Annotated in this window: 53 protein-coding genes (2 of these 53 cut by a window edge); 27 read left to right on the forward strand and 26 right to left on the reverse strand. The window is 39.3% G+C overall.

Annotated elements, in window-relative coordinates:
* The 3 genes from H5122_RS08125 to H5122_RS08135 form a co-directional block, all read left to right on the forward strand.
* Positions 1-456: the 3' portion of a S1/P1 nuclease gene (locus H5122_RS08125; RefSeq protein WP_182681604.1), read on the forward strand. It extends 399 nt beyond the left edge of the window; the window shows 456 of its 855 coding nt (coding positions 400-855); the start codon falls outside the window, past its left edge; its stop codon occupies positions 454-456.
* Positions 457-499: 43 nt separating this feature from the next.
* Positions 500-3682 (forward strand): TonB-dependent receptor, encoded by a 3183-nt coding sequence (locus H5122_RS08130; protein ID WP_182681603.1) that lies wholly within the window; start codon positions 500-502, stop codon positions 3680-3682.
* A gap of 336 nt (positions 3683-4018) precedes the next feature.
* The gene (locus H5122_RS08135; protein ID WP_165742535.1) at positions 4019-7138 is read left to right on the forward strand and encodes a TonB-dependent receptor; all 3120 of its coding nucleotides are present in this window, start codon (positions 4019-4021) and stop codon (positions 7136-7138) included.
* A 52-nt stretch (positions 7139-7190) separates the two neighbouring features.
* Here H5122_RS08135 and H5122_RS08140 read toward each other — a convergent pair whose 3' ends face one another.
* On the reverse strand, positions 7191-7622 hold the full coding sequence (locus H5122_RS08140) for a MarR family winged helix-turn-helix transcriptional regulator (RefSeq protein WP_024591817.1): 432 nt from the start codon (positions 7620-7622) through the stop codon (positions 7191-7193).
* A 151-nt stretch (positions 7623-7773) separates the two neighbouring features.
* Here H5122_RS08140 and hmgA point away from each other — a divergent pair, with 151 nt between their 5' ends.
* Together hmgA and maiA are read left to right on the forward strand one after the other, a co-directional pair.
* Positions 7774-9075 carry a homogentisate 1,2-dioxygenase gene (gene hmgA / locus H5122_RS08145; protein WP_182681602.1) on the forward strand — a complete coding sequence of 434 codons (1302 nt, stop codon included), beginning with the start codon at positions 7774-7776 and terminating at the stop codon, positions 9073-9075.
* 2 nt (positions 9076-9077) lie between these two features.
* Positions 9078-9707 (forward strand): maleylacetoacetate isomerase, encoded by a 630-nt coding sequence (maiA, locus tag H5122_RS08150; RefSeq protein WP_024591819.1) that lies wholly within the window; start codon positions 9078-9080, stop codon positions 9705-9707.
* Between the two features lie 11 nt (positions 9708-9718).
* Here maiA and H5122_RS08155 read toward each other — a convergent pair whose 3' ends face one another.
* Positions 9719-9952: a TIGR02647 family protein gene (locus H5122_RS08155; RefSeq protein WP_007375551.1), complete on the reverse strand. Its 234-nt coding sequence runs from the start codon at positions 9950-9952 to the stop codon at positions 9719-9721.
* A 126-nt stretch (positions 9953-10078) separates the two neighbouring features.
* Here H5122_RS08155 and H5122_RS08160 point away from each other — a divergent pair, with 126 nt between their 5' ends.
* Both H5122_RS08160 and H5122_RS08165 read left to right on the forward strand, forming a co-directional pair.
* Complete coding sequence (locus H5122_RS08160) at positions 10079-10381, forward strand: DUF1496 domain-containing protein (RefSeq protein ID WP_182681601.1); 303 nt, start codon at positions 10079-10081, stop codon at positions 10379-10381.
* Between the two features lie 54 nt (positions 10382-10435).
* Positions 10436-10744, forward strand: coding sequence for a VF530 family DNA-binding protein (locus tag H5122_RS08165; RefSeq protein ID WP_024591820.1), 309 nt, complete (start codon positions 10436-10438; stop codon positions 10742-10744).
* A 51-nt stretch (positions 10745-10795) separates the two neighbouring features.
* Here H5122_RS08165 and H5122_RS08170 read toward each other — a convergent pair whose 3' ends face one another.
* Positions 10796-12415 (reverse strand): diacylglycerol kinase family protein, encoded by a 1620-nt coding sequence (locus H5122_RS08170; RefSeq protein ID WP_165742538.1) that lies wholly within the window; start codon positions 12413-12415, stop codon positions 10796-10798.
* A gap of 349 nt (positions 12416-12764) precedes the next feature.
* On the opposite strand from H5122_RS08170, the gene H5122_RS08175 reads away from it, so the two are divergent.
* The 6 genes from H5122_RS08175 (at position 12765) to H5122_RS08200 (ending at position 18428) form a co-directional block, all read left to right on the forward strand.
* Positions 12765-13289 (forward strand): sigma-70 family RNA polymerase sigma factor, encoded by a 525-nt coding sequence (locus tag H5122_RS08175; protein ID WP_024595876.1) that lies wholly within the window; start codon positions 12765-12767, stop codon positions 13287-13289.
* Entirely contained in the window at positions 13286-13969 is a 684-nt protein-coding gene (locus H5122_RS08180) for an anti-sigma factor domain-containing protein (protein ID WP_182681600.1), read from the forward strand. Before H5122_RS08175 ends, H5122_RS08180 begins: the two co-directional genes overlap by 4 nt.
* A gap of 157 nt (positions 13970-14126) precedes the next feature.
* On the forward strand, positions 14127-15719 hold the full coding sequence (locus H5122_RS08185; protein ID WP_182681599.1) for a DUF4331 domain-containing protein: 1593 nt from the start codon (positions 14127-14129) through the stop codon (positions 15717-15719).
* Positions 15720-15730: 11 nt separating this feature from the next.
* Positions 15731-16240, forward strand: a complete 510-nt coding sequence (locus tag H5122_RS08190; protein ID WP_149603607.1) for an Ig-like domain-containing protein — start codon at positions 15731-15733, stop codon at positions 16238-16240.
* 53 nt (positions 16241-16293) lie between these two features.
* Positions 16294-17319, forward strand: coding sequence for a hypothetical protein (locus H5122_RS08195; RefSeq protein WP_182681598.1), 1026 nt, complete (start codon positions 16294-16296; stop codon positions 17317-17319).
* Entirely contained in the window at positions 17316-18428 is a 1113-nt protein-coding gene (locus H5122_RS08200) for a HupE/UreJ family protein (protein WP_182673615.1), read from the forward strand. The genes H5122_RS08195 and H5122_RS08200 overlap by 4 nt, the downstream gene beginning before the upstream one ends.
* A 68-nt stretch (positions 18429-18496) precedes the next feature.
* On the opposite strand, the gene H5122_RS08205 is transcribed toward H5122_RS08200, so the two are convergent.
* The 7 genes from H5122_RS08205 to H5122_RS08235 form a co-directional block, all read right to left on the reverse strand.
* The gene (locus H5122_RS08205; protein ID WP_182673616.1) at positions 18497-19120 is read right to left on the reverse strand and encodes a TetR/AcrR family transcriptional regulator; all 624 of its coding nucleotides are present in this window, start codon (positions 19118-19120) and stop codon (positions 18497-18499) included.
* Positions 19121-19216: 96 nt separating this feature from the next.
* A complete protein-coding gene (locus tag H5122_RS08210) occupies positions 19217-20635 on the reverse strand; it encodes an efflux transporter outer membrane subunit (RefSeq protein WP_182681597.1) in 1419 nt (472 codons plus the stop codon).
* Positions 20632-23766: an efflux RND transporter permease subunit gene (locus H5122_RS08215; RefSeq protein ID WP_182681596.1), complete on the reverse strand. Its 3135-nt coding sequence runs from the start codon at positions 23764-23766 to the stop codon at positions 20632-20634. Before H5122_RS08215 ends, H5122_RS08210 begins: the two co-directional genes overlap by 4 nt.
* A gap of 12 nt (positions 23767-23778) precedes the next feature.
* The gene (locus tag H5122_RS08220) at positions 23779-24948 is read right to left on the reverse strand and encodes an efflux RND transporter periplasmic adaptor subunit (protein WP_182681595.1); all 1170 of its coding nucleotides are present in this window, start codon (positions 24946-24948) and stop codon (positions 23779-23781) included.
* Positions 24949-25235: 287 nt separating this feature from the next.
* On the reverse strand, positions 25236-26537 hold the full coding sequence (locus H5122_RS08225; protein WP_002959027.1) for a hemolysin family protein: 1302 nt from the start codon (positions 26535-26537) through the stop codon (positions 25236-25238).
* Positions 26538-26684: 147 nt separating this feature from the next.
* Positions 26685-27374 carry a transporter substrate-binding domain-containing protein gene (locus H5122_RS08230; protein ID WP_182681594.1) on the reverse strand — a complete coding sequence of 230 codons (690 nt, stop codon included), beginning with the start codon at positions 27372-27374 and terminating at the stop codon, positions 26685-26687.
* A 129-nt stretch (positions 27375-27503) separates the two neighbouring features.
* Entirely contained in the window at positions 27504-28613 is a 1110-nt protein-coding gene (locus H5122_RS08235) for an arginase family protein (protein ID WP_182671118.1), read from the reverse strand.
* A gap of 454 nt (positions 28614-29067) precedes the next feature.
* Here H5122_RS08235 and udp point away from each other — a divergent pair, with 454 nt between their 5' ends.
* Complete coding sequence (gene udp / locus H5122_RS08240) at positions 29068-29823, forward strand: uridine phosphorylase (protein WP_007375563.1); 756 nt, start codon at positions 29068-29070, stop codon at positions 29821-29823.
* Positions 29824-29913: 90 nt separating this feature from the next.
* Here udp and cdd read toward each other — a convergent pair whose 3' ends face one another.
* Entirely contained in the window at positions 29914-30840 is a 927-nt protein-coding gene (cdd, locus tag H5122_RS08245) for a cytidine deaminase (RefSeq protein WP_182681593.1), read from the reverse strand.
* 136 nt (positions 30841-30976) lie between these two features.
* Complete coding sequence (gene ppc, locus H5122_RS08250) at positions 30977-33622, reverse strand: phosphoenolpyruvate carboxylase (protein ID WP_182681592.1); 2646 nt, start codon at positions 33620-33622, stop codon at positions 30977-30979.
* A gap of 120 nt (positions 33623-33742) precedes the next feature.
* Here ppc and H5122_RS08255 point away from each other — a divergent pair, with 120 nt between their 5' ends.
* The 6 genes from H5122_RS08255 to H5122_RS08280 all read left to right on the forward strand — a co-directional run bounded on the left by H5122_RS08255 (position 33743) and on the right by H5122_RS08280 (position 38087).
* Positions 33743-34141, forward strand: coding sequence for a thiol-disulfide oxidoreductase DCC family protein (locus H5122_RS08255; RefSeq protein ID WP_024594554.1), 399 nt, complete (start codon positions 33743-33745; stop codon positions 34139-34141).
* Positions 34138-34860 carry an SDR family NAD(P)-dependent oxidoreductase gene (locus H5122_RS08260; RefSeq protein ID WP_182681591.1) on the forward strand — a complete coding sequence of 241 codons (723 nt, stop codon included), beginning with the start codon at positions 34138-34140 and terminating at the stop codon, positions 34858-34860. The genes H5122_RS08255 and H5122_RS08260 overlap by 4 nt, the downstream gene beginning before the upstream one ends.
* A 9-nt stretch (positions 34861-34869) precedes the next feature.
* Positions 34870-35478 (forward strand): flavin reductase family protein, encoded by a 609-nt coding sequence (locus tag H5122_RS08265; protein WP_182681590.1) that lies wholly within the window; start codon positions 34870-34872, stop codon positions 35476-35478.
* A gap of 101 nt (positions 35479-35579) precedes the next feature.
* Complete coding sequence (locus tag H5122_RS08270; protein ID WP_182681589.1) at positions 35580-36800, forward strand: Xaa-Pro peptidase family protein; 1221 nt, start codon at positions 35580-35582, stop codon at positions 36798-36800.
* Between the two features lie 114 nt (positions 36801-36914).
* The gene (locus tag H5122_RS08275; protein WP_182681588.1) at positions 36915-37592 is read left to right on the forward strand and encodes a DsbA family oxidoreductase; all 678 of its coding nucleotides are present in this window, start codon (positions 36915-36917) and stop codon (positions 37590-37592) included.
* 147 nt (positions 37593-37739) lie between these two features.
* A complete protein-coding gene (locus H5122_RS08280) occupies positions 37740-38087 on the forward strand; it encodes an energy transducer TonB (RefSeq protein ID WP_182681587.1) in 348 nt (115 codons plus the stop codon).
* A gap of 86 nt (positions 38088-38173) precedes the next feature.
* Here H5122_RS08280 and H5122_RS08285 read toward each other — a convergent pair whose 3' ends face one another.
* From H5122_RS08285 to H5122_RS08310, 6 genes are all read right to left on the reverse strand, one after another.
* The gene (locus H5122_RS08285; RefSeq protein ID WP_002959014.1) at positions 38174-38452 is read right to left on the reverse strand and encodes a peptidylprolyl isomerase; all 279 of its coding nucleotides are present in this window, start codon (positions 38450-38452) and stop codon (positions 38174-38176) included.
* Positions 38453-38573: 121 nt separating this feature from the next.
* Positions 38574-38996 (reverse strand): thiol-disulfide oxidoreductase DCC family protein, encoded by a 423-nt coding sequence (locus H5122_RS08290; protein WP_138490370.1) that lies wholly within the window; start codon positions 38994-38996, stop codon positions 38574-38576.
* A 27-nt stretch (positions 38997-39023) separates the two neighbouring features.
* Entirely contained in the window at positions 39024-39551 is a 528-nt protein-coding gene (locus H5122_RS08295; RefSeq protein ID WP_182681586.1) for a response regulator transcription factor, read from the reverse strand.
* Positions 39548-40789 carry a sensor histidine kinase gene (locus H5122_RS08300; RefSeq protein WP_182681585.1) on the reverse strand — a complete coding sequence of 414 codons (1242 nt, stop codon included), beginning with the start codon at positions 40787-40789 and terminating at the stop codon, positions 39548-39550. The genes H5122_RS08295 and H5122_RS08300 overlap by 4 nt, the downstream gene beginning before the upstream one ends.
* A 61-nt stretch (positions 40790-40850) precedes the next feature.
* Positions 40851-41255, reverse strand: coding sequence for a DUF4440 domain-containing protein (locus H5122_RS08305; RefSeq protein WP_024595765.1), 405 nt, complete (start codon positions 41253-41255; stop codon positions 40851-40853).
* A gap of 8 nt (positions 41256-41263) precedes the next feature.
* A complete protein-coding gene (locus H5122_RS08310) occupies positions 41264-42571 on the reverse strand; it encodes an amidohydrolase family protein (protein WP_182681584.1) in 1308 nt (435 codons plus the stop codon).
* Positions 42572-42724: 153 nt separating this feature from the next.
* On the opposite strand from H5122_RS08310, the gene H5122_RS08315 reads away from it, so the two are divergent.
* Entirely contained in the window at positions 42725-43804 is a 1080-nt protein-coding gene (locus H5122_RS08315; protein WP_182681583.1) for a ketoacyl-ACP synthase III, read from the forward strand.
* Positions 43805-43874: 70 nt separating this feature from the next.
* Positions 43875-44261: a VOC family protein gene (locus tag H5122_RS08320; RefSeq protein WP_182681582.1), complete on the forward strand. Its 387-nt coding sequence runs from the start codon at positions 43875-43877 to the stop codon at positions 44259-44261.
* Positions 44262-44295: 34 nt separating this feature from the next.
* On the opposite strand, the gene H5122_RS08325 is transcribed toward H5122_RS08320, so the two are convergent.
* Positions 44296-45660 (reverse strand): M17 family metallopeptidase, encoded by a 1365-nt coding sequence (locus tag H5122_RS08325; RefSeq protein ID WP_182681581.1) that lies wholly within the window; start codon positions 45658-45660, stop codon positions 44296-44298.
* Between the two features lie 87 nt (positions 45661-45747).
* A complete protein-coding gene (locus H5122_RS08330) occupies positions 45748-46170 on the reverse strand; it encodes a hypothetical protein (RefSeq protein WP_182671104.1) in 423 nt (140 codons plus the stop codon).
* Positions 46171-46273: 103 nt separating this feature from the next.
* Between H5122_RS08330 and H5122_RS08335 the strand changes: the two genes are divergently transcribed.
* The 3 genes from H5122_RS08335 to H5122_RS08345 all read left to right on the forward strand — a co-directional run bounded on the left by H5122_RS08335 (position 46274) and on the right by H5122_RS08345 (position 51029).
* Positions 46274-46447: an oxidoreductase-like domain-containing protein gene (locus H5122_RS08335; RefSeq protein WP_182681580.1), complete on the forward strand. Its 174-nt coding sequence runs from the start codon at positions 46274-46276 to the stop codon at positions 46445-46447.
* 316 nt (positions 46448-46763) lie between these two features.
* The gene (locus H5122_RS08340) at positions 46764-49346 is read left to right on the forward strand and encodes a TonB-dependent siderophore receptor (protein ID WP_182671103.1); all 2583 of its coding nucleotides are present in this window, start codon (positions 46764-46766) and stop codon (positions 49344-49346) included.
* A gap of 249 nt (positions 49347-49595) precedes the next feature.
* On the forward strand, positions 49596-51029 hold the full coding sequence (locus H5122_RS08345; RefSeq protein ID WP_182681579.1) for a sulfotransferase: 1434 nt from the start codon (positions 49596-49598) through the stop codon (positions 51027-51029).
* Here H5122_RS08345 and H5122_RS08350 read toward each other — a convergent pair.
* Positions 51026-51934 carry an alpha/beta fold hydrolase gene (locus tag H5122_RS08350; protein WP_182681578.1) on the reverse strand — a complete coding sequence of 303 codons (909 nt, stop codon included), beginning with the start codon at positions 51932-51934 and terminating at the stop codon, positions 51026-51028. The genes H5122_RS08345 and H5122_RS08350 overlap by 4 nt on opposite strands.
* Positions 51935-52062: 128 nt before the next feature.
* On the opposite strand from H5122_RS08350, the gene rlmF reads away from it, so the two are divergent.
* Positions 52063-52995, forward strand: coding sequence for a 23S rRNA (adenine(1618)-N(6))-methyltransferase RlmF (gene rlmF / locus H5122_RS08355; protein WP_182681577.1), 933 nt, complete (start codon positions 52063-52065; stop codon positions 52993-52995).
* A gap of 40 nt (positions 52996-53035) precedes the next feature.
* Positions 53036-54040, forward strand: a complete 1005-nt coding sequence (gene ltaE, locus H5122_RS08360) for a low-specificity L-threonine aldolase (RefSeq protein WP_182681576.1) — start codon at positions 53036-53038, stop codon at positions 54038-54040.
* Here ltaE and H5122_RS08365 read toward each other — a convergent pair.
* From H5122_RS08365 to H5122_RS08385, 5 genes are all read right to left on the reverse strand, one after another.
* Positions 54023-54607 (reverse strand): thymidine kinase, encoded by a 585-nt coding sequence (locus tag H5122_RS08365; RefSeq protein WP_154902930.1) that lies wholly within the window; start codon positions 54605-54607, stop codon positions 54023-54025. The two genes, ltaE and H5122_RS08365, sit on opposite strands and share 18 nt — an antisense overlap.
* 93 nt (positions 54608-54700) lie before the next feature.
* Positions 54701-55495: an amino acid ABC transporter substrate-binding protein gene (locus H5122_RS08370; protein ID WP_182681575.1), complete on the reverse strand. Its 795-nt coding sequence runs from the start codon at positions 55493-55495 to the stop codon at positions 54701-54703.
* 72 nt (positions 55496-55567) lie between these two features.
* A complete protein-coding gene (locus H5122_RS08375; RefSeq protein ID WP_182681574.1) occupies positions 55568-56038 on the reverse strand; it encodes a methylated-DNA--[protein]-cysteine S-methyltransferase in 471 nt (156 codons plus the stop codon).
* The gene (locus H5122_RS08380; protein ID WP_182681573.1) at positions 56038-57390 is read right to left on the reverse strand and encodes a DNA-3-methyladenine glycosylase 2 family protein; all 1353 of its coding nucleotides are present in this window, start codon (positions 57388-57390) and stop codon (positions 56038-56040) included. Before H5122_RS08380 ends, H5122_RS08375 begins: the two co-directional genes overlap by 1 nt.
* 74 nt (positions 57391-57464) lie before the next feature.
* Positions 57465-57671: the 3' end of a superoxide dismutase gene (locus tag H5122_RS08385; protein WP_182681572.1), read on the reverse strand. Its footprint extends 405 nt past the window's final position; 207 of the gene's 612 nt are visible here — the last part of the coding sequence; its start codon lies beyond the right edge, outside the window; it ends in the stop codon at positions 57465-57467.

Consider the following 57671-nt stretch of genomic DNA (forward strand, 5'->3'; position numbering starts at 1 on the left):
CAGTTCAGTTTGCGTTTTTTAGTGCATTTAGTAGGCGATAGCCATCAGCCATTTCATGCCGGTCGAGGTGAAGACAGAGGTGGTAACCGTATTAAGGTTTCATTTTTTAACGAAGAAACAAATCTTCACAGCCTTTGGGATACAAAGTTAGTTGAGAACGAGAACTTGTCGTTTACTGAATACGCTCAATTTATTGATACAAATAACAGCGAGTTAATTGCTGAGTATTTACAAAGCTCACCTAAAACTTGGGTTGAAGAATCACACAATTTAGCAACAAAAATTTATAAGTACACCAACGACGAAGTTGGGTACAGCTACATTTATAACAACACTCCAATTGTTAAAACACGCCTACAACAAGCGGGTATTCGACTAGCTGGACTATTGAACGCCTTATTTGACCCTTCTGCAAAAGAGTTAGAAACGGCACTAAAAATGACGACTGACAAATAAACAGTATTAAATTTATATAACCTACACACGGGAAATCAACATTATGACTAAGCTTCGCCTTTCGAAATTAACTGGAGCGGTAATTTTAGCTCTAGGTGTTTCTACAAGCGCAATGGCTGCTGATACTTCATCTGCAATGCGTGGTAAAATTACAACGCCTTCAGGTGGCAGTGCTGCAAACGTTAAAATTAAAGTAGTTCACCAACCAACGGGAACTATTAGCGAGCTAACTACAAACGAAAGTGGTACGTTTATCGCTAATGGCTTACGTGTAGGTGGTCCTTACATGGTTATCATCGATTCTGATAAGTTTAATGATACAACTGTTGAAAATATCTATCTAAATCTGGGTGAAACATACCGCTTAAGTTCGCAGCTTGCTCCGCTAAACATTGAAAAAATTGAAGTGTCTGGTTATAAAATCGTTCAGCAATCTGGTGGCTCAAGCAGCTCATTTGGTTCTGATACTATTGAAAATATGCCAAGCTTTAACCGCGACATTAAAGATATTGCGCGCTTAAACCCACTTGCCAGTATTAATGGTAATGGCGAGCTAACGTTTGCAGGTAGTAACCCTCGTACCAACGGTTTAACTGTTGACGGTATTGGTCAAAATGATGACTTTGGCTTGAACTTTGGTGGCTACCCTACTTCTCAGCCTCCTGTAGCACTTGATGCTATTGAACAAGTTTCTGTTGATGTATCTCCTTTCTCAGCTTCTAAAGGTAACTTTGGTGGCGGTACTATTAATGCAGTAACAAAATCTGGTACAAATGAGTTTAAATTTTCTGGCTTTTATGAAATATCTACTCCTGAGATAGCTGGCGATGTCGATAATATTGTACAAGAAGACGATCTTGATGAGCTAGGTCATAAAACTTATTCTACAAATAAAGTAGAGCCGATTAAAACTGAAGAAAGATTTGGTTTTAACGTTGGTGGCGCAATTGTTAAAGACGAACTGTTTTATTTCGTTAACTATTCAGAATGGTCAAGCGAATTAGATCTTGATTACGGCTTTGACGGCTCTGGTGCTGCTAACGAATTTAATACTTCAGAAGCTAACTATAACCGTTTCATTTCTATTTTAAATAATGAATATGGCTTGACTGATTCATTAGCAGGTGCGCCAGAAGATACAAATAAAAACCTGTTAGTTAAGCTAAGCTGGAACGCAAGTGATGACCATCGTTTAGATTTTACTTACCAATGGCAAGACGATCAAGATGAGCGTAACACTAGCACCGGTGGCGATAATATTGTACTAACATCGAACACCTACGCCTACGTAACGAAGTTCAATAACTTTTCAACAAAGCTTTACTCTGATTGGACTGAAGATTTTTCTACTGAAATTGGTGTGTCATATAAAGATGTTACCTCTGATAGCGCAACTCGCTCAAACCTAGGTAGTATTTCAGTTGATGAAGATGGTCGAAATGGCCCTTCTTACAACTTTGGTACAGATCAATATCGTCATGCTAACCGCTCTGAAACGCAAAATTTAACTTTCACACTCGATGCTACCTATTTAATGGATGAGCATGAAATAAACTTTGGTGCTCAATATGAGTCACTTCGTTTATATAACTTATTTGCTGAAAACTCTCTTGGCACGTGGAAGTTTGATAGCTTAGAGAATTTTGAAAACCGTGAAATTGGTTCTTATGATTTCTCTTATCAGAATGCTTACACTAATGATTCAGCTGATACAGCATATGATGTAAGACGTAACCAACTAGCACTCTACATTGAAGACACTTTTTATGTAGGTGACGATTTAGAAGTTACAGCAGGTGTTCGTTATGAACGTTTATCATCAGATGATAAACCAACTCTAAATGAAAATTTTGCGAATACGTATGGCTTTACTAACCAAGAAAATCTAGATGGTCTAGACATTATACTTCCTCGCGTTGGCTTTAAATACTACGTAACAGAAGCCCTTACTATTAACGGTGGTATTGGTCGCTTCCAAGGTGGTATTCCAAATGTTTGGTATAACAACTCATTCCAAAGCGATGGTATTACATTAGTATCTGCTCCTAACGATGTAATTAACGACTACTATGCAAATAACACTGCCGATATTACTCAGGTGCCTGATGAAATTAAAAACTCATTAGAACAAGGTGCTGGTAGCGTTGCTTATATCGACCCTGATTTTAAATTGCCTTCAAGCATTCGCACCCAAATAGGTTTTGAATATGAGTTTGATTCTGAACTATTAGGTGATGGCTTTAAATGGCAAGCAGAGATTGCTTATCATAAAAAAGAGAATGAGGCGGTATGGCATAATACATCTATTAACCCAATCGGTATTGCAGCTGATGGTGAACGCGTCATAAATGAAACTATTTATAGTGGCTCTTTAGCTGATAACGCTGACATAGAAATGACGAATTCATCTGATGATGGACGTTCAATTATTATTTCAACAGGTATTGCTAAACAGTGGGATAATGGCCTGTTTGTATCGGCAAGCTATGCTCACCAGGATGTTACCGAGTCATCAGCCGGTTCAGCTTCTCAAGCGGAAGGTAACTACAAGCATAATATTACAGTAAATCGTAATGAAGATATTGCAGCACGTGGTTTTTACGAAGTTGAGCATAGCTTTAAAATCAACTTAGCATATAACACAGAGTTTTTTGAAGGGTATGCGACTAAGTTTAACGTGTATTTTGAACGTCGTTCAGGTCGTCCATTTAGTTATACAATGAACATGTATAAAGACAGTGATTTGGGTGATACGAGTAGTTTCTTCAGTAATGGTGCTTACTTACCATATATACCTACAGGTGCTGATGATCCAAATGTAAACTGGGATGAATCAGGTATGACTTGGGCTGAGTTAGAACCATTACTAGAGCGTGCTGGTATATCTCAGCGTGGTGGTATTTTAGGTAAAAATACAGCAACTCAACCTTGGGTTACTACGATGGACGTTAGCATTAAGCAAGAAATACCAGGCTTTGCTGAAGGTCACACTGGTGAGGTTTATCTAATGATTGATAATTTCGCAAACCTTCTAAACAGCGACTGGGGTGTAGAAAAACGCTTAGGTTACTCTAACCAAACTATTTATGACTTTGGTGGCCTTGATGACCAAGGCAGATATAAAATAGACAACAGCTTTGGCGGTGCAGATGTGCGTAATTACTCACAAATCAATTCATCGTCATCAGCTTGGCAGGCTAAAGTTGGTATTAGCTACAAGTTTTAAGCCTTAATAGGTAAGTAATAACACATTAAGTTATTTGTTAACAAAACCCATTGCAAATTTGTAATGGGTTTTTTGTTTTTCACACCCCAATTTCACATGTTTGTCATAAAGCGCACGTAATATATACCCCGATATAGAGTTATTGCTCAAAAAAACACTCAAATAGACAAAAATAGTACTATTTATTAAAAATATATTGCAGTTGTATTTTATTTGTAACGAATAAATAAGGTACACTAGTAACGGATTTTGAATAAATGAACTTTAACTGTTTATTTTGAAAAATTTTAAAATAAAAATATAAAAATTTAATTAATAACTACACGGGAAAATTAAATGAAAACTCAATTACGCAAAACAGCTCTTTCACTTGCTATTGCAGCATGTGTTGGTGTAAGTGGCGCTGCAATGGCTAACGAAACGACCTCTGCAATTAAAGGTCAAGTAATGGGGCCTAACGGCAACCCAGCAGCCGGCACTAAAGTAACAATTTTACACGTACCTTCTGGATCAGTAAAAACAACTGAAGTAAATGACGCTGGTTATTTTACAGCTAAAGGCCTGCGAGTTGGCGGTCCTTATAAAGTAATTGTTGATTCAGATGTATATGCAGACCAAGAATTCAATAACATTATTCTTAATATTGGTAACGATTATCCAGTAAACGTTTCTCTTGAGTCACAATCAAGCATGGAACAAATCGTAGTTTCTGGCGCGCCAATTAGCTCTATGTCTGGCGGTACTGGCCCGGCGTCTACTTTCACACTTACAGATCTAGAGAATCAGCCTGCTATTAACCGTGATTTAAAAGATATCATTCGTGTTGATCCACGAGTAGCAATAGATGATAGCCGCGGCACTATTAACTGTGGTGGCGGTAATCCAAAATTTAATAGTTTAACGCTAGACGGCGTTCGTATGAACGATAACTTCGGCTTAAGCTCAAATGGTTACCCTACTATTCGCGCACCTTTTTCTTTTGATTCAATTGAGCAAGTAGCTGTAGAACTTGCACCATTTGATGTTCAGTACGGTGGATTTACAGCGTGTAACATCAATGCTGTAACTAAATCTGGCGGCAACGAAATTCATGGTGGCGTGTTTTTCGATTACACAAATGATTCAATGAAAGGTGATAAAATTGAAGGCGAAGACGTTGATAACGGTAGTTATAATGAAAAACGCTACGGTTTTAATGTTGGCTTACCTCTAATTAAAGATTCATTATTTTTATATACTTCATATGAAAAGCTAGAAGGGGTAGCACAATTCAATTATGACCCTTTAGGTTCAAGTGTTTCTGAAAGCGACTTAGCTCGTATCCAACAAATTTCACAAAATGTGTATGGTTATGATGCAGGTACCACTCCTTCGAGTGCACCTGTAGAAGATGAAAAAATATTAATTAAATTAGATTGGAACATTAACGATTCTCACCGTGCTAACTTAGTTTATAACTATAATGACGGCTTTACATTATCTCAATCAGATACTGGTTCAACTCGCCTATCGTTAGATAGTCACTTTTATGAGCAAGGTGCAGAATTTACTTCAATCATCGGTTCAATATACTCAGACTGGAATGACGATTTTTCAACTGAAGTTCGTTTAGGTAAATCGGAACTAGATGCACGTGTTGAATCACTTGATGCTGCAAGCAGCTTTGGTGAATTCCAAGTAAACACATCGGATGGAGGTCGAGTATATTTAGGTCCAGATGATTCTCGTCAATCAAACGATTTAAATTACGATACAACTACATTTAAACTTGCTGGTACTTACTACCTTGACCAGCACACGATAACAGCTGGTTACGAGTATGAAGAGCTAGAAGTATTTAACCAATTCGTTCAACACACGCAAGGTGAATGGAGTTTTGCAAGTATTGATGATTACGAAGCAGGAATTGCAAGTGCAATTTTCTACAATAATGCCGCAGGTACGAATAATGCTGCAGATGCCGGCGCTAGCTTCTCATATGCTCAACATACTTTTTATATTCAAGATGAATATAGCTTCTCAGACATTGATGCATCACTAACGTTTGGTCTTCGTTACGACAGTTACACTAGCGATGACAAGCCTACTTTAAATGAAAACTATACTGCACGTTATGGTTTCAGTAACCAATCAACATTTGATGGTGTGGATTTAGTTCAACCACGTATTGGCTTTGAATGGTATGCAACTGATGCACTTGAAGTTCGCGCAGGTTTGGGCTTATTTTCAGGTGGTAATCCGAATGTGTGGTTATCTAACTCATATTCAAACGACGGCATCACAAATATTAGCGCAAATCAGTTTGGATCTATTGATTTATTTGCTACACCAAATGTGAATGGTGGAAAACCAGGTTTTGATGTACCACAATCACAGTTTGATAAAGTAGCTAACACAGTAATTGGTTCTGGAGATAGCTTTACGAACGCCGTAGCTTCTGATTTTGAAATCCCATCGGAATGGAAATATTCAGTAGGGGCTACTTATACAACAGAAGACGAATATGTAATCTCATTAGATTATCTCTACACCAAAAAGCGTGATGCAGCAACGTTAATGGACCAAGCCCTTACTGACAGTGGTACTACTACTTTTGATGGTCGTCCAATTTTAACCTCTATTGAAGGACGTGACGGTGATTTACTTTTAACAAATGTTAATGGTGACAGTGGTGAAACTTCAATTATCTCTGCAGCTGTAAGCAAAGCATTCGATAACGGTATTAAAGTACAACTATCATATGCTTATACAGATGCTGATGATGTTAACCCAATGACAAGTTCAACAGCGAGCTCTAACTACGGTAACTTGGCAACGTCTAACCCGTTAGATCCTGGTGTATCTTCATCAGATTATGAAATACCTCATCGCTTTACATTAAACCTTGCTTACACACATGAATTTATCGATGGATATAGCACTCGCTTTAATTTATTTGGTGAAGCATACAAAGGCTTGCCTTACAGCTTCACATTTAATGGTAACGATGAAGATACATTTGGTGATTTTAATTCAAATGATTCTCGCCAACTACTTTATGTACCGTTAGTAAACGATCCTAACGTTGTTTATAACATGTCAGCAGATGAGATTAATGAATTTAATGAGTTCATTGCATCTGAAGGATTAAAACGTGGTGAAATTTCAGGTCGTAACGCTCAAAACTCTGATTGGTTTGTTAAGTTTAACTTTAAGCTAACTCAAGAAGTACCTGGGTTCATGGATGGCCATAAAGGTGAAGCATTCTTCGTAATCGATAACTTAACTAATATGTTAAACGATGATTGGGGTGTACTGAAAAAAGGTCCTTTCGTTGGTGCTCGTATGATTTCAACAGATATTGATGACCAAGGCCGTTACGTTTATTCAAACTTTAACGGGAATAACGCAAGCACCACAACTCAACGTGATGCATCTCTTTGGGAAATGCGTGTAGGTGTTCGTTACACTTTCTAATTTAGAACTGTAGCCTAAAACATCTTTTAAAAGCCCACTTTGGTGGGCTTTTTTATGCCTTTAATTTGTTATTTAACTTTTCAAAAATACCCACTAACACTTCGTATTCTTCATTAGTCAAAGTATTCAGTAATTGTTTTTCCCAATTCAGTGCATCGGGTGCTATTTGCTCATATAAGTTTTGCCCTGCTTTGCTCAGTACAAGTAAGGCCGCGCGTTTATCTTGTGCATTTAACTCACTTTTCACTAAACCTTTATCTATTAAAACTTTTACCGCACGCGACACTGTCGACTTGTCCATATTTGCTTGCGTGCATAAATCCTTTGCGTTGCTCTGACCATATTGCGCTAAATTAGCAAGTATTCGCCACTGCGGAATATTTAAACCGTATTTAGTTTGATAAACCTCGGCAAAGTCATTACTTACACGTGTTGCTACATTCGTTAATTGATAAGGTAAAAACGTTGCTAAATCAATTTTCATTTTTAGTTATCCCAGCTTTATAAGGCTTACTTTAGTGTTCATTAATATTTACACGGATGCGTAGTTGCACATTTGATATTAGTCTCACTTGAGAGTATCTTAACTGAAATAAAAATAATATTAAACCAACCCCCTCTCACAGGAGTCAGTAATGGCGACACAATTAAGTTATATGACCGGCTTTGGTAATGAGTTTGAAACACAAGCGCTACCCGGTGCACTGCCAATAGGACAATTTAGCCCACAAAAAGTTAAATACGATTTATACACAGAGCAATTTAGTTCGACTGCATTTACGGCTCCTCGCGCTTCAAATCGTCGCACTTGGTTTTACCGCCTTCGTCCGTCTGTAGTGCAAGGTGATTACCAAGCAATTGATAACGGCCTAATAAGAACAGCCCCAATCACTGAAGCCGTAACACCACCAACAATGCTACGTTGGAATCCTATTGATATGCCTTCACAGCCTACTGATTTTATTGATGGGTTAGTAACGATGGCTGCTAATGGCAGTGCTAATGGGCAATCTGGTATTGGCATTCATGTATATGTCGCTAATCAGTCAATGCAAGGGCGTTACTTTTGCAATGCCGATGGCGAAATGTTGTTTGTCCCTCAGCAAGGTGAGTTATTAATTCACACCGAGTGCGGTAAGTTAAGCATTAAACCAGGTGAAATTGCTGTAGTTCCCAGAGGAATTAAGTTCTCAGTTGACTTAATTGATAATACAGCCCGTGGTTATATTTGTGAAAATTATGGGCATGCGTTAGAGCTTGCAGAGCGAGGACCTGTTGGTGCAAACGGTTATGCCAACGACAGAGACTTTCAATACCCTGTAGCGGCCTTTGAAGATAAAGAGGGTGACTTTGAGCTTGTTTCTAAATTTAACGGTAATTTATTTAGCTGTGAAATTAAGCACTCTCCTTTTGATGTGGTTGCATGGACGGGTAATAGTGCGCCCTATAAATACGACTTATCGCGTTTCAATGTAATGAATACAGTGAGCTTTGATCACCCCGATCCTTCTATATTCACTGTACTAACCTCTCCTTCTGCTACTGAGGGTATGGCAAATGTCGATTTTGTGATATTTCCACCGCGTTGGATGGTAGCCGAAAATACATTTCGCCCGCCGTATTATCACCGCAATATTATGAGTGAATTTATGGGCTTAATTGAAGGTGTGTATGATGCAAAAGAGCATGGTTTTGTACCTGGTGGCGCAAGTTTACACAATTGTATGTCGCCACATGGACCTGAAGCCGACGTATTTGAAAAAGCCTCAAACACTGAGCTTACACCACAAAAATATGAAAACACATTGGCCTTTATGTTTGAGTCGCGCTATATAATTTCACCGACAAAATATGCATTAGAAGGTAAAGAGCGCCAACCAAATTACACCGATTGCTGGCGCACAATTAAAAAACAATTTACAGGTTCACAGGATTAATTATGAAATTATACAGCTACTTTCGCTCATCAGCGGCTTATAGAGTGCGTATAGCGCTTAACTTAAAAGCAATCGATCATGAACTTGCTATTGTTAACCTTTTAAAATCGGAGCAGCTTGGGAAAGAATACTTAGCGACTAATCCGCAAGGCTTACTACCGGCACTTGAAACCAATGATGGTGTTTTAGCACAATCACTTGCAATACTTGAGTGGCTAGATGAAACTTATCCGCAATCGCCATTAATTACAGGGACTGCGTGGCAAAAGTCGCAAATAAGAAACTTAAGCTTTGCCATTGCTTGCGATATTCATCCTGTTAATAATTTACGCGTGCTGAAGTATTTATCAAACGAATTAGGTGTTGATGACGAGGCTAAGAATAAGTGGTATCGACATTGGATAGAAGTGGGTTTTGAAAAAATAGAACTGATGCTAAACGAAAATAATGGCTACTGCTTTGGTGACCAACCAACACTTGCTGACATTTGCTTAGTGCCGCAAGTATTTAATGCAATTCGTTTTAACGTAGATATGAGCGCTTATCCAAAAATTGCAGCCATTTACGAACATTGTAATAAATTAGCTGCATTTAATGACGCTGCACCACAAAATCAACCCGATGCAAATTAAGCTAATTTAGATTAACTTTGTAGCGCGCTATGAATAACCGTAACGTGCTCAATTAAATCTAAGCCCAGATCAGTTAAATATCCGCCATCTGGGCTATCTATAATCCCTTTTTCAAATAAACGTTGCGCTGCGCTAAGTAAGCTTGGCTCTGCGTCTGAATGTAATTTAATACCCTGCATTTTACTGTCGCGAGGAAACTTTGCTAATAGTGTGAATTCTTCGATCATTGTTTGATTAAATTGCATTGTGTGCACCTTTTTATTGTTCTGTGAATAACTAAGTTTATACTTAAAATCACTTTGTGTACTTTACACTAGCACGTTTTTTAGCTTAATGTATTATTTTTAACCCTCCCTATTTAAAGGCCTCTAATGCGTAACTTTTTAATTCTATGTTTTTGTTTTAGCAGCTTATCGTATTCAATACTTAGTGAAGCGACAACGCTAAAAACCCATTCAATTATTGATGCAAACCAGTTTGTAAATGAAGAAGCTAACTGTTGGTACGACAACAAACGCTATAGCGAAGGGGCATTAATACAAGTTCATTCTTTTACACTTTTGTGTAGTGCTAAAACACCCCAACACAGTAACAGCCAACTCATTTGGCTTAAAATAGATAAGCAAGGTAATGCTATTTACCCAACAGCTCCTAAAACAATCACTGTGAATTAGCGCTAAAAGCTGATTTAAGCTACAATGCATGCAGTTTAAATAAGTAGTATGGCTATGAATAATCAACCTAAAAACCCTCTACATGGGGTAACATTAGAACAAATACTTGTTGAGTTAGAACAACGACTTGGCTGGAGAACACTTGGCGAGCAAGTAAAAATTAAATGTTTTACTGATCAACCCAGCATTAAATCGAGTTTAAAGTTTTTGCGTAAAACGCCTTGGGCTCGCGATAAAGTGGAAGCACTTTATATTCACACTATAAATAATAAGCCTATTCGTAGACCAAAAAGTGCACCAAGAGAAACATCTTCTCAAGCGCCGGATACAACAGGGTTTGTTTGGCCATCAATTAAAAAGTGATGTAAAAAAAGGAGCTAATTTAGCTCCTTTTTTGATTATAACTTGCGCGATTTATTGCTCTTTGCAAATCACATTTAATGAAGCCGGCTCAATAGTAATAACCAGTTTTTGAGCGGTTTTAACTTCACCATCTAGTACGTACTTAAGCTCTCCTTCGCCTGTAACCTCTACTCTTTTGGCATTTGTATGATGAGAGTTTATAGCTAAATGTGTTTGCGTTAAGCTACTAAACATCAGCTCTGCAATACTTAGTACTGTGGTTGAATCTTCATTATTTGGTGTTAACCAATTTATATCGAGTAGCCCGTCACTATGATCAGGTTGCCCGCCACCTTGAGCCAATAACGTTGTAAAAGGCGCAGCATTGGCCACAATAAAACTATTAGTACATATTTCTTTTGGTTCATTATCATCGAGTTTTACTTTAAGTAACTGCGATTTTTGCTCGCCAAACGCTTCAAAAAAACCATTTAAATAGGCAAGTTGCCCCGACTTATTTTTCGACTCTCTATCTGCTTTTTCTATCATTGATTGCTCAAAACCAATACCCGCGAGCAGTAGTACTAATTCATTATTACAATAAGCAGTATCTATTATGCTTGTTTGACCATCTATAATTAAGTCACAAGCCTGTTCAACAGGAATAAATTTAGAGGTAATACCCATCAATACATGCGCAAGGGCGTTTGCAGTCCCCATAGGGATGATGCCTAGTTTACATTGTGTATTTACAAGTACGCTTGCAACTTCGGCCACCGTACCATCTCCCCCGCATGCGATAATAATATCCGGATTTTGCGCAATTTCCTGTTTAGCCAGCTCAATACCGTTAACTTCTTTTGTAGTAGTGAGTACTTTCAGATCGTAATAATCCGATAGCCGCGCAACAATTAAGTGCTCTTTTTCTTCCCATAATCGTGTACCAGATACAGGGTTTGCAATTAAAACGGCTTTGTTTTTAATCAGTAATTCGCCTTTTTTATGTCGCTTAGCTAAATGGCGAAGTTGATGCTTATTTAAATTTGCGGTTTCGCGGGTTTCTTTTATTTGTGCAAGTACTTCATGCACATCTGCATTTTTGTTTTGGCTCAGTAAATAAGCCGCCATGACAAAAACAGAGCGCCCACGCCCTAAAGCACAATGAACGACTACGCGATGGTCTTCTTTAATATGGTGATGAATCCAATTAATAGCCTGATTTAACTGAGAATGGGTAGGAATACTATGATCGAGCACCGGAATGTTTAAATAATTAATATTCTCTTGTGTTGAACTCCACTCGAGTCCGTCGAATTCACACGTAACATCTAAAATCGCCGTAATCCCGTTATCTTTTAATGTGTCTATATCTGAGGGAAATAATCGGCAAGCTAAAAATAGGTTTTCGTTTATTTGTTGAATGGGCGGCACTTTATCGCGCTTACGTGACCAGGCGTTATAAATTTGCACACCGAATAAAAATGGCACAAACGCCCACCGTATATAAAATGGGATCACCCCATTTTCACGCTTTCTAAATATTTTTGCTGTATTAAAAATATACGCGGTACTCACTAATAAAAGTGACAGCGCAGTCCAATAAAAAACAATAGCAAAATAAACAGAGTTCACTTCCCAACCAATAAAAATAAGCAGTAGTGCTAATAGTGAATAACTAATTGCAGCCCACATAGTCTCTCCTTTGTGAAAATAATGCCGATTTATAATCTTAATTTAAACGGCTTTAAGTAGTCTTTTGCAAATATCACGCCATATAAATGCCATTTAAAATTCAAACGCGAACAGTAGGCCATTGATATCTATAGTAATTAATAAACTAAAATCTACTACAGACCGCTCTTTGTGCATTTTTTACAAACATGTGAATAAATTATACTTACACGTCTAAATTTCAAACACTGATCGGTTATTGCTTGTACTTACGTATAAAGCAGCTAATCTAAAAGGCAATTAAATTTTTTTGCATCCAAATCACACCCTCAATCGTTTACTCAATGATAATAAGAAAAACAGGACCCCTATGGATAATGATGATTTACTCCCTCTTTTGTGCGCAACAGCACAAGGAGACAAAAATGCTTTCTCAAGCTTATATCAACAAACTAGCGGCAAACTTTTTGCTATTAGCTTAAATATGCTCACTAACAGAGCTTATGCGGAAGAGGCACTACAAGACGCTTTTATAAAAATTTGGCATAACGCATCTGAATATAACGCCTCTAAAGGCACCGTTATTAGTTGGATGATAAGTATAGTCAGATACAGAAGTCTTGACTCACTTCGCTATCACAAAGTACGAAAAGAGCAGTCGTTAGGCGATGACGAATATGAAAATGAAAGTATCGACGTTAATTACGATGAAGAAACGAAACTGGTCAATTGTATCGAACAGCTTGAGCCGCAACAAAAACAAGCTATTCACTTAGCTTATTATAAGGGGCTGAGTCATAGCGAGTTAGTGGATCATATAGAAACGCCATTAGGTACAGTTAAAAGCTGGATCAGGCGTGGGCTTATGCAGCTACAAAGGTGTTTAACATTATGAATTATAATAAACCCGAACTATTAGACGCGCTTGCTGGTCAGTACGTGCTTGGCACACTTAGAGGGCTTGCCCGAAAGCGTTTTCAGCGTCTGTTACTTAACTCATATCAAGCACGTGAAGCAACAAATATGTGGGAGCAAAACCTAAACAACTTAGCGAGTGCTATTACACCGCAAACGCCACGTGACGATGTATGGGTAAATATACTACAGCGTATTGAGAACAGACCACAAACAAGTAAAACAGTCATACATACCAAGCCTTCAATTTGGCGTACATGGTCTTTTGTGGCAACTGCCGCATGCATTGTTTTAGCCTTTTTGGTTATTCAGCCTAGTACCAATGTTATGCAAACTCAGCAAATTGCTTTGGTTCAAAATCAAGATAAACAATCATTGTGGTTTATTGATGTAAGCGAGCAAGGGCTCTCAATTAAAGCTAGCAGCCAATTGGTTGCTCAAACTAATAAAGATTATGAGCTGTGGATGATTTTAAAAGGTCAAGATGCACCTATTTCATTGGGTTTACTGCCCAAGCAAGGCAGTAAAATATTATTTAAAGATAACCGCTTCAACGCAAGTGATATCGCATTGTTAGCAGTGAGCTTAGAGCCTATTGGTGGCTCACCAAATGGCTCTCCCACTGAAGTGCTTTACACCACAGAGCTGGTACTTTTATAACCCGACTATTATGACCAAAGTTGGCTGTTTACTTAAAGCAGCCAACCTACTCTCTAACTTTTTTAACAAAAAATAAAATAATTTAACTTTTTTGCATCCAATTTAAATCTCGCCCCGTTATTAGCTATGACTTCAATCAAAACTAAAGGACAAAGTCATGAAAGCTTTAACTCCATCAATACTCGCAGTAGTAATATGTAGTACGTTTGTAAGTGCACCAAGTGAAGCATCTAGCCACAGAGAAGCGCCAAATATAAGCCGTTTCCCGACTTTAGATTCAACCGATTTTTATGTATTTAATAGTTACGAGCAAGGTCGTGATGATTACGTCACATTAATTGCTAATTACATCCCGCTGCAAGATGCATACGGCGGTCCTAATTACTTTGCAATGGACCCAGATGCTACTTACAGCATTCATATAGATAACGACGGCGATGCTGTTGAAGATATTACATTTGCGTTTAACTTTAAAAGCATGCTTCCTAATGATAATCAAGGTGTGCAATTAACTGTTGGACCTGAAGGTAATCAACGCAACGTGTCTGTACCGCTTAAAAATGTAGGCGGTGTATCTGCCGGAGATAACAGCGCTGTAAATTTTAGCGAATCATACACAATAAGCATGATAAGCGGCGCACAGCGTACTGGCGAAACAACGCTACTAAATAACACTGCATCAAACTCCAGCACATTTTCTAAACCGCTTGATTATGTGGGCAATAAAACATTTGGTTCAATGAGCGATTATCAAACTTATGCTGACCAATTTGTGTATCAGGTTTCAATTCCTAACTGTGAAAGCATGGCACAAGTTTTTGTAGGGCAACGTAAAGACCCATTTGTAGTTAACCTAGGTAAAACATTTGATTTAGTAAACTATGTACCTGTAGAGGGTGATAGCGCCCCAGGTGCTGGTGACGGCGGTGGTTTTCCTGGTGGCATAACACAATCAGCTGATAACGACGACCTTGCAGATAAAAACGTAACATCAATTGCTATCGAAATACCTAAAAGCTGTATTGTTGGTGAAGGTAACGGCGTAATAGGTTCATGGACAACAGCAAGCCTACCTCAAGCTCGCGTATTAAATCCTAATGCTAAATTTGCTAATAATGGTGTTAATGGTGGTGCTTTAACACAAGTTTCACGCTTGGGTAGCCCGCTTGTAAACGAGCTTGTAATTGGCATTAAAGACAAAGACACATTCTCCACTGCTCACCCTAAAGATGATGCACAATTTTTAGATTATGTATCTCACCCAGCACTACCAGAGTTATTAAACATTTTGTTTAAAGATGCTGTTAATACGACACTTGGAGCAAACTTAGAAACACTGGCACCCACAAACTTCCCGCGTACTGATTTAATCACTGCATTTTTAACAGGTTTTGCAGGAGTTAATCAGCAAGCAACTGTAACACCTTCAGAAATGCTACGTTTAAATACAGGCATTGCAGCAACAGCGCAAGCTGATCAATCTGCATTTGGTGTAGCGGGTAATGATTTAGCCGGCTTCCCAAATGGTCGTCGCCCGGGTGATGATGTGGTTGATATTGCACTTCGTGTTGTGATGGGTCGTTTATGTCATCCGATTCCTGTAAATGGTGAAGACACTGATTTAGGACTTTGTGCACCAGAGGATGCTAATACAGGCACAGTGCCATTTACAGACGGCGCACCTATTGATGCAACAATGATGGACTCAACATTCCCATACCTTGCAACACCACTTGCTGGCTCTAAATAAGGAGTAAAATAATGCGTAATTTAAAAACTACCCATATTTGTGTTCTCCTCAGTGCATTAACATTGGGAGCATGTAGTAGCGATGATGATAAAAAACAGCCTACACCGGTTGTAAATACAGCGCCTACCGCAAGTGATGCAATGCTAACTACACAAACTGAGGTAAGCATTACCGATATGCTTAGCGCAACCGACAATGATGGCGATTCGCTTACTTATTCGTTAACAAGTGAGCCAACTCTTGGAACTGTTACCGTTAATAGCGACGGTAACTTTACCTATACACCAAATAAAGAAGTGACAGGTTCAGATAGTTTTATGTTTGGTGTAAGTGATGGCGTTAATTCGCAAGTAACTGCAACAGTAAACATTACAATTGACGCACTACAAGTCGACTTTGCTCAATTTGCAACCGATGCATTTAATCAAGCGCCAAATGCAGAGCCGTTAACTGTTAACGGTCGGGTGTTTACAAACACAGATACCGATGTTGATGGATTAATTTCAACAAACGGTAACTAACCAAGTAATTAAGCTGACAGGCCATGGATGGCTTTTTTCAAAGGATATTTATAATGCATTTATCAATTTTTAAGTCCGTCGCATTTATTACTTTATGCCTAACGACCTTTGCATTAAGCGCTGCGCCTTTTACCCCAAAAGATGATGCAGTTATTGCTAACAGTAATTCAACGCTTAGTGCTTCTCTGTCTGTTGAGGAGATAAATACATTAGTCACTAACAGCCAATATGTAGGCCAAACAGAGCGTTTACAGGGGCTACTTAAAACCCGTTTAGCCCAGCTATATAAACAAACACCCTCATCTCAAATTGGTTACTTATATGCTCGCGTTTTACAAAAAGAGCACCTTTTCAACGAAGCTATTGATATTGCTAACAACGTTTTGATTAAAGAGCCACAGCATAGTAATAGCCATTTATTGCTAGCCAATATATTTATGACTCAAGGTAAGTTTGCACAAGCAAAAAAACACTGCGTCGCTTTAATTGGGCAAGTAAGTACTATTACTGCTAGCACCTGTGTACTTGATGTACAAAGCCAACATGAAAGCGTTTTAGACAGCTACCAAGCATTAGTAAAAATTATAAATAATAATCAAACTAGCCTAGCTACAAACCATGTTTTAAGTGAAATGAGCTATCGTTTAAATAACTACAAACAAGCATTGTCTCACTTACAAAGTGTAGATTTAGTTCAAGCCCCTGTGAGCCTAATTGTTTTATGGGCCGATATTCAAATTGCTCTAAACCAACCACAACAAGTATTAAATACATTAAGCGTACTGCTTCCTGATAAAGGTAATTTAGAGGACGCTATTTTGCTAAGACTTTCAATCGCAGAAAAAAAACTGAATAAACGCGATAAAAAATGGCAAAATACAATGGCGCAAAGAGTTACGCTACGAGAGCTTCGTAAAGATTCTTTTCATGCAAGTGACTTAGCTAAATATTACCTTGATGTACAACCAAATCGCGAAAAAGCACTTTACTGGGCTCATATTAATTGGCAGCAGGCTAAAATGAGCACCGATGAGCAATTACTTATTCAAGCAAAAGCGATGCAACGAGATACACTATGAAAACGCCTTATCTATTTATACTCACTTTAATGCTGTGCATTTTTTCAACTTACAGCTTTGCCCATCAACTAAGTACAAGTTATATAACCTTAAATAGCGAAAACAATAACGACACCAGCAAAAATCTATACACGGGTACTTGGCAAATAAATATTGCCGACTTAGAGCACGCAGTGCCTCTGGATTTAGATAAAAACGGCCAAATTTCGTGGACAGAAATAAAAGCAAAACGCAGCTCAATTAATAACTTCATTAAAGAAAATTTAAATATCACGCAAAGCGCGCAAATATGCCCTTTAAAAAGTGAAGGTATCTATCAGCTAGATAACCATTTTAACCAACCTTATTTAGTGATTCCGCTGCAGTTTAGCTGTGATGACAATGAAGCAATCACCCTTTCCTACTCCGCTTTTTTTAAAACTGATGCTAACCATAAATCCATCGTAAATATTAACGGTGTATCTCGTGTATTTAATATCAATGAGGCACAACAAACGTTCAGCTTTGAACAAACAAGTTATTTAAGTACCTTTAATCAATACGTTTACCAAGGTGTTTTACATATTTGGATTGGTATTGATCATATTTTATTTTTAATCGCTTTGTTACTTACCTGTGTTTTAAAACGCAGCGATAAAGCATGGCAAGGTATTAGCTCTAAAAAACACATTATTAAACACACAGCATGGATAGTAACCGCGTTTACGCTTGCGCATTCTATTACGCTTACCGCCACCGCTATGAACCTTGTATCACCAAATAGTCGCTGGGTAGAGCTTGGAATTGCTATATCTGTTTTATTTGCAGCATTAAATAATGTGTGGCCGTTGGTACTTCGTTTAGGTTGGCTTACTTTTGCTTTTGGTTTACTACATGGTATGGGATTTGCGAGCGTACTTGGCGAACTTGGCCTGTCGAGCGACTATCAACTGCTCAGTATTTTGGCGTTTAATTTAGGCGTCGAAATCGGTCAACTTAGTATACTACTGATAGCCTTACCAATACTCATTTATGTACGACACTACACTTGGTATAAAAAATGGTTAATGCCAATGGGCTCCGTTGCTATCGCAATTGTTGCACTTCAGTGGTCAATCGAGCGTTTTTAAATAGTATAAATAAAAAAGCTAGCCAAAATATTGGCTAGCTTACTTTTGGTTATTTATTTTTAGCGTTACTACGCTTTATCAAATGGCATCAGTAATGTTTTCATCGCAGGGCGAAGTGCTATGAGTACCGTTTCTTCGGTTAGCTCAGGGTAGAGTAGCTTTCTAAGTAATAACCCTGCCATCATCGAAAAAATAACATTAATTCGGCTTTCAAGTTCACGCTCATCAATGTCTTTGAGCGCACTTCGCTCGCTTGTTAAAAGCTGCCTCATGCGCCCTCTTGCTTGAATATCGGTTTCACGCAAAAGAGTAGCGACTTTAATATTACGACCCGCTTCTGCCATCATATCTAAATCGATAACACATGAGCCTGTATCCATGTGTCTTTGCACGCCAATATTTAAGCCATCTAAAAGAGCCGCCAAAACATCACCAGGGTGATCTTCAAACTTTTGAAAGATAGAGAACATTTCTTCCATGTCTTTTTCAATAATGCTTTCTATAATAGCTTCTTTGCTTTCAAAGTAATTATAAATATGGCCTGCACTCATCCCTGCCGTTTTAGATATTTCTGCCATACCTGCACCGTGGTAACCTTTACGGCGAAAACACTCTGCAGCAGCTGTTAAAATTTGCTCACGCCTAGCAAGTGCTATAGCGGGATCTGTTTGCCTTTTTGCTTTAGGCTTCATGTTCAACTCCACTACCAAGTCATAAACTCAGTAAAGCAAGAGCTATAAATAGTCTCGCTATATAAATATGTAATGCGGCTTTAAAAGCCGCAAATATTATTTCTCTTCCTGAGTTGTTTCACTGGCTACTTTCCATCCGCCACCAAGCGCTTTGTACAAGTTAATTTGACTCGCAAGATACGCTTGCTGACCCGCAATTAACTGTTGCTGCGCGCCGTACCACGTACGCTGAGCATCAAGTACCTGCAAGTAGCTATCTGCCCCTTTTTCGTAACGCATTTTTGATAAATCAAACGTGATTTGTCGACTACTTATAAGCATATCAAGGGCACTTAATTGCTCTTGGTAACCTTCTCTATCAGCAAGTGCATCGGCAACTTCGCGAAACGCATTTTGAATTTTTTGCTGATACGTTGCCACTGCAATTTCTTGATCTGCTTTTGCTACATCAAGATTTGCTTGGTTACGTCCCATATTAAAAATAGGTAAGCTAATTGTCGGCACAAAACTCCATGTCCCCGAGCCTGAATCAAACAAGCCACTTAAGTCACTTGAAGCAGACCCCGCGTTGGCTGTTAAGCTTATGCTTGGATAAAACGCCGCTCGAGCAATACCAATATTGGCATTAGCAGCAAGCATTAAATGCTCAGCAGCTTTAATATCAGGGCGCTGTGATAGCAGATCAGACGGTAAACCAACGGGTACTTCTGGCATACTGATCAAGTTAGTCAGGTCTTTATTAGGCAGTAAATCAGCTGAAACAGATTTACCTACTAATAAATCTAAGGCACTTTTATCACGCTTTAACAAACGTTTGTACGTTGCTATGTCTACTTTTGCCGTAGCAACTGTGCTTTTAAGCTGCTCAAGGGTAATTGAAGACGTCGCACCTAAATCAAAGCTTTTTTGCGTAAGCGATAATGACTCCTGCTGAGAGGTAAGCGTTTCTTTTGCAAGCTCTAGCAGTTGCAAATCAGTTGCATAATTTAGCCACGCATTTGCCAACTCTGAAATTAAAGACACCTGCGTGCTGTATTGACTAAGCTCTGTAGAGTATAAGTTTTGCAGTGCTTGCGCTGATTGGTTACTTACCTTGCCCCAAATATCTAACTCGTAAGAGGTAATACCCACTGTTGCACTGTATTGCGAGCTAATAGCTGCATCGCCAGTACCTGATAAGTCAGCCGGTAAACGCTGGCGCGTGCCTGAGGCAATTAAATCAAGGGATGGATACAAAGCAGAGTCTTCAATTTGATATAAACCACGCACACGCTGCACATTAAGCACTGCAATTTGCATGTCTTTGTTATGCTCAAGGCTTTGACTAATTAACGTTTGTAGTTTTTCGTCATTAAAAAACTGCTGCCAATTTAATTGCTGCGCAGCGCTTTGCCCAGTATCTGATGCATAAGTATCAGATACTGGTAGAGCAAGGTCTTTTTGCTCTGGCGCTAATTGGCAACCACTTAGCACCAATAAAGCAATTGCACTTAGGCTGAATGTTTTAATGCTCATTCTGCGCTCTCCTTCGTTGTCTCTTTAGCCTTGCCAGGAAATACACGACGAACTAACACAAAGAATAACGGAACAAAAACAACAACTAATATTGATGATGCAAGTGTGCCGCCAATAATCGAAATACCTAACGCATTTTGCGCACCAGAACCCGCGCTTGAGGCAATAGCAAGCGGTAAAACACCACAAATAAAGGCCATCGAAGTCATAAGTATTGGACGCAAACGTAGGCGAACAGCTGCAATAGCCGCATCAACTAAGCCAAGCCCTTCTTCCATTTTATGAATCGCAAACTCTACAATCAGTATCGCATTTTTAGATGCTAAACCAATGGTGGTCAACAAACCTACCTGCAAGTAAATATCGTTAGATAAGCCACCGCCAAGCGCTGCCATAATCGCACCAAATATACCCAGTGGCACAATCATCATTACCGCAAACGGTACTGACCAACTTTCATAAAGCGCGGCTAAACATAAAAATACAAACAACAGCGATAAGCCATATAATAAAGGTGCTTGACCGCTACTAGAGCGCTCTTGGAATGAAATACCGGTCCACTCAGACGAAATACCATTTGGTAATTGTTTAACTAAACGCTCCATTTCATCCATTGCTTGGCCTGTACTGTAACCTGGCGCTGCACTACCTTGAATTTCCATTGCTGAAAAACCATTGTAACGCTCTAAACGCGGCGAACCATACGTCCAGTAGGCACTAGCAAACGCTGAAAACGGCACCATATCGCCATTATCATTGCGTACATACCACTTATTTAGATCCTCAGGCACCATGCGAGATTGTGCATCACCTTGCATATACACTTTTTTCACTCGACCACGGTCAATAAAGTCATTCACATAACTACTACCCCATGCTGTCGAAAGTGTACTGTTAATATCGTTTTGCGACACACCAAGCGCTTCGGCTTTTGCAAGGTCTGTATCAAGTTGTAGCTCTGGCATATCTTCTTGTCCATTTGGACGCACGCCCGCTAAAATTGGACTTTGGCTTGCTAAACCTAATAACTGATTTCGTGCAGCTAAAAGTGCGTCATGGCCAAGACCTACACGGTCTTGTAAGAAAATATTAAAGCCATTAGCGGTTCCCAGTTCAACAATTGCAGGTGGCGGAAAGGCAAAAACAAATGCTTCTTTTATCGTTGAAAAGTAGCCCATCGCTTTACCTGCAACACCTTGAACAGATAACTCGTCACGCTGACGCTCATCCCAATGTTTAAGATTTACAAAGGCAATTGCTGAGTTTTGGCCAGAACCTGCAAAACTAAAACCAGTCACGGTAAAAATACCGTTTACTGCTTCAGATTGATCGTTTAAAAAGTGGTTTTCTACCTTTTTAACAACCTCAAGCGTTTGTTGTGTTGTAGAACCCGCTGGTAATGACACTTGGTTAAACAAAATACCTTGGTCTTCGTCAGGCAAAAATGCCGTTGGCAAGCTTGAGAATACATAAACCATACCGCCCACAATCATGCCATAAATAAGTAAGTAGCGTTTAGAGTGAGTAAGCATGCGCCCTACAAAGCTTTGTGCACCTGAATTTGTTTTATCAAAACCACGGTTAAAGCCTGTAAAAAACCGGCCAAACAACGTGTCATTGTTATGTACATGGCTTGGTTTTAAAAGCGTTGCACACAATGCTGGCGTTAAAATAAGAGCCACTAAAACAGATAACCCCATCGCCGATACGAGTGTTATAGAAAACTGACGATAAATTATACCGGTAGAGCCACTAAAGAATGCCATTGGAATAAATACGGCAGAAAGCACCATGGCAATACCTACCAGCGCGCCTTTAATTTCATCCATAGATTTACGTGTAGCTTCAAGTGCCGAGAGTTTTTCCTCGGTCATTAAACGCTCAACATTTTCTACAACAACAATTGCATCATCTACCAATAAGCCTATGGCAAGTACCATCGCAAACATCGTTAGCGTATTTATTGAATAACCAAAGGTGTATAAAATACCAAATGTACCTAGTAAAACCACAGGTACGGCAATTGTTGGAATAAGCGTTGCCCTAAAGTTTTGTAGGAACAAATACATCACTACAAAAACAAGTACAACAGCTTCAATTAATGTATGAATAACTTTTTCGATAGATAACGATACGAACGGAGTTGTATCGTAAGGTATTACGGCATCTAACCCCTCAGGGAAAAACGGTTTTAGCTCTTCAATTGCTTTTTTAACGCCCTCTGCGGTATCAAGTGCGTTAGCGCCACTGGCTAATTTAATACCTAAACCTGATGCAGGTTGCCCATCGTAACGAGCAACAACGCGGTAGCTTTCACCACCAAGCTCTACTTTAGCAACGTCCTCTAGACGTACAAAAGAGCCATCTGGATTGGTTTTAACTAATATTTGTTTAAATTGCTCTGGCGTTTGTAATCGGCTTTGCGCCGTTACTGTTGCATTAAGTTGCTGACCATCAACGGCAGGCATACCGCCAAGTTGACCGGCAGATACTTGTGCATTTTGCGCACTAATTGATGCACTAATATCAGCAGGTGTAAGCTTATAATTTTGTAACTTTGCAGGGTCTAACCAAATACGCATCGCGTACTGAGAACCAAACAGTTGTACTTCACCTACGCCTTCAACACGCGAGACAATGTCTTGCACGTTTGATGAAACATAATCGCCAATATCAATATTGGTCATGCTGCCATCTTTAGACACAAAAGCATAAACCATTAAAAAGTTACGCGCTGATTTTGCAACTACCACACCTTGCCTTTGTACGGCTTCTGGTAATAGTGGAGTCGCTGTAGCTAGTTTATTTTGCACTTGAACTTGTGCAATATCAGGGTCAGTTTCAGCACTAAACGAAAGTGTAAGCGTAGCAGAACCACTCGACTCAGACGTAGATGACATATAAAGCAAGCCATCAAGCCCTTTCATTTTTTGCTCAATAACTTGCGTTACCGTATCTTCAAGTGTTCGTGCAGATGCACCAGGGTACGTTGCAGTAATACTCACTGCAGGTGGTGCAATTGAAGGATACTGCGAAATAGGTAAACTCCTAATCGCCAAAATACCTGCAAGCATCACTACAATAGCGAGTACCCAAGCAAATATCGGTCTATCGATAAAAAATCGTGACATTAAAACTCTCCGTTATTGCGCTTGATCGGCTTTAGCAGACGATTGAATTTCAGATGGGTTCACAGGTGCACCAGGGCGGATTTTTTGTAAACCTTCAACTATTAACTTATCGCCATCACTTAGGCCATCAGTAACAAGCCAATCAGAACCAAAAGTTCTATCTACTTTTAATACGCGGCTTTCTACTGTGTTGTCTTTACTGACAACCATTGCTGTTGGTTCGCCTTTTGAATTACGGCTAACGCCGCGTTGCGGAGCTAAAATAGCACCCGCCTTAACACCTTCCACAATAGAAGCTCGGGCATACATGCCAGGCAGTAATAATTTTTCTGGGTTTGAAAATTTAGCACGCAGTGTTACTGAGCCAGTACTTGGATCAACGGTCACTTCAGAAAACTGTAATGTGCCTTTATGAGGATAAATAGAGCCATCTTCCATAATAAGTTCAACGTCAGTTTGACTAGCCGAATCGACAGTTAGAGCACCTGATGATAATGCTTTTTTAAGCTGGGTAAGCTCATTACTTGATTGTGTTAAATCGATATAAATTGGATCTAACTGAGTTACTGTAGCAAGTGCTGTACTTTGATTGGCACTTACAAGTGCACCCACTGTTACGCTTGATTTACTAATTTGACCACTAATAGGAGAAGAGACGTGGCTGTAATCGAGATTAATTTGCGCTGATTTTAACTGCGCTTTAGCTGTTAATAATTCAGCATTAGCTTGCTTGTATGCGGCATCTGCTTCATCAAAATCTTGTTGGCTCACGGCTTTAATTTTTAAAAGCTCTTTATAACGCGATGCTTTTGATTTAGAGCTGGCAATGCTTGCCTCTGCGCGCGCTACGCTTGCTTCACTTGCTGCTAAGTCTGCTTCAAATGTAGCAGGGTCTATTTGATACAGTGCTTGGCCTTGTTTAACCTCATTACCTTCAACAAATAAACGAGATTGCACAATACCACTTACTTGTGGACGAATTTCAGCAATTTGAAATGCACTAATGCGACCAGGAAGTTCTTTTTTGAGAGTAAGCGCTTGGCTTTTTACTGTAATTACACCCACTGGGACAGCTTTAGGAGCTGAAGCTTGTGACTGCTCAGCAGCCTGATCACAACCAGTTAAAGCAACAGAACCGACGAGGGCTGACAATACAAATAAAGCGATGCGGGAACGCTGCATGTTAAATACCTTTTAGTTTAGAGTGAACGATCATTCTAAATTAAAATGCGCTGATAATGAATCTTAATAAGGAGAAATTTACACAAACTTACACTATTGAATATAATATACGCCTTAGGTAGCATTTAATGTTAATTTGATGAAAATAGAATCAAAGCTGTTTGAAAAATAAAGCAATTAAACAGATTGAAATAACCACTCATTTTAAGCACAGAACTTTTAAATAGACACAAAAAAGCCAAGCAAAAAACAGCTTGGCTAGTTATATAAACGACTATCTTACTTTTTTAAAGGGGGTTGTCGTTCTGTGGATTAATAACTCTTGAAACTAACAACTGCTCTACCCTAATGCCCTCTACATCAACAACTTCAAACTTAAAGCCTGAAAAAGTTAAATGCTCTGCACGTTTAGGGATTCGCTTCATACTGTAAATTAAAAATCCAGCGACAGTTTCATAGTGCATCTGATCAGGAAATTCTTCTATATCAAGTACCTTTGCTAAATCGGTAATTGGAGTTAACCCATCTACAAGCCATGAATTTTTATCGCGCTCTATAATTAATTCATCACCTTGATGAGTAATTAAATCACCCATAAACCCTTTCATTAAATCTTTTACCGTTACAATACCTACCGAAAGCGCGTATTCATTTACGACAACAGCAAATGGCTTTGCTGCGCTTTTAAACGCATTTAAAGCTTCTGATAGGCTTAATGTTTCAGGTAAGTAAAAAACATCTTTATCAATCAGCTCATCGTTTATATTGGCGGCTTCGCCTTTTAGTACTTGTCGTAAAATATCTTTAGATTCAACAGAGCCATGCAATTTATCTAAATTTCCTGACACTACTAAAAAGTGATTATGAGGGTGATCAATAATTTTGGTCGCAATATCATGGCTAGATTCGTTTAAATCAAAATAGACAATTTGGTCGCGTGGCGTCATTACGCTTGATAAAAACCGCGCTTCTAGGTCAAACACATTGCCAATGAGTTCATATTCTTGCTTTTGCAAACTACCATATGCAGCACCCGCTTCCATCATGGCAACAATGTCCTCAGTTGTAACGTTGTCTTCTCGCTCAGCAGGGACTTTAAATAAGCGCAGCACAAAGTTAGTTACCCCATTAAAAAACATCACTAGCGGAGTTAAGGCAAAGGTTACCCAGCGCATTATTGTAACGACTCTAACAGCGACAGCTTCTGGCATGATCATCGCTAAACGCTTTGGCATTAAATCGGCGAACAAGATAAACAGAGATGTAATAGTAAAAAATGAGAATAAAAAGCTAATTTTTTCTAAGTGTGCACCTTGATAAAAAAGCACTAAAACACTTTCAACATAAGGCGATAAAGCTTGCTCGCCCACAATACCACCCAATATTGCTATTGCATTGAGTGCTATTTGGATCATGGCAAAAAAAGCCCCTGGATTTTCTTGTAGCTTTAATACCGCTGCTGCTTTTATATTTCCTTCATCTGCCATCACCCGCAGTTTTATTTTACGCGACGCTGCAATTGCTATTTCTGACATAGCAAATAACGCACTGATCAAGATCAATAAGCTAATCCCGATTAAATCACCCATTTAACGCTCCAATAAGTTAGCGCTTTTTTAAACAAAAAGCAGCTGGATTATAATCGGTTTTTTAAACGCAGCAATTTATATTTACGAAATATATTTAAGCTATTAATTTTCAATTATTTAAGAGGTAAAACAGTGAGTTTAAAGTGCTTAAATTTTATTAAAGGCAACTTTTAATTGAGAAACTAAAGCCGGATCCATATTTATATTACAGGCAAAAAATAACGGAGACTGAGTTGTGTTTAAATCAAGTAATGGTTCTAGTAACTCAAGCTTAGGCTCTGTTTTAACTCGATAGTTAAATTGCTTTTTGTTGAGGATAACAAAATCAAGTATACGGTGACGAGTGCTTATGAGTTTATCTATTTTATCTAGGCTATCGATGAGTAATAAATGCTTGCTTTCACTAAAGCCCCTTTCAAGCAAATAATGATGACTAAAGTTATCACGCAGTACTGCTATTTTATATTTTTTCGCATCATTGAGAGTGTTTAACTTTATACCTCTGGACTTTAGACCATAAATGGCAGAGTCAAAGCTTTCCAGTTCACCTACCCAGTTAAACTTACTTTCTCTATTAGGTAATCGAACAATCGAAAATATACAGGTGTTTTTATCGCGTAGCGCTGCATTGTAGGATATGGCCCAACTATGAGCCAACATAGTGTAGTTTATACCTGTACCTTCTAGCGCTTTATGAACTTTATCGACAGAGCGGCCAACGAGTTTGTTATCTTCATTAATATACTGAAAGTCCGGAAATACTTCCGTTACTATTGTAATTTCAGCTGCATCAACTTTAATACAACTAATGAACAATAAAAAGATCAACAATTTCATCTAGCGAGGCCTCAACTAACTCATTATATGTATTTAATAAATATAGCTGAGGCTTTATGAACTGCTAGTTTTTAGTCGTGTAATGCACACTTATACGCTGATAGTGCTAGTATTTATAGCTTCTACAGCTTACTTGTTCATCGCACTAATTAAAAAGGCTGAAATTTTAGCGCCTTCTCTAAGTGTCGTTTCTGAGCTTGATTGGCCAACTAAAGAGCTGTCGGTAAATGGCGCTATCTCCATCATATCTGCACCCGTAATCGGGAACTCATCCGCAATGGCTGATAAAATATCAAGCGCATGCTGAGGCGTTAAACCGTGATGCTCTGGCGTACCTGTGGCGGATGCAAATTCAGCATCAAGTGCATCAATATCAAAGCTTACGTATATTTCATCAACGTTATCGGCTTTTAACTGTGCAATAGCGTCGGCAGCAACCGCTGCTGCGCCGCGTTCAATGATTTCATGTGCCCAGTGCTGTTTAACACCAAAAGTATTTTCCCAATGCGCTTTAGACTTGCCACTTGAGCGAATACCAAATTGTATTAAATGATGCGGCGCCGGTAAAAACTCTAGTATATGTGTACACCACGAGCCAAAACATAAATCAATACCTAAGCGCTCCACAAGTAAATCGGTATGCGCGTCAAAGTGAATAATAGCCGTGCGCTTACCTTGCTCACGTTTTGCTTTTAAGTACGCTTTAGTAAGTGGGTAACTAATTGAGTGATCGCCACCAATACCAAATAATCCTTTATCTTTAAACGTTGCGTAAAAGCTGTCGCACACATCTTCAGTGATTGATAACGGGCTTACGTAATAATCGTTATCTTCATCACCATATAAGGCTTTTTGGCAATTAGAAATGGTTGCATCATTTAGGTATTTGTCATGAAGTAAATGTGGGATTACACGTACATCACCTAAATCAAACGAATGACACTGAGGTTGCTGATCAATTAAAGCTGAGCGCACAAACAGTGGCCCCCAGTTTGCTCCGCGTAATATCCCACCGCCACAGTCTGAACTAATACCTAACATAACGGCTTTATGTGGTGAGTTTGGTAATTCGTTTAAAGACTCGCGCCACAAGTTATCAACGTTTTCAGTTTGTCCGTAAAGTTTATTACGCAGTGCGGCTTTGCGCTCTTTTGCAGTATTTACTGTGTATACGCCATCGCCTGGTGCGCACAAACAGTGTTCAACTTTGTTTTTAAATGCTTCAAATTGTGTGCTCATAATAAACTCCTTCGGTTTTTATTCTGTACGTAGCTAATTACTTTTGAGTAGTTATGCAAAATCACTAAAAATGCCTAAACTTCAAATAAATGCCACTTTGCTAAATAAGTCAGTGCTTAATATAAGTAAACACGTTAGTTTTTACGTGTTCACTACAAATTTAAGTAATTGAATTTATTTGATATTAATGAAAATCTGTAATCATTCATTTAATCGTAGTTACGCGCTTGAGTGATACTTATTATGTCTGCTTGAACATGTCAACAGCGCAACAAGGCTACGTATATAAGTACTTGAGTGAATATTCATAGTTGGTGAATAAATCAAATTAGCCCTTAAAATTATTAAGGCTTAATTGGAAGAGTTAAGATAAAACGGACAATCGTCCTGTACTTGATAAACGTTTCTAGCAATCATGCTAGATTGACAACAAATTATTATAAAAGGCTTAGCTATGGAAAAGGTATTTCACTTAGGACTATGTATTGACGATCTTAAAGGTGCAAAACTTGCGATTGTACCAGGCGATCCAGATCGTGCAGCACGTATTTCACAATTCCTAGACAACCCAACCTGCCTTGCTCAAACTCGCGAGTTTCATGTTTATTTAGGTCAATTAAACGGCCACTCTGTGGTTATATGTTCTACAGGTATTGGTGGTCCATCTACGTCGATTGCAGTAGAAGAATTAGCACAACTTGGCGTGCGTAAATTTTTACGTATTGGTACAACCGGTGCAATTCAGCCACACATTAACGAAGGCGAAATTTTAATTAGCCAAGCGTCTGTACGTTTAGATGGAGCTAGCCAACATTTTGCACCACTTAGCTACCCTGCTGTATCTGACTTTTATGCAACACAAGCTATGGTACAAGCATGTAAAAACCTAAATATCGATTTTCATATTGGTATTACTGCATCAAGCGATACATTCTACCCAGGGCAAGAGCGTTACGATACGCACTCTGGTTACGTTCCTAAATCACTACAAGGTAGCTGCGAAGAGTGGCAAAAATTGGGCGTGATGAACTACGAAATGGAATCGGCAACATTATTTACTATGTGTGCAGCCCTTGGATTACAAGCAGCATGTGTAGCAGGCGTACTTGTTAACCGTACTCGCCAAGAAATACCAAATGTAGACCACGGTGAAATTGAGCGTAAATCTGTAGCAGTAGTATTAGAAGCAGCTAAAGTATTACTTGATTAATACAGGTTATAGCAGTCAGTGAGTTAATTCGATAGAATGACTCGCTTTAATAAAGCACAGCTCTGGCTGTGCTTTATTGTATGCAAGCTACTATTTAAGTGGTGCGCTAATTACTTTAAGTGCAGGTAAATGCGTAAAACTGGCAAGTACAGCTTTTGCCACTTGCGACTGGTTTTCACGACCCGCTGTTTCGAGCAATGTTATTCCCTTCACCGTACTTTCGTTAAAGCTAAGCCCAGCTAAAAAGAACTGACTTAGTGCACTTTGTAGTGGCGATAAACTTGGACTGTAAGCTGCATTTTCGGCGTAACTTCCGTAAAAGTCACCATCACTAAATGTACTTATTTTTACGGCGCTAAAGTTGTGGCTGTAAGGCACGTAAGCATTAAGTGCAAAACGCGCAAGGGTTTCATCAAGGCCATCAAAGCTAAAATTACCTTGCTGTGGTTTTGGGTTAAATAAGCTAAATTCGTTACCTAAATCGGTAGGTCCAAATGAATGCGGCAGTAATTCAGCAAGTTTAAATTGCTGATCAGGAAGTAAAATATCAAACTCTTTCGCATCAGCTAGTTCGTTCATAAACTGGCGACAATACCCACAAGGCGCATCGCTAATAGCAATTTTAACTATTTTTTTAGCGCCGTTTAACCATGCGTTATTTATAGCCGATTGCTCTGCATGAACCACTAAACTCAATGCTTGATGATCAAACTCTACATTTGCACCAAAGTAAAAGTTTACCTCACCCTTTTCATCAAGTGCTTTAACAATTGCGCCTACATGAAAACCTGACACTGGCGCAACGGCATACTCAGAAGCTAAAGGTACTAAACCTTGTAGTAATACATCATCAGACACATTGAGTTGCGTGCATAACGCTTTAATATTATTAGAATTTAATATGCCACGTTGTGATTTTAATTGACTACGTAATGACGCTGTTTGCGCTACGCTTAATGTGATGTGCGAATTTGTAAGTGCTGTATCTTGCTGTACAGTAAAAGTTGCTGAAGCCATAATATTTTTTAATTATTCAATGGCTAAGTAGTTTAAAAGGTTAGGGTATTAAATACCAGCCTATTTAACGCAAAAAAAGGGAGCACATCGCGTGCTCCCTTTTAATACCAATAGGTATCCCTAACAAAATAAAGTGTTAGCCGGTATTACGCATACCTGCAGCTATACCTGTCATCGTGATCATTAACGCATTATCAATGTCACCTTCGTTTCGTTTTTCCTCTGAGCGAGCACGGCGTAAAAGCTCAACCTGTAATAGGTTAAGTGGATCGGTGTACGGGTTACGTAAACTAATCGACTCCTTAATCCAAGGTTGTTCGGCGAGTAGGCTTTTTTGTGGGCTAAGTGATTGCACCAAGCTAATCGCTTCTTGAAGCTCTTTACGCAGTGTTACACCCAATGGTTTGTACATATCTTCCACCAGCGCATTATCGTAATGCTCACTCAACCAGCAATCGGCTTTACTAAATACCATTTCTAGCATTTCTAAGCGCGATCTAAAGAATGGCCACTTTAGGCTCATTTCGTTGAGTGTTTCTGCGCCGTACTTATTAAGCGCAGCTTTTAAGCCAGTTAACGCACCTAACCATGCAGGAAGCATTAAGCGGTTTTGGCTCCACGCAAAAATCCATGGAATAGCACGCAGGCTTTCAACGCCACCATTAGGATTACGTTTTGCAGGACGCGAGCCAAGCGGCAACTTAGACAGCTCAAGCTCAGGCGTTGCCATTCTAAAGTAAGGTACAAAGTTTTCATCGTGGCGAACTACATTACGGTAGTGTTCACACGACTCCTCACTTATTAGCTTCATTACTTCACGCCACTGCGGTTTTGGCTCCGGCGGCGGTAATAAGTTACTTTGTAGTACTGCACCTGCGTAAATATTTAAGCTTTGCAGTGCTACATCGGGTAAACCAAATTTAAAGCGGATCATCTCGCCTTGCTCGGTTACACGCAAACCACCTTTTAACGAACCTGGCGGTTGTGAATGCAGCGCTTGTGCAGCAGGTGCCCCACCACGCCCTACTGTGCCACCACGTCCGTGGAATAAAATAAGTTCAATACCACGCTCATCAGCAAGCTGCACTAATTTATCCATAGCTTCGTACTGCGCCCAACCTGCTGCCATCATGCCGGCATCTTTAGCAGAATCAGAGTAACCAATCATTACATTTTGGGTGTTTTTAATGTGCCCGCGATACCAAACATTATCAAGTAATGTAGTAATTACATCACTGCCTGCGTTTAAATCGTCGAGTGTTTCAAACAAGGGTGCTACTGGTAAATCAAAGCTACAGCCGCTTTCTTTTAGCAATAATTGTACTGCTAAAATGTCTGATGCTGTTCGCGCCATCGAAATAATATACAAGCCAAATGTTTGTTCGTCTTGCTTAGCAATAACATCAAAGGTGTCTAGCACTTCTTGAACATCAGGGCTTGGTTGCCAATGTTTTGGAATAAGCGGTCTGCGAGAGTTAAGTTCAGTAAGTAAAAAAGCTTGTTTATCTTGCTCTTGCCATTGGTTGTAGTCGCCTAAACCTAAATAACGAGTCAGCTCAGAAAAAACATCGCTGTGACGAGACGAATCTTGGCGCACATCGAGTTTAGCTAAACGCAAGCCAAAGCTATTAATACGGTACAGTAAATCAAGCAGTAATCCATCAGCAACTACTTTCATATTACACTTTAATAACGAGCGGTAGCAGACCTCTACAGGGTGCTTAAGCTGATTAATATCAGTAATTAAATCTTGTGAATCGCTACGCTTATTTTTAATTTTAGCGCCCAGGTGAGCCACGGTCTCTGCAACTTGGTTTTTAAGCTTTTTGATCACCGCTCTGTATGGTTCAAAGTCTTGACCTGCCAACTCAATAAGCTCTTCACTGGCGTCTGACATAGATAATTCAGCGCATAACGTTTTTAAATCTTGAATATATAAGTTAAGCGCCATCCAACGACCGTGGTCAAGCACCTCTGCTGTAACCTGCGATGTTACAAATGGATTTCCATCACGGTCTCCACCCATCCAAGATGTGAACTCAATCGGGCTGTAATCTTTTGGTAGCTCTAAACTTAATTGCTCTTTCACATTGGCTGAAAATTCACGTAAAAAGCGCGGAACAGCGTGCCAAAGACTGTTTTCGATTACCGCATAACCCCATTTAGCTTCATCAACTGGCGTTGGGCGAGAGCGGCGAATGTCGTCGGTATGCCAAGCCTGGCTAATAAGCTGTTCAATACGATTTAAAATAGCATCTCGCTCTAGCGGTAAGTTATCTTTTCGCTCTAATGACGCTAAGCAATCACTTAGTTCAACATGTTTGTTAATAATAGTACGGCGCGTCACCTCGGTTGGGTGGGCGGTTAATACTAAGTTTATGTGGAGTTTTGAGAGTGTTTCGGCCAAATGATTACTATCTAGCTGGCCTTGTTCTGCTTTTGTAACTAACGTTTTTAATGTTTGAGTGAGAGGGTTTTGTTGACCAAGGCCAACGTCATTAAAACGCGAAACGGTATGAAATTGTTCTGCTACATTAGCAAGGTTTAAAAAATGATTAAATGAACGGGCAACCGGCAAAAGCTCTTCATCACTAAGCGCATGTAAAACGTCTATTAGCGCTTGTCTGTCGTCTTCATTACCACTGCGAGATGATTTAGATAAAGCCCGAATTTCTTCTACTTTATCTAAAATAGCTTGGCCTTGAGCATCCTTAATAGTTTGTCCTAGTAATTGCCCAAGTAAATTTACATTACCTCGCAAGGCGGCATATTGTTCACTCATTTCTCATTCTCCTTTGTTTCGTAGGACACTATTAATATCATCATGAAGAGATATTTAATAGATCCATTTGCAATGTCTTGTCGTAAAAAAGTATATATAAAATAATCACAAAGCAATTACATGATCATTTTTTACGACGGAAACTGCCCACTTTGTAGCACCGAAATGCAGCAACTAAAACACGCAGACTCTAAAAATCTAATTACGCTTGAAGATCTTAACGCGAGCGACTTTAGTGAACGCTACTCGTATATTGATAAAGACAAAGCAATGAACTACCTGCAAGCCCAAAAGCAATCAGGTGAAATGATTTACGGGCTTGATGTAACGTACGAAGCATGGAAAATAGTGGGTAAACACAGCTGGTTGAAAATTTTTCGCTTGCCAATAATTCGCTTTTTCGCTGACTGCGGATACCTGTTATTTGCTAAGTATCGACACCCCATCAGTCGCTTTTTAATGCCAAATACTCAGTGCAGTAACGGCCAATGTGGACTAAAAGCAAAAGGTGATAAATGAAAACTATTGTTTTATTCGGCGCAAGCAGTGCCATAGCAAATGCATATATAGAACATCTACAAATAAACACGCCTACTCATCAGATAGTTTGTATTAGTTCAAAAAGTATTGAATCTGACTCTAGTGTTGTCCACCTGCATACTGACTATACAAAACAAAGTTTAGTGCGCGTCACTAATTACCTAAAAGAGCAAAATGCCGATATACAACAAGTTATTATATTCAATGGTACACTGCACAACGAAACCCATATGCCCGAAAAAAAGCTGGAGGATTTAGACGCTGAGTATTTTAGCCAACTTCTCAATTCAAACACCCTAACCCCCCTACTTTGCTTGCAGAGTATTTTGCCGCTCTTAACACATAAAACGCACTGTACTATTACAGCACTCAGTGCGCGTGTGGGCAGCATTAACGACAATAAATTAGGCGGTTGGTATACGTATCGCGCCTCTAAGGCAGCTCTTAACATGCTATTTAAAACCGCAGCGATTGAGCTTTCACGCCGAGCTAAAAATACCAAGCTCGTTTTATTTCACCCAGGGACTACTGATACTGCGCTTTCAAAGCCATTTCAAAAAAACGTACCCGCTGGAAAACTCTTTACAGCTGAATTTGTAGCTAAGCAGCTTTTTACACTTACTTTTAATAACCTTCATTTAGAACTCAATGGTGAGCCTGCCTACTTAGATTGGCAAGGCAAAACCATACCGTGGTAAGGACCTTTAATGCATTTTACTAAAGAACGCATAAACGCACTTGAAAAACACACTCGTACTCATTTAATTAATTCGCTTTCAGGTTTTAAAAGCGCCAACTTAATTGGCACGCAAGACAAACAAGGCAATACTAATCTCGCCATTGTTAGCTCAGTTATTCATTTAGGTGCTCACCCGCCGCTAGTTGGCATGATAATGCGCCCAAATAGCGTGCCTCGCCATACGTTCGAAAACATAATCGAAACCGGCACTTACACTATTAATCAGGTTAATAAGGCCATTTATAAGCAAGCTCATCAAACATCAGCCCGCTACAATAAGGGCGAGTCGGAATTTACAGCGACAGGTTTAACGCCCGAATATTTAAATGACTTTGCAGCTCCTTTTGTTAAAGAAAGCCGCTTAAAGTACTCGGTTAAATTTGTAGAAAACCAACATTTAGCCATCAATGGCACAGAGCTTGTAATCGGTGAAATTACTGACGTGTACTTAGATGAAGTAGCACTTCAAAGTGATGGCTTTTTAGATTTACAGGCTATTGAAACCGTGGCAGTAACCGGGCTTGATAGCTACCACACAAGTAATAAACTCACGCGTTTACCTTACGCTAAAAAATAATATGCCATTTTAAGAGGCTATAAACTAATAGCCTCTTATCGCATAACATTGAATTTTACCTTGGTATTAATCACACTAGCTAAAAATCCAAGGAGAAAAATATGACCACCATCGGTATTGGTACACAATCAAGCGAGCAAGCGCTGGCAAGCCTAAGTAACATGACGCAAACGCTGACCCCTATCGCAGCTGACGAACATTTAGAGCGCATAGCCAAGGCTCAAGCGTATATGCTAGCAAACAACATAGATGCAATTTATTTAAACGCTGGCACCAACCTTACCTACTTTACAGGCATGAAATGGTACGCGAGCGAACGTATGGTTGGCGCGATATTACCCGCCCTTGGTGAAGTACAGTACATTGCGCCTTATTTCGAAATTGGTTCACTAAATGGGTTTAAAGTAATAGATGGGCCTATTCATGGGTGGCAAGAGCACGAAAATCCTTATGCACTTTTTGTCGAAGTATTAAAAAAGTTAAATATTAATGAAAACGCAACTATTGGCATTGATGAAAGCGCACAATTTTTTATATTCGACGGCATTAATAAAGCACAAATGGGTTTAACCCTCATAAATGCACAACCTGTAACGGCGCATTGCCGTATGCATAAATCAGTTCATGAACTTAGCTTAATGCAACGCGCGATGGACATGACCTTAGCCGTACATCAGGCCACAGCAAGCATGCTTTATGAGGGGATAACCACCACCGAAGTAGAAGCTTTTATTAAGCAAGCACACCAAAAAGTAGGTGCACCAGGTAACTATTTTTGTATTGTTTTATTTGGTGTTGCAACGTCTTTCCCGCACGGTGTTAAAGATGCCCAAATACTTAAAAAAGGCGATATGGTGCTAATTGATACTGGCTGTAAAGTACACGATTACTTATCAGATATAACCCGTACCTATGTATTTGGCGAACCGACAATGCGCCAACGGATGTTTTGGGATCATGAAAAAGCAGCGCAAATGGCCGCGTTTAACGCCGCTAAAATTGGTGCTACGTGCGAAGACGTTGACGCGGGCGCACGTAACTATTTAGCAGCGCAAGGGCTAGGCCCGCATTACCAAACACCGGGTTGCCCGCATCGAACAGGGCACGGCATTGGGCTAGATATTCACGAATGGCCATACTTAGTTGGCGGTGATAAAACCCTACTTGCCCCAGGCATGTGCTTTAGTAACGAGCCAATGTTAGTTATACCCGATGAATTTGGCGTGCGTTTAGAAGATCATTTTTACATGACCGACAACGGCCCTCATTGGTTTACACAACCAAGTTATAGTATTGACGACCCATTTGGCCTTAACGCTTAAAACTGAATACCTTCAAGAGCAGCTGCTTAGCTGCTCTTTTTAGTTTGGCATTGATAAAGTGCAGTTCATCCCAATATCCCCTGTTATACCAAAGCAATCCTCAAAAGGATAAATATGAAAAACTTTAAAATTGATATCGTTTCAGACGTAATGTGCCCTTGGTGTGTAGTGGGTTATAAAAACCTAGAAACTGCACTAGAGCAACTCAAAGACGAAATGAGCGCAGATATTACGTGGCATCCTTTTGAACTAAACCCAGATATGCCAATTGAAGGTCAAGACTTAAACGAACATTTAATGCAAAAGTACAACCTAACAGAAGAGCAAGGCGACGAAAATCGTAAAAACATGTTCGAAGCTGGTCAACGTGCTGGGTTTACCTTTAATTTTGATGGCAAACGCATCATGATCAACAGCTTTGATTTGCATCGTTTATTAATGTGGGCACGTGAAGAAGGTAAGCAAACCGAATTAAAACTTGCCTTTTTTGAAGCGCACTTCACTGATTTAAAATACTTAAATCAAGAAGAAGCACTACTCGACGTTGTTGAAAAAGTAGGTCTTGATAAAGAAACTGCGCGCGGTATTCTACATTCAGACAAATACGTACAAGACGTACGCCAAGAGCAAGACCGCTTTAAACAAATGGGTATTACTTCCGTCCCTACATTTATCATAAACGATAAATATGCACTTACTGGCGGACAACCAAGCGACTCATTCATTCAAGCACTAAAACAAATTAGTGAAGAAGAAGCCAAGCAAGACGCTTTATACACAAATAAAGTTTAAAATTAAGAAAGGCTGCACATTGCAGCCTTTCTTGTATATTCATCAGTTCAAAAAAGACAAATTTATTATTTACCTTGAATCTCTTTTGGTGTCATTATAGAAACGACCTCTAAAAAATCGATAATAATACCTACAAAGGGATTTATAATGAAATATATAATTACAACATTGACGTCACTGTTTCTTTTAACCGCATGTTCGACAACACATCTACCTGATAGCCCTAACGCTACACTGATAATGCCCAGTCCTGCGGAGTATCCAATTAAAAGTGTCCGTGAAAAAATTGAAGGTAGTGTGACAATGTCTTTTGATGTAGATACATCTGGTAAGCCAGTTAATATTAAAGTGATTAAAGCTGAGCCTGTGAAAATTTTTGATAAAGCAGCGATTCGCTCTCTTTCTAAATGGCGTTATGCACCTAAAGTAGTTAATGGTATTGCGGTAGTTGATGAAGACTTAGAAATGACTATAGATTTTAATTTAGCAAAATAATAACTAACTAAAACTAAAACTAAAAAAAGCTGCACATTGCAGCCTTTTTCTATACAGCGAAGGTTACTTCTTTACTTAAAAGTAAACTAAGTACGATAAAGTACTTTAATTACATGCCAGCCAAATTTAGTTTTAACTAGATGAGGCTCTAAAATTGCGCCTTTAAATGCAATTTTGTCAAACTGTGGAACCATTTGTCCGCGTCTAAATTCACCTAAGTCACCGCCTTTTTTACCCGATGGGCATGATGAGTATTTTTTAGCTAAGGTCTGAAACTTTGCACCTTTACCTAATTGCTTAATAATATCTTCTGCAATCTCTTTGTGCTTTACCAAAATGTGAAGTGCATGTGCTGTGTTTGCCATGAAAAAAGCCTTTTATACCGTTAGCTAAAATTAAACGCGGCGATTTTAACACAACCCTATAAACCTAGCATCTACTTATACTGCAGTGTATTAACGCTACTGCATTGTATTAACGCCTAATTTATAAATAATGTTTAGCATCATCTGGGTTGGGTATTCTGCAGTACTGATATTTACCAAATAACGTATAGCGGTTTAAAGCAACCCTATCGTATAGCCAATTATTAAAACTATTTGGCAAAATACTAAATACGTTTGCTAGTTTGTATGGGTAACCTAGCTGCTTAACAACATTAAAAAAAGCATGGCTTTGTGTAAATGCTTTACCATTTTCAACAAGCACCATTGAAGCGTATTCACTGGTTGAAAAACCAAAGTGTGTTAACAACAGTTCTCCTTTTGGAGATTGCACGCTGCATAATTTAAAAATAGTATTTTTATCGTGAGCAATAATAAAGTTACACCACGCGCTGCACAGCTTACATTGCGCATCAAATAATATAATTTTTTGATTTTGCATTATTGTCACTGCATCATCGCTCATAACACTTTCCTTAAATTAAGTAATAAATTACTGCTGCACCGGCTTTTTTTGTAACTTGCGCTGCAAAGTACGTCTATGCATATTAAGTTGCCGCGCGGTAACCGACACATTGCCATTATTACTGTGTAATACTTGTTGAATATGCTCCCACTCTAAGCGCTCCGGCGACATAACCACATCATCAATAACATTCGATGCCGATGCCACAGGATCGGTGTTAAGCGCTTTTAATAATGTTGCCATATCAACCGGCTTAGTAAGGTAATCGTTTGCGCCTAAACGCATTGCCTCTACTGCGGTTGCTATACTTGCAAACCCAGTTAGTAAAACAATATGAGTTTGGGGGAGCAAACTACGCAGCGGCTTTATTAGTGTCAGTCCGTTATCGTCGCCTAGTTTCATGTCTAATAAAACAAAGTCGGGTAATAATTTACGCGCAGCAAGTAACGCATCACTTTGGTTATGCGCCACCTCACAGGTAAAGCTTTGTTTAGTTAAGCGCCTTGCCAGTGTGCTGGCTAAATTTATGTCGTCTTCAATTATAAGTAACTTCATGAGGCGTTATTCTCAGTGTTTACAATAGCAAGTTTAACTTTGGCGACAGCGCCGCCATCTGCATGGTTAAACAAGGTAAGTGAGCCATTTAAACGCTCAAAAGTAACGTTTGATAAAAGCACAGCAAGCCCCATTCCTTGGTCGCTTGGCATAAGTTGACCACCCAGCTCTGCTAATTGCGATGACGAAAAGCCACGGCCAAAATCACGAATTAACAAGTAAACGCATTCGCTATGTAAGTTATCTTGCTGCCAACTCAGCTCTAATTGAGTTTTACCTTGTTTTTGATTAGCGAGCGCGGCGTTTTGCAATAAATTTAAAATAGCAGGCAATAACATCGCATCACTCAATAGCGTTGCCGCAATAGGTGGCGTAATCCATTTAATGTGCTGATCAGGGTATTGCAGTAAAAGCGTATCTGTAATTTGCGTTTGCAGTTGCTTTACTGTGGTATGCTCTTGTGAATTTTTAAGACGTAATTGCTCTGAGAGTTTTCTAAAGTCGTTAAGTTGCGTACTACACTGAGTAAGCGGCGCTTGCATGTGCTTTACAATAGGGTTGTTTGGTTGGTCTTCTAATAACTCTTCAAACAATAGCTGTAAATTTGCAATTGGGGTCGCTAGTTGATGGGTGATTTGTGCAGCGGCCCCATCAAGGGTAACAAGCTGTTCATTACGCAATTGTTTTTCACGCACGTTTGCAATAATTCGCTCTCGCTCTTTAAGTGCCCTGCTCATTGCGCCAATAACAAGTGCGATTACGCTGGCACTTAAAACAAAATTAACCCACATGCCAATAAAATGACCACTCATATTCATTTGATGCATATTGTGATCGGGCATCTTTATAAGTAGCAAACTGTATGCGGCAATGGCTAATACCGCAATATAAGCTAATCCTTTTTCTCGCAGCGTAACAGCAGCGATCATTATCGGGAGCAATAACAGCGAAACAAATGCATTAGTTGCACCGCCGCTTAGCGATAGTAAAACCGTTAAAAATAATACGTCTGCAGTTAACTGCATCAACATACCCAAAGGTTTTGCGCGACTTACATTACGATAAGCAAATAGGCTAATAAGCTGAAACACAGCCTCAACGGCAATAACAATAAGTAAAGGCAGTAATGCAATTTGATGTTCTAGTAAAAAATAAACGCTAAGTACCGCAATTAATTGCACGGCAATAGCGCCGCTTCGCAGCATTAATAATCGACTAATGGTGGGGTCGGTACGCATTAACAACAGGTTATTGCCCAATCAAATGTTTAATAAGGTTATTTTAACGGTTATATGATTTTTAATCATCATCCATCGAAATTGAAAACGGCGCACAAGGCGTTCCTTGGTGAAACACCATTTTCCATTGTTCATTACTTTTACGCCAAAGCGACATACGCAATGAATAATTAAACTCAGCGCGAGCAGAGCGCCTAAAAGCAGCTTGGTAACTAAGTTGCACTACATCATCGCTCAGCATTCGGCCCTTAAAATGCTGATTATAAAACTGTGGCACAACCTCGGTAGGTAAACGAGTTAGTACTTGGTATTTATTAAATGTAGTGCCATTAGCAGCAATTTCGATAAATTCATCATCGAGTAAAGCGTCTAATGCGCGCTCAGATTGGCGAACTTCTGGGTCTAGTAACTGGCGCTCAGCGTCAATCAAATGATTAAACAACGACACTTTTATTTTGCTGCTCATAACCTTCCCTATTGTTTATAAACTTGCCCGGCTTTCATAACAAATTGTACGTTTTTAAGTACGTCAATATTTTTAAGCGGTGAGCCATCCACACTGATAATATCTGCTTGTTTACCAACACTCAAGTCGCCAATGAGTGCGCTTTGCCCCAGCAGTTTAGCTGCATGTATGGTTGCTGATTTAATAGCTTGGGCTTTGCTCATTCCATTGTTTACCATTAAACTAAATTCGTTAGCATTAAGCCCATGACGCGACACCCCAGAGTCTGTTCCAAAAGCTATATTAACCTTGTTTTTCAGTGCAAGTTTAAACGAAGCCTGCATTTTTGGAGTCACTTCACTCACTTTGTCGGCTATTGCCGGTGGCATATTTGGGTTTGTAAGCACCTCTTCACTTACCGTTGCCCCCGCTAAAAGCGTCGGTACTAAATAAGCCCCCGTTTTTTTAAATAACTTTATTGCCTCTTTATCTAAATAAGAGCCATGCTCAATAGAATCTACACCGGCTTTTAAGGCCGCTTTTATACCTTGTGTGCCGTGTGCATGGGCTGTAACTTTACGTCCTAAGTGGTGAGCCGTATCAACAATTGCAATCAGCTCTGCATCTGTAAGTTGTTGGTTAACCCCAGCAGCGGTATTACTTAGTACCCCACCCGTGGCAGTAACTTTAATTACATCAGCGCCACTTTTAATTACCTCGCGTACCGCACGGCTACAATCATCCGCGCCATTACATATACCAATCCCGCCTGTAACCGCATCTGTAATATCTTTTCGATATCCGTGCATATCTGCGTGTCCGCCGGTAGGCGATATTGTATTACCCGCTGCAAAAATGCGTGGGCCGTTAATATCATTTCGCTCAATAGCGCGCTTTAGCGGAAATATTACTTTGTGATCGCTACCTAAATCACGCACTGATGTAAAACCCGCATCGAGCGTACGTTGTAAATATTTAATTGAACGCAAAGCATAATCGGCATCATATTCTGTAGCCCAGCGGTGAAGGTTTGCTTTAGCATCTCGCTCAAACGTTACGTGAACATGCATATCAATAAGACCAGGCATTACAAATTGATTTTTAAGATTGATAATATCGGCATCAGGTAGGTTAAGTTCTGCTTTTGTGAGGTAGCCGTTTTTAATGGCTGTTATTGTATTATCTGTGATGACTAACGTTTGCTCTGTTTTTACTTTTTGATCTTCGGATGCAAGTAAACTGCCAGCATAAATAATTTTATGCTGTTGAGCAAAAGCCCCATTTGTTATTAATGCCAGCGTTATTGAAGTGAATGTTGTTATTAGTGTTGTTTTCATACTTGCTCCTTTTTTATACTAGCATTACCTTAAATAACCTGTAATTGCGAATATTTACGATACAAAACATGCTATAAACTAGTCTTGAAAGCCGTTTTTTGGTATAACTCCCCCATTAGTAACACATGTCAGACCACCTTAAGAGAACATACTATGCCTTACGCACATATCACTGGTTGGGGTAAATGCATTCCACCAGCAAGCATTAGCAACGATGAAATTAGTGAAATAGTTGATACCACCGACGAGTGGATAACCACGCGTACTGGCATTAAATCTCGCCGAGTGAGTCATGTAAGTACCGCTGAGCTGGCAACCGTTGCTGCTAAGCATGCTATTGCGTGCGCAGGCATTGATCCTAAAGATATTGATTTAGTGATATTAGCAACCTGTACACCTTCTACTGTTGTGGCAAATACCGCCTCACAAGTGCAAAAAAACATTGGTGCAACAGGCGCTGCCGCAATGGATACAAACGCGGCATGTTCGGGCTTTTTATATGCATTGCAAGCTGCTACAGCACAAATTCAAGCGGGTATGATCAAAAAAGCAGTCGTCATTGCCGCTGAACGTATGACCTGGTATGTAAACTGGGCACGTCGCGACAGCGCTGTTTTATTTGGCGATGGCGCAGGTGCAGTAATACTTGAAGCTGCCGATACGCCAGCGGGTTTACTTGGTACCAAAACCGGTTGTGACAGCGAAGACCGCGATATTTTACACATCACCAACTTTGGTAGCGATTTAAATAAGTATGAGCCAATTGGTCCTTCTGATTTATTATTTGAAGGTCGTGAAATTTTTAAACGTGCTGTAAAAGGTATGAGTGAAGCCTGCGACGACGTACTGCAACAGGCCAACTTAAGCCTTGACGACATTAATGTACTCGTTCCACACCAAGCTAACTTACGTATTATTCAGGCTATTCAGCATCGCTTAAAAGTACCTGACGAAAAAGTAATGGTTAACATTGGTGACTATGGTAATACCTCTGCTGCGACTATTGCTATTGCGTTATGTGAAGCGGTTGAGCAAGGGTTAATTAAACCGCATTCAAACATTATGTCTGCAGCATTTGGTGCAGGCCTTACGTGGGCTGCAAGTTACATAAAATGGGGCGAACGTGTAACGCCTATTAGTGTAAGCGATGCTGCTTTACCACCGTGTGATAAAACTGGTTTAGAGCTTGTAGCACCGGCCGTTAAAGCATGTAAAGAAGCGCAGCCTAGCTAGCACAACATGTAATAAGCCACATTTAAAACGCACTTATTTAAGTGCGTTTTTGCTTTTTAAGGAATTAAATTTGAAACTTTTAGGTATTCATCACGCTGCGATTATTTGTAGTGACTATGCACGTTCTAAACACTTTTATAGCAATGTACTTAAACTTAACGTTATTAATGAGCACTTTAGAGCTGATCGTAATTCATATAAATTAGATTTAGCCATGCCCGATGGTAGCCAAATAGAGCTATTTTCGTTTGATGGTTCGCCCGAAAGACCCAGCTATCCAGAAGCACAAGGCTTAAGACATTTAGCTTTTAAGGTAGCGGATGTACAGATTGCAAAAACGTATTTAGAGTCGTGCGATGTAAACGTTGAGGATATTAGAGTGGATGAAATAACCGGCAAAAAGTTTACCTTTTTTGCCGATCCAGACAACTTGCCACTTGAGCTTTATGAGGTTTAAAGCTCAAGTTATTTCTTACTATTGAATCAAAGACTTACTTATTAAAACGATTTTGTAAGTAGTTAAATACAGCACGAATACCTAATGCTTCACCACCCGTTGGACGACCTGGTAATGCGCGTAAGTTCCATGCCATTACATCAAAGTGTACCCACGGTGTTGTTGGTTCAACAAATTCTTTTAAGTAAAGCGCTGCGGTAATAGCACCACCAAACGGTGTGCTTGCGCAATTTGCCATATCGGCTACATCACTTTTTAGTAAGCTTTTGTATTGCTCAAACAACGGAAGTTGCCAAACAGGGTCATGTACACTTAAACCGGCGTCAATAATGCCATTTGCTACATCGCGCTCTGTTGAGAAAAAGCCCGGAAGCTCCGTGCCCAGTGCAACACGACATGCACCCGTGAGGGTAGCAAAATCAATAATTAGCTCAGGATTATCGTTTTGCGCTTCGCTTAATGCATCACACAATACTAAGCGGCCTTCAGCGTCTGTATTATCAATTTCGACCATAATACCTTTGCGCGTTTTAATAACATCGCCTGGGCGAAATGCATTGCGCGATACTGCATTTTCAACCGCTGGTACAAGTACACGTAATCTAATTGGTAAGTTAGCTGCCATAATAAGCTGCGCTAGTGCAATTACATGCGCCGCGCCGCCCATGTCTTTTTTCATGTTACGCATGCCAGAGCTCGGTTTTAAATCAAGTCCGCCTGAGTCAAAACATACGCCCTTACCGACTAGTGTAATTAATGGAGCATCTGTCGCGCCCCATTTTAAATCAAGTAAACGCGGTTTATTTTCGCTTGCACGACCCACCATATGAATAGTCGGGTAGTTTTGCTCTAGTAACTCATCACCAACCCACTGTGAAAATTCGCCATTGTAAGTTGCAGCTAAATCTTCCATAACTTGCGATAAATGTTGCGGCATCATATCTACCGCTGGAGTATTAACTAAATCACGTGCAAGTGTAATGGCATCAGCTTGTTGGCTAATGCGTTCATATAACGCTTTATCGCTAATGGCTAATTGCGCCTTTGCTGTTGGTTTTTCTTTGTATTCACTAAATTCGTAACCACCAAGTACAAACCCTAAAGCAACCTGCTCTACAAAAGCGCTGTCGCCTTGAATTTGATAAGTACCTGTAGGAAGTGTATTTGCTAAATTACCCGCAGCCCAAAAATCATCGCTGCTTTGCATTAAATAAAATACCTGGCTTAACTCGCCCGTTTTAGCATCAGGAATTAAAGCAACACCTTGCTTTTCAAAACCTGTATTAGTTAACCAATTTTGTATAAATGCAGGCTGCTGTGCTTGCCAGTCAGATAATTCGTTTTTAAGAATAAAAGATAAAGGAATACCAGAAGATGTATGACGTAGTAATGCACTCATTAAAAAGCTCATATAATATAAAAATGGTACTTAAGAGCATATCAATAAGCGCACCTAAAAGGTATCGCTAATTTGAAGGGATTTTAGCTACTTTTTAAAGCTATTTTTAGATTCTTGCTTTTGATTTTCTTGATCTATTTTAGCATCTAGTTCTTTAATAGATTTGTTCATATTAAACGAACTTGGCAGTACATCAACTCCCACCAAACTCCCTAATTTAACAACTAAAGGAATTGTAAGCGGAGCAAATGGTAATACAGCAAATACACCGAGCCCTAACCCTTTTAAAATATCAACAAATTGCTCATTTGCGCGTTTTAACTCTTCTTTACTTGTGTGGCCTTGAGTGTAACGCCTATAAATAGAGAGCATTTCTTTAGTTTCTTGTTTTTCTTGGGCGAGTGCGATTTTAAGCGCCACCATAGCACGGCGAAAACGCAGCTGTTGGCGTTTTTTACTAATTTTAACTACCCGCCAAGGTGCACGGTGAATAACTTTATATAATCGCATAACTTTTATTTTCACACAGCAGCACAGGTTCACAAAGAATAATTTACTTTCAACACCCTTTAACTTACCCTTTGCACCAAATTAGTATTAAATACATACAACAATGCAGAATATAACAAATCAATTACCGCAAAAACCTGAAAAACCAAAATCTGATGAATGTTGCGGTGGTGGCAGTTGCTATCCCTGCGTATGGGATGAATACAAAGAAAAATTAGAAGCTTGGCGGTACGCACAAAACATTGAAAACCCCACAAAAAAAGAAACAAATAAATAACATTTAAATGCAGTTAGCGCATTAATATTCCCCTCAATAGCCTTATTTGCACTTATTTAGTTCATTTTAGATTCACTTTGCACCACTGTTGCATTTTTTCTTAAATTGAATCTTTTTGTTATCAAACGGTTAATTAGTAATTGCCCTTCCTGTTTTTTATCTATAGTCTGTAGATAGGACTTCACAAGAAGTAAGCTTAATTGATTAGGCTTTTGAGCTAAAACCTCAAACTTATGTGAAACAAAAAATTAAGTTAAAACAAATGATGTGAAATTCACATCAAAAATAAGAATTATTCTAACTGGGGAAAATTAGAATGAAATTAAAAAGTAATGCGCTAAACCAAGCAATCAAATTTGCTTTAGCTACAACCACTGCAGGGTTATTTATTTCTGGATCTGCTATTGCGGCAGACGAGCAGGAACAAACTAAAGTAAATAAAAACGTTGAAAAAATTGCCGTAGTAGGTACGCGTTCAGCTCCTCGTTCAATAGGTGACTCACCGGTTCCAATCGACATTATTGGCGGCGAAGAGCTTGAAAAGTCAGGTAACACTGACATGCTTGAGCTTTTAAAAGGTGCAGTACCATCGTTTAACGTACACCAAAACCCTATCAGTGATGCGGCTTCTCTTGTTCGTCCAGCTAACTTACGTGGTTTACCGTCAGACAGCACATTGGTTCTTTTAAACGGCAAACGTCGTCACCGTGCTTCTGTAATCGCATTTTTAGGCGGTGGTATCAACGATGGCGCGCAAGGCGCAGATATTTCAGTTATTCCAAGCATTGCGATTAAACAAGTAGAAGTACTTCGCGATGGCGCGGCTGCGCAGTATGGTTCTGATGCAATCGCCGGTGTAATGAATTTCCAACTAAAAGACGCTTCAGAAGGTGGTAAATTAGAAATCCGCCACGGTCAATTTTATGAAGGTGATGGCGATACAACACAAGTGTCGGGTAACGTAGGTTTACCGTTTACCGACAATGGTTTTGCTAATTTAAGCTTTCAATATAAAACAGCTGATGCAACAAGCCGTTCAGTTCAACGTGCCGATGCTGCAGCACTTTCAGCTGCCGGTGTGCCTGAAGTATCTTCTCTTGCACAAGTATGGGGTGCACCAGAAGTAGATGACGATATTACTATTTTTGGTAATGTGGGTTTAGAGCTAACAAACGACTCTGAATTTTACATGTTTGGTAACTACTCTGAACGTGATGTACGTGGCGGTTTTTATTACCGTAACCCGCAAACACGTTCTGGTGTTTACTCAAATGATGGTGGCGAAACACTACTTGTTGCCGACACAACACCTGATATGAGCGCTAACTGTCCAACTATCACAATAACAGACGGCAATGTACTAGATGATCCTGCTTACATAAATGGTGTAGCAAACAACCCAGATTGTTTTGCCTTTAATGAGATGCTTCCAGGTGGCTTTACACCTAACTTTGGCGGCAACATTACAGATACTTCTTTAACTATTGGTACTAAAGGTCGATTCACTGGTGGCTTCTTAAAAGATACTTACTATGACTTAAGCGGCACTGTTGGCTTAAATGAATCACGTTACTTTATTTACGACACGGTTAATGCCTCTTTAGGTGCAGATACACCACGAGACTTCAGCCCGGGTAAATACGAACAACTAGAGAAGAACTTTAACTTTGATTTATCAAAAGGTATCGACTTTGGTTTAGCTTATGATGTAAACATTGCCGGTGGTTTTGAATGGCATGAAGAAACATTTACTATCGTCTCTGGTGATGAAGAATCTTACACTGCAGGCCCTTTAACAGCACAAGGTTTTGGTATTGGCTCTAATGGTTTCCCTGGTTTTAAACCATCACAAGCAGGTGAATTTTCTCGCCGTAACTATGCAGCATATGTTGATGTTGAAGCACCGTTTACTGAAGACTTTTTAATGGGCGTAGCACTTCGATTTGAAGACTACGACAGCTTTGGCACTACCACTAACTATAAAGTAATGGCTCAATACCATTTAACTGAAGATTTAAATATTCGTGGTTCTGTAAGCAGTGGTTTCCGTGCACCTACAGTTGGTCAAGCTAACGTAAGTAATGTACAAACAAGTTTAGATGGCGGTGTATTACAAGATTCAGCGCTTCTTCCACCAACAAACCCAATTGCAGTGCAATTAGGTGGTACAGAGCTTGAGCCGGAAGAATCGCAAAGTTATACGCTTGGTGCTGTATACACAATTGGCGAATTATTTTTAACGCTTGATTACTACAACATCCAAGTAGATGACCGTATTAGCCAATCAGATAAAATCAATTTAAGCCAAGCAGACAAAGATACCCTTGCAGCAGCAGGAGTACCTAATGTACAAGGCCTTGCTCAGGTAAGCTTTTTTACAAATGACTTTGACACAACAACACAAGGTATCGATTTAGTTGCAAACTATACAGCTGAATTAATGGGCGGTAGCTCTACATTTAGCCTTGCATATAACTGGAATGATACTGAAGTAACTAAATTTAGTGAAATTACAGGTGCGTTTAAAGTTAAGCGTTTAGAAGAAGATTTACCTAATCATCGTGCAACGTTCACATTGTCTCAACAATGGGAATCAGTTTCTGCATTTGCTCGTGCAAACTACTACGGCGAATACCAAGGTGTTCACGTTGATTATGATGCAACAGCTAAAACAGCAGATGCTGCAGTCACTATTGATGCTGAAGTAACTTACTTTTTAAATGAATCAGTTAGCTTCTCTGTAGGCGCTCAAAACTTATTCGACCAAGATGCTGAAAAACTTGATTTTGCAGATGCAACGGGCATCCCTAATAACAACTGGGGTGGTCAGTTCTACGAAACATCTCCGTTTGGTATTAACGGTGGCTTTTACTACGCTAAAGCAACATATACTTTTTAAACTATTTTCATGAAGAACCAAAGGCGAAATGTTAAAGACATTTCGCCTTTTTAATTTTATAGTTAATAAAAATAATAATGAACAATACCAATTGCATTGAATAAGTGTTCTATTATAGCGCTCAGAAAATAGCGTAATTACAAGGCGAAAACTATGATATATAGTTGCTCTATATGAATAATTTTTAACGCAGTGAGTACGCTATTTAATGCGATAGAATGATTATTTTTTAATAAAATTGGTATAACTATGCTACTTGAAAAAGCCAACCAACTACTGCAACAAAATAAACTCAAAGAAGCCGAGTTCCATTTTAAAGCAATTTTAAATAGTAACCCTGAAAATGGTGAGGCTTTATTTGGCTTAGGCAGAATTGCCTTACGACTAGAACGTTACGACGCTGCTGTATACCTACTCCAAAAAGCTTGTGAGCGCTTGCCTCATATGCTTGAACCATTACATGCCCTTGCTGATGCATTTAACGGTGTTCATTCGCCAAACGATGCACTAACGGTGCTTGAATACGCAAAAAAATTAGCAAGTCATAATCCAGAACCTCATTATTACTTAGCACAGCACTATTTAACACATGGCGAGTTAGATAAAGCTCATACAACTTTTGCTTATGCACTCAGCATTGGTGTATACCCTGTAACAGCCTATATTTTATTTGAACTTGTACAATTAGGTCGCTTTGATAAAGAACATAATTATGTAAGTAATTTGCACCACTTATTAACTCAAACGAGTAATTTACGTTTAAAAATGGTGTGTTACTACGCATTAGCAAACAGTTACGATGCACTTGAGGATACCGAGCAAGCATTTAATTATTTTATATTGGCGAATAAATTACAAAAAAAATTAAGTGAATTTAACACTAAAGATTTAACCCCTTTTTACGATGAAATAATAAAATACAACACCGAGGAGTTTATAGCCTCTGCCGATAAAAAGTTTACGGGTAATATCACACCTGTATTTATTATTGGCATGCCTCGTAGTGGTTCTACCCTTGTGGAGCAAATGTTGGCAAGCCATAGTCAGTTTTCGAGCCTAGGAGAGAGCACGAGTATTAGTAATAACGCAGTTGCTTTTATCGAACAAAAAACGGGAGTGACTTACCCGCAATGTTTAGCACATTTAACGCCGGATTTAATCAAAAAAGCCCGCGAGCTGTATATCACAACATTAAAAACAGCATCGCCCATCAGACCTTTTATAATAAATAAACTGCCGAGTAATTATCAGTCGCTCGGACTTATATATATTCTATTTCCAAATGCTAAATTTATAAATTTAAGTCGTGATTTTAATGCCACCGCATTTTCTATCTTCACTAATTACTTTGCTGAAAACGAGCCTTACTTTTGCTCACTACCTGAGTTTAAGCTTTATCATAAGTTGTATAAAAAACTGATGAGCCATTGGCACTCTTTTAAAGAGATGCCAATTTATGATGTCAGTTACGAAGATTTAGTGAATAACCCAAAAGAGCAGCTAACGCAGTTACTTGGTTTTTTAAACTGTAGTTTTGAAGAGCGCTGCTTAGCGTTTTATAAACAAAAAACACCGGTAACGACCTTGAGTAAACATGCTATTCGCCAACCTATTAATAATGCCGCAATTGCTAAGTGGGAGCGTTACAAAACACCTCTTCTAAAGTTACTTGATGAGAATTAATTAATCGGATGTGCTTTAAACCAATTAAGTAAATCTTTAAATTGATCATCACGCGCACTTGGGTGGGTAAGCATATTAATATGATCGTAATCAAAATTATGCCCGTGTTTACGACCGTAAATTCGCATTTGCTGAATGCCTAGCCCCGATTCGTCCATAAATTTTTGAATATCGATTGGTTGCGCTAATGCTTTATCTTTTACCGCAGCAATATGAAGCGTTGGCGGTAAATGCAGGTTGTTTAGCGCTTTTGCATAATCAAAATTATCATCAGAATCTATCCATGGCTTCTTTTTAGCCCATTGCATACTTTGATAATGCGACTTTTGAGTTTCGTTATCGCTGCCCCACTTATAACCTTTAGCATTTAAATAGCCATGTTTTTTAGCAAGTAAAGGCGCCATAAAATACCAAATTAAATTGGCTTGTAATAATTTTTGAGGATGATTATTAAATAAAGAACGCTTAGAGCCAAAATACACACATGCTTTAACGTCGTTAATATATTCTGGAAAACGTGCAAACGCGCTGTTCATCAATACCCCGCCCCAAGAGTGAGCAACCCAGTAGTCTGGCTTTTTGCCCTCAATCAACTCTATTTGCTTAATAAAGGCAGGGATGTCTTCTAGGATAGACTCAGTTTGTCCATGTTCGGACTCACTCGAAATGATTGGCTTGCTATCACCTCGGCCACGTAAATCAGCCACATAACATCTATACCCATGCTCAGCTAAAAAAGGGGCAAGTCCTTTATTAGAGTGCGTGTAAAAAATCTTACCGTTTTCTATTGCTCCATGCATAAAAAATACGATGGGCCCTTGCTGATCTTCATCGCTAATACGGCGTAAATGAAGAGTTTGCTGAGAGTCTAAATCAACTATTATTGATTGCTGAGAAATTGCCACAGTTATTCCTTTTTATTATTTTCAACTCATCCTACCAGTAATATTAAATATACCAAAGGAAATGTCTGCACTTTACTCATCAGCATTTGTTACAATCACCACATCATATCTGTTGTTAAAATGAAGCCATGAAAGAAAATAAAGCACGTTCAAAATTACACCCTCGTAACCTACATAAAAATGGGTACGACTTCGATTTATTAACAACAGAGCATCCTGCTCTACTGCCCTTTGTTATAACCACACCTGCAGGGACTAAAAGTATTGATTTTAGTGATAACAAAGCCGTTAAAACACTTAACCAAGCTCTTTTAAAAGCACATTATAATATTGATTTTTGGGATATTCCCGAGCACAACTTATGCCCGCCTATACCTGGGCGTGTTGACTACATTCACTACTTGGCCGACCTATTAAGTGATGATAACCAACAACAAATACCTTTAGGTAAGCAAATTAAAGTACTTGATATTGGTACTGGTGCTAATTTAGTTTACCCGCTTACTGGTACAAGTGAATATAAGTGGCATTTTACCGGGACTGATATTGATACAGCCTCAGTAAAAATAGCAAAGCAAATTGCTCAGTTTAATGGTTTAAAAATAAGCCTAAAACAACAAAAAAACGCATCACATATTTTTAAAGGCGTTATAAATCAAAAAGATCTATACCATTTAACGCTCTGTAACCCTCCGTTTCATGCAAGTGAAGAAGAGGCAAGTAAAGGCAGTGAACGTAAATGGAAAAACCTAGGAAAAACACCCAGTAGCACGCTTAACTTTGGTGGCCATAATAATGAATTGTGGTGTGAAGGCGGTGAAGTACAGTTTATCTCTAATATGATTAGAGAAAGCGAAGACTTTGCAGAGCAAGTACTGTGGTTTACGTCGTTAGTCTCTAAAAAAGATAATATTGCAGCCCTTGAAGAAGTATTAAAAGCTCACCCAATAGCACAGTATAAAATTGTTGATATGGCACAAGGTCAAAAAATTAGCCGCTTTATTGCATGGACCTACTTTGATAAAGACACTCGTGAGCAAATTTGTAGCGAGCTTGATTAATACCAATTTTATTAAAAATAATAAAAAGGATAAGACAATCATGATAGATTTTCGCTCTGATACAGTTACAAAACCAACAAAAGGAATGCGCGATATTATGTACAACGCACCGGTTGGTGACGATGTATATGGTGATGATGAAAGCGTTAACCAACTAGAAGCCTATGCGTGTAAGCGTTTTAATTTTGAAGCCGCACTTTATTGTAGCTCAGGCACACAAGCCAACTTACTTGGGTTAATGGCGCACTGTGAGCGAGGTGACGAATACATTTGTGGCCAAAATGCTCACAATTATAAGTTTGAGGGCGGCGGCGCAGCTGTATTAGGATCTGTTCAGCCACAGCCTATTGAAAACGAAGCTGATGGCAGCATCCCTTTTAGTAAAATAGCGGCGGCTATAAAACCAGACGATTGCCATTTTGCAAAAACGCGATTGCTCAGCTTAGAAAATACCATTGGCGGAAAAGCACTCCCGCTTGAGTACTTAGCCCAAGCACGTGACTTTGTTAATACGCATAGTTTAGCGCTGCACTTAGACGGCGCACGTGCTTTTAATGCCGCTGTTGAGCTAAAAGTTGATATCACTGAAATTACAAAGCACTTTGACTCAGTTTCTTTATGTTTATCTAAAGGTTTAGGTGCGCCCGTAGGCTCTTTATTATTAGGCTCACCAGCATTTATTAATAAAGCAAGACGATGGAGAAAAGTACTTGGTGGCGGTATGCGCCAAGCCGGAATGCTTGCAGCTGCCGGGCAGTTTGCACTTGAGCACAATGTAGAGCGCTTAAAATACGATCATGAAAATGCACGTTATTTGGCTCAACAATTAAGTGAAATCAGTGGCTTTACTGTCGATATGACTAACACCACTAATATGGTTTACGCAACATACAGTAGCAGTATAAATATTGAAGATATTGCTGAAGCGCTTAAACAACAAGGCATATTATTTAGCCCAAGCAAGCAGCTTAGGCTAGTTACGCATTTAGATATAACCCGCGAAGATATTGATACATTTTTAAATGCTTTATCGGCCCATATTTAACGCGGCTTTATAATGTTTGCGGCATACCGAAACATATCGGTCATTGCCGCCAATTTCTACTTGGTTACCATCGGCTATTGCTTCGCCATTTTCATCGGTACGCAGTACATGGTTAGCTTTACGCCCGCAGTGGCAAACAGTTTTAAGCTCAACTAACTTATCAGCCCACGCAAGCAAATATTGCGACCCTATAAATAGCTCGCCTCTAAAGTCGTTACGCAGGCCATAACACAATACCGGTATACCGAGTTCATCAACCACATCGGTTAATTGCATTACTTGTTCTTTTGATAAAAATTGGCACTCGTCAACTAACACACAATGGCGCTTCTTATCATTATTGAGTGATTGAATAAGATCAAAAACATCTTTACTGGCATCAAATACATGCGCATCAGCTTGCAAACCAATACGAGACGATACTTTACCCACGCCTTGTCTATCATCAATGGCAGCAGTCAGGATCACAGGTTCCATACCACGTTCTTTATAATTAAATGCAGATTGTAATAACGTGGTTGATTTACCTGCATTCATTGCAGAGTAGTAAAAGTATAATTGAGCCATTGCGGTGCCATTTTATAAAAAGTGCGCTTATGCTACCTTAATATTAAATTAATACCAATTTACAAACGCGAATTTTATTTTGTCAGGGCCTGTTTATTTAAGTGTTTGTAAGTATTTAATATACACAGGTGCACTTTCAAATTTTGATAACCACTGCCACATTTGTAAGCTTAGAGCATTATTTTCTTCGTAGAATTTTTTTGAAAAAACAAGATAACCATGGCTGGTTTCGTAAGGGGGATAAATAGGTTTAACATTATTACCCTCATACGGATAACTCGACACTTTTAAGCCATCTACTTGGCATAGATCAACGCTCGCTTGCACTACCCCCTTATCTAGCAACTCAAAAGCTTTGCTTTTAGAAAACGTATTATGAATAAAAAATGGTTCTTCTTTTAACGCGCTATTTAGCCCATAACCATTAGGAATAGCTATCGTAAATGCTTTATTTTGAAATACTTCACGAGTCTCCCATTCCTTATGAAATTTATAACGCCCTATAAGGCAGCTGCCAAATTCACTTACTGCGTAGTCATCTTGTAACTTACCTTTCTCATCAACAGGGTAAACAGCAACGTTTTCTCGCCCTTTGCGGTAACTTGCAATAACAGCATTAACTCGATTAAATTCTAAATCGTTTAAGCATCTACGCCATGGCTTTCTAACAAATGATATTGCTACATTGGGCAATGCTAAATCAAGTTTTTGAAGTATTTCGATTGATGCACCGGGTTTATCCGTTGGCGTATTTCGCCCTTCACCTAAAAACATAGGAGCTATATTTTTGTCTTCGTAACAAAACACGAGACTTTGCGGCTTGCTAAATGCAGTAGCGGTAAACATTAAACTGGCAATAAAAAAGTACACTAAGCTATTAATACGCATAATAATTTTTATTAGTTAGTTATTTAAATTATAGGTTGAGTTAAGCAGACTGACTATATTTTATCAAATAATTTACATTAATCCTTCGTGTTTCAGCAACCACAGTTTCCTATCAAGCCCACCAGCATAGCCCGTTAACTTTGCATTTGCGCCAATGATTCGGTGACACGGCACAATAATACTAATCGGGTTTTTACCATTCGCAGCGCCTACCGCTCTCACCGCTTTTGGGTTATTGAGTTGGTTTGCAATATAGCCGTATGTTTGTGACTGTCCAAAAGGTACTGTTAATAGTGCTTGCCATACACTTTGCTGAAATACTGTACCGGTTGTATCAAGTGGTACATCAAACATAGTGCGTTTTTTTGCAAAGTACTCATTTAACTGCGCTGCGCAAATAAGCACCGCCTTGTTAGTAACTTGCTCAAATGGCGTATAAGAGTATTCAACTGGTGGATAAAAACCAACGTAACTCACACCTTTATCAGTCGCTTGAATAATTATGTCGTCTATAGGGCTCGAAATTGATGTTTGAATGATCATTATAATTGCTGCCAAAGTTGAAACGTTAAGTAAGAGCGAAAAGGAGCGCAATTAGCAGGCTCAAATGGGTTTGCCGCCGCTTGAGCTTTTTTAACACCTAAGTCGCCATCAAGTAATATATCGGGTTGGCTTTGTCCTCGCAGCTTTGCATAATTTACTGTCCATGGGCCAATTCCCTTTAAGCTAAGCCATTCGTCTAAATCGTCATTTTCAGGATTTAGTGCACAAAACTGGGCTAAGTTGTGTAGCGCATTTTTGCGTGCTTGTGGCATTTTAAAAAATGCAAAATCACTATTAGCAACAATTTTAGCCGTAGGAAAATAAACGGCATCGCCCTCTTTTTCGCCTAATTCATCAACTAACTTTGTTACTAAATTATGCGCCGCAGTAACACTCACTTGTTGCCCAAGTACAGCTCTTATACCGGCTTCAAAACTTGACCAAATCCCCGGAAGTCTGAGCCCTTCACACACTGTAAACGCATTGTTTATATTGGCGCTTAAATGCGTTTCAATTAAATTAATATCGGCATCTAAATCAAGCACACGGCGTATATTGTTTATAACAGGTTGTAAGTACACCGTATTGTCTATATTGATAGATACACTAAAGTGGTTTTTACTCGCTATAAATTCAGCGGTAAAGCTTCCTTTATATTTCTCACTTGCAAAAGTACGCCCGTAGCTCGTTTGCGTTATCCACTCCATTGGTTTAATCAACCGCCTTTGTAAAAAGCCCTGCAAAGCAGGCCAATTATAAGGCGGCCTAAATGGTAGCGTTAACCTGAGTGTTGATGTTGGTTTTTTATCGCCACTGCGCAGCTTTGACGGAGCTATATTTAACTGCTGTAAAAATGCATCATTAAAACGCCTAATGCTTTTAAAGCCTGCGGCAAACGCTATTTCGGTGAGGGGTAAGTGTGTTTCTTGAATCAGTTTTTTAGCAAAGTGGCATTGGTTAAATAATCGATATTGCGTAATCGGCACGCCAAAATACTGCTTAAACAACTGCCTTAAATAACGACTACTTACGCCTAAACGAGCTGCTAATTTTTCGCAGTCGTGTTCATCATTTTGATCTATTAACTGTTTTGCTCTAAGTGCAGTTGTTTTTGTACCCTGCCATGCTGCGCTGCCAGGGGCACTATCGGGCCTGCAACGAATACATGGCCTAAAACCATCTTGCGCCGCGTTATGGGCAAACTGATAATAAGCAACGTTTTTTTCGTGAGCCGTTGGTGCAGGGCAAATTGGTCTGCAATAAATACCGGTACTTTTTACCGCTACGTAAAAAAGCCCGTCAAAACGAGGATCGCGACTCTGACGTGCTTTTTGCCAATGTGAAGTGTCCATAAACGGCTCTATAAATTAATCTAATAGAGCCTAGCTTATAGAAAATAAACTGTATTACTAGCCATATTCGGCACTCAACTTACTGCGGCTAGATAGCGTTTTTCAACTTCAGTCCAATTAATTACACTATAAAAAGCAGCAATATAGTCAGGACGCTTATTTTGATACTTCAAATAGTAGGCATGCTCCCATACATCAAGTCCCAAAATAGGGGTATTTCCCTGCATTAAAGGGCAATCTTGATTAGCACTATTTTCTACAATCAACTTTTTATCTGGGGT

Source organism: Pseudoalteromonas sp. SG43-8 (assembly GCF_014164245.1).
Taxonomy (GTDB): Bacteria; Pseudomonadota; Gammaproteobacteria; order Enterobacterales; family Alteromonadaceae; genus Pseudoalteromonas; species Pseudoalteromonas distincta.

Bases quoted from the DNA above. Each gene is read 5' to 3' on its own strand.
- H5122_RS08365 (WP_154902930.1), bottom strand. From the start codon at position 54,607: ATGGCTCAATTATACTTTTACTACTCTGCAATGAATGCAGGTAAATCA.
- H5122_RS08185 (WP_182681599.1), top strand. From the start codon at position 14,127: ATGAAAGCTTTAACTCCATCAATACTCGCAGTAGTAATATGTAGTACG.
- H5122_RS08180 (WP_182681600.1), top strand. From the start codon at position 13,286: ATGAATTATAATAAACCCGAACTATTAGACGCGCTTGCTGGTCAGTAC.
- H5122_RS08310 (WP_182681584.1), bottom strand. From the start codon at position 42,571: ATGAAAACAACACTAATAACAACATTCACTTCAATAACGCTGGCATTA.
- H5122_RS08165 (WP_024591820.1), top strand. From the start codon at position 10,436: ATGAATAATCAACCTAAAAACCCTCTACATGGGGTAACATTAGAACAA.
- H5122_RS08255 (WP_024594554.1), top strand. From the start codon at position 33,743: ATGATCATTTTTTACGACGGAAACTGCCCACTTTGTAGCACCGAAATG.
- H5122_RS08140 (WP_024591817.1), bottom strand. From the start codon at position 7,622: ATGAAAATTGATTTAGCAACGTTTTTACCTTATCAATTAACGAATGTA.
- H5122_RS08305 (WP_024595765.1), bottom strand. From the start codon at position 41,255: ATGAGCAGCAAAATAAAAGTGTCGTTGTTTAATCATTTGATTGACGCT.
- H5122_RS08300 (WP_182681585.1), bottom strand. From the start codon at position 40,789: ATGCGTACCGACCCCACCATTAGTCGATTATTAATGCTGCGAAGCGGC.
- H5122_RS08290 (WP_138490370.1), bottom strand. From the start codon at position 38,996: ATGAGCGATGATGCAGTGACAATAATGCAAAATCAAAAAATTATATTA.
- H5122_RS08190 (WP_149603607.1), top strand. From the start codon at position 15,731: ATGCGTAATTTAAAAACTACCCATATTTGTGTTCTCCTCAGTGCATTA.
- H5122_RS08215 (WP_182681596.1), bottom strand. From the start codon at position 23,766: ATGTCACGATTTTTTATCGATAGACCGATATTTGCTTGGGTACTCGCT.
- H5122_RS08280 (WP_182681587.1), top strand. From the start codon at position 37,740: ATGAAATATATAATTACAACATTGACGTCACTGTTTCTTTTAACCGCA.
- ltaE (WP_182681576.1), top strand. From the start codon at position 53,036: ATGATAGATTTTCGCTCTGATACAGTTACAAAACCAACAAAAGGAATG.
- H5122_RS08200 (WP_182673615.1), top strand. From the start codon at position 17,316: ATGAAAACGCCTTATCTATTTATACTCACTTTAATGCTGTGCATTTTT.
- H5122_RS08195 (WP_182681598.1), top strand. From the start codon at position 16,294: ATGCATTTATCAATTTTTAAGTCCGTCGCATTTATTACTTTATGCCTA.
- H5122_RS08335 (WP_182681580.1), top strand. From the start codon at position 46,274: ATGCAGAATATAACAAATCAATTACCGCAAAAACCTGAAAAACCAAAA.
- H5122_RS08325 (WP_182681581.1), bottom strand. From the start codon at position 45,660: ATGAGTGCATTACTACGTCATACATCTTCTGGTATTCCTTTATCTTTT.
- H5122_RS08235 (WP_182671118.1), bottom strand. From the start codon at position 28,613: ATGAGCACACAATTTGAAGCATTTAAAAACAAAGTTGAACACTGTTTG.
- H5122_RS08375 (WP_182681574.1), bottom strand. From the start codon at position 56,038: ATGATCATTCAAACATCAATTTCGAGCCCTATAGACGACATAATTATT.
- H5122_RS08340 (WP_182671103.1), top strand. From the start codon at position 46,764: ATGAAATTAAAAAGTAATGCGCTAAACCAAGCAATCAAATTTGCTTTA.
- H5122_RS08175 (WP_024595876.1), top strand. From the start codon at position 12,765: ATGGATAATGATGATTTACTCCCTCTTTTGTGCGCAACAGCACAAGGA.
- H5122_RS08380 (WP_182681573.1), bottom strand. From the start codon at position 57,390: ATGGACACTTCACATTGGCAAAAAGCACGTCAGAGTCGCGATCCTCGT.
- hmgA (WP_182681602.1), top strand. From the start codon at position 7,774: ATGGCGACACAATTAAGTTATATGACCGGCTTTGGTAATGAGTTTGAA.
- H5122_RS08205 (WP_182673616.1), bottom strand. From the start codon at position 19,120: ATGAAGCCTAAAGCAAAAAGGCAAACAGATCCCGCTATAGCACTTGCT.
- rlmF (WP_182681577.1), top strand. From the start codon at position 52,063: ATGAAAGAAAATAAAGCACGTTCAAAATTACACCCTCGTAACCTACAT.
- H5122_RS08265 (WP_182681590.1), top strand. From the start codon at position 34,870: ATGCATTTTACTAAAGAACGCATAAACGCACTTGAAAAACACACTCGT.
- H5122_RS08135 (WP_165742535.1), top strand. From the start codon at position 4,019: ATGAAAACTCAATTACGCAAAACAGCTCTTTCACTTGCTATTGCAGCA.
- H5122_RS08155 (WP_007375551.1), bottom strand. From the start codon at position 9,952: ATGCAATTTAATCAAACAATGATCGAAGAATTCACACTATTAGCAAAG.
- H5122_RS08270 (WP_182681589.1), top strand. From the start codon at position 35,580: ATGACCACCATCGGTATTGGTACACAATCAAGCGAGCAAGCGCTGGCA.
- H5122_RS08170 (WP_165742538.1), bottom strand. From the start codon at position 12,415: ATGTGGGCTGCAATTAGTTATTCACTATTAGCACTACTGCTTATTTTT.
- H5122_RS08275 (WP_182681588.1), top strand. From the start codon at position 36,915: ATGAAAAACTTTAAAATTGATATCGTTTCAGACGTAATGTGCCCTTGG.
- H5122_RS08210 (WP_182681597.1), bottom strand. From the start codon at position 20,635: ATGAGCATTAAAACATTCAGCCTAAGTGCAATTGCTTTATTGGTGCTA.
- H5122_RS08330 (WP_182671104.1), bottom strand. From the start codon at position 46,170: ATGCGATTATATAAAGTTATTCACCGTGCACCTTGGCGGGTAGTTAAA.
- cdd (WP_182681593.1), bottom strand. From the start codon at position 30,840: ATGGCTTCAGCAACTTTTACTGTACAGCAAGATACAGCACTTACAAAT.
- H5122_RS08160 (WP_182681601.1), top strand. From the start codon at position 10,079: ATGCGTAACTTTTTAATTCTATGTTTTTGTTTTAGCAGCTTATCGTAT.
- H5122_RS08230 (WP_182681594.1), bottom strand. From the start codon at position 27,374: ATGAAATTGTTGATCTTTTTATTGTTCATTAGTTGTATTAAAGTTGAT.
- H5122_RS08220 (WP_182681595.1), bottom strand. From the start codon at position 24,948: ATGCAGCGTTCCCGCATCGCTTTATTTGTATTGTCAGCCCTCGTCGGT.
- ppc (WP_182681592.1), bottom strand. From the start codon at position 33,622: ATGAGTGAACAATATGCCGCCTTGCGAGGTAATGTAAATTTACTTGGG.
- H5122_RS08345 (WP_182681579.1), top strand. From the start codon at position 49,596: ATGCTACTTGAAAAAGCCAACCAACTACTGCAACAAAATAAACTCAAA.
- H5122_RS08260 (WP_182681591.1), top strand. From the start codon at position 34,138: ATGAAAACTATTGTTTTATTCGGCGCAAGCAGTGCCATAGCAAATGCA.
- H5122_RS08315 (WP_182681583.1), top strand. From the start codon at position 42,725: ATGCCTTACGCACATATCACTGGTTGGGGTAAATGCATTCCACCAGCA.
- H5122_RS08370 (WP_182681575.1), bottom strand. From the start codon at position 55,495: ATGCGTATTAATAGCTTAGTGTACTTTTTTATTGCCAGTTTAATGTTT.
- maiA (WP_024591819.1), top strand. From the start codon at position 9,078: ATGAAATTATACAGCTACTTTCGCTCATCAGCGGCTTATAGAGTGCGT.
- H5122_RS08130 (WP_182681603.1), top strand. From the start codon at position 500: ATGACTAAGCTTCGCCTTTCGAAATTAACTGGAGCGGTAATTTTAGCT.
- H5122_RS08225 (WP_002959027.1), bottom strand. From the start codon at position 26,537: ATGGGTGATTTAATCGGGATTAGCTTATTGATCTTGATCAGTGCGTTA.
- H5122_RS08285 (WP_002959014.1), bottom strand. From the start codon at position 38,452: ATGGCAAACACAGCACATGCACTTCACATTTTGGTAAAGCACAAAGAG.
- H5122_RS08295 (WP_182681586.1), bottom strand. From the start codon at position 39,551: ATGAAGTTACTTATAATTGAAGACGACATAAATTTAGCCAGCACACTG.
- udp (WP_007375563.1), top strand. From the start codon at position 29,068: ATGGAAAAGGTATTTCACTTAGGACTATGTATTGACGATCTTAAAGGT.